This window comes from Mycobacterium sp. UNC410CL29Cvi84, from assembly GCF_000686745.1.
Lineage (GTDB): Bacteria > Actinomycetota > Actinomycetes > Mycobacteriales > Mycobacteriaceae > Mycobacterium > Mycobacterium mucogenicum_B.
The window spans coordinates 399,259-456,406 of sequence record NZ_JMLM01000002.1; the positions used below are offsets into that span (position 1 = coordinate 399,259).

At 64.9% G+C, this 57,148-nt stretch carries 56 protein-coding genes and 1 pseudogene (1 of these 57 cut by a window edge); 36 read left to right on the plus strand and 21 right to left on the minus strand.

Annotation, left to right across the window (positions count from 1 at the left end; genetic code table 11):
• Positions 1-70: the 3' portion of a prenyltransferase/squalene oxidase repeat-containing protein gene (locus BR47_RS0105585; RefSeq protein WP_029118850.1), read on the plus strand. 905 nt of this gene lie to the left of the window's left edge; 70 of the gene's 975 nt are visible here — the last part of the coding sequence; the start codon falls outside the window, past its left edge; the stop codon is at positions 68-70.
• A gap of 36 nt (positions 71-106) precedes the next feature.
• Here BR47_RS0105585 and BR47_RS0105590 read toward each other — a convergent pair whose 3' ends face one another.
• Together BR47_RS0105590 and BR47_RS0105595 are read right to left on the minus strand one after the other, a co-directional pair.
• A complete protein-coding gene (locus BR47_RS0105590; protein ID WP_029118851.1) occupies positions 107-1,117 on the minus strand; it encodes an AraC family transcriptional regulator in 1,011 nt (336 codons plus the stop codon).
• A gap of 10 nt (positions 1,118-1,127) precedes the next feature.
• A complete protein-coding gene (locus BR47_RS0105595; RefSeq protein WP_029118852.1) occupies positions 1,128-1,937 on the minus strand; it encodes a tyrosine-protein phosphatase in 810 nt (269 codons plus the stop codon).
• A gap of 128 nt (positions 1,938-2,065) precedes the next feature.
• Between BR47_RS0105595 and BR47_RS0105600 the strand changes: the two genes are divergently transcribed.
• From BR47_RS0105600 to BR47_RS0105615, 4 genes and pseudogenes are all read left to right on the plus strand, one after another.
• A complete protein-coding gene (locus BR47_RS0105600) occupies positions 2,066-2,857 on the plus strand; it encodes a protein kinase family protein (protein ID WP_029118853.1) in 792 nt (263 codons plus the stop codon).
• Between the two features lie 189 nt (positions 2,858-3,046).
• A pseudogene (locus BR47_RS0105605) lies at positions 3,047-4,366 on the plus strand (cytochrome P450); the annotation flags it as partial.
• A 40-nt stretch (positions 4,367-4,406) separates the two neighbouring features.
• Entirely contained in the window at positions 4,407-4,892 is a 486-nt protein-coding gene (locus BR47_RS0105610) for a DinB family protein (RefSeq protein ID WP_029118855.1), read from the plus strand.
• A 65-nt stretch (positions 4,893-4,957) separates the two neighbouring features.
• Positions 4,958-5,857 (plus strand): phenylalanine 4-monooxygenase, encoded by a 900-nt coding sequence (locus tag BR47_RS0105615; protein WP_036426729.1) that lies wholly within the window; start codon positions 4,958-4,960, stop codon positions 5,855-5,857.
• Here BR47_RS0105615 and fahA read toward each other — a convergent pair.
• Genes fahA through BR47_RS29790 form a run of 4 tightly spaced genes read right to left on the minus strand, consistent with a single transcriptional unit; the run spans position 5,844 to position 11,223 of the window.
• Entirely contained in the window at positions 5,844-7,157 is a 1,314-nt protein-coding gene (gene fahA, locus BR47_RS0105620; protein ID WP_029118857.1) for a fumarylacetoacetase, read from the minus strand. The genes BR47_RS0105615 and fahA overlap by 14 nt on opposite strands.
• Complete coding sequence (hmgA, locus tag BR47_RS0105625; protein WP_029118858.1) at positions 7,154-8,458, minus strand: homogentisate 1,2-dioxygenase; 1,305 nt, start codon at positions 8,456-8,458, stop codon at positions 7,154-7,156. Before hmgA ends, fahA begins: the two co-directional genes overlap by 4 nt.
• On the minus strand, positions 8,458-9,675 hold the full coding sequence (gene hppD / locus BR47_RS0105630) for a 4-hydroxyphenylpyruvate dioxygenase (protein ID WP_029118859.1): 1,218 nt from the start codon (positions 9,673-9,675) through the stop codon (positions 8,458-8,460). Before hppD ends, hmgA begins: the two co-directional genes overlap by 1 nt.
• 27 nt (positions 9,676-9,702) lie before the next feature.
• The gene (locus tag BR47_RS29790) at positions 9,703-11,223 is read right to left on the minus strand and encodes a DHA2 family efflux MFS transporter permease subunit (RefSeq protein WP_051634651.1); all 1,521 of its coding nucleotides are present in this window, start codon (positions 11,221-11,223) and stop codon (positions 9,703-9,705) included.
• A 204-nt stretch (positions 11,224-11,427) separates the two neighbouring features.
• Here BR47_RS29790 and BR47_RS0105640 point away from each other — a divergent pair, with 204 nt between their 5' ends.
• Positions 11,428-12,537, plus strand: coding sequence for a serine hydrolase domain-containing protein (locus tag BR47_RS0105640; RefSeq protein ID WP_231506661.1), 1,110 nt, complete (start codon positions 11,428-11,430; stop codon positions 12,535-12,537).
• Positions 12,538-12,545: 8 nt separating this feature from the next.
• On the opposite strand, the gene BR47_RS0105645 is transcribed toward BR47_RS0105640, so the two are convergent.
• Complete coding sequence (locus BR47_RS0105645) at positions 12,546-13,052, minus strand: MarR family winged helix-turn-helix transcriptional regulator (protein ID WP_029118861.1); 507 nt, start codon at positions 13,050-13,052, stop codon at positions 12,546-12,548.
• A gap of 81 nt (positions 13,053-13,133) precedes the next feature.
• Between BR47_RS0105645 and BR47_RS29795 the strand changes: the two genes are divergently transcribed.
• On the plus strand, positions 13,134-13,868 hold the full coding sequence (locus BR47_RS29795; protein WP_029118862.1) for a hypothetical protein: 735 nt from the start codon (positions 13,134-13,136) through the stop codon (positions 13,866-13,868).
• Positions 13,865-14,773: a TIGR03560 family F420-dependent LLM class oxidoreductase gene (locus tag BR47_RS0105655; protein ID WP_029118863.1), complete on the plus strand. Its 909-nt coding sequence runs from the start codon at positions 13,865-13,867 to the stop codon at positions 14,771-14,773. Before BR47_RS29795 ends, BR47_RS0105655 begins: the two co-directional genes overlap by 4 nt.
• 15 nt (positions 14,774-14,788) lie before the next feature.
• On the opposite strand, the gene BR47_RS0105660 is transcribed toward BR47_RS0105655, so the two are convergent.
• Positions 14,789-16,183, minus strand: a complete 1,395-nt coding sequence (locus BR47_RS0105660; RefSeq protein WP_231506662.1) for a cytochrome P450 — start codon at positions 16,181-16,183, stop codon at positions 14,789-14,791.
• Entirely contained in the window at positions 16,180-16,560 is a 381-nt protein-coding gene (locus BR47_RS0105665) for a nuclear transport factor 2 family protein (RefSeq protein ID WP_081831203.1), read from the minus strand. The genes BR47_RS0105660 and BR47_RS0105665 overlap by 4 nt, the downstream gene beginning before the upstream one ends.
• Positions 16,561-16,851: 291 nt before the next feature.
• Here BR47_RS0105665 and BR47_RS0105670 point away from each other — a divergent pair, with 291 nt between their 5' ends.
• A complete protein-coding gene (locus BR47_RS0105670; protein ID WP_029118866.1) occupies positions 16,852-17,598 on the plus strand; it encodes an alpha/beta hydrolase in 747 nt (248 codons plus the stop codon).
• A gap of 83 nt (positions 17,599-17,681) precedes the next feature.
• On the plus strand, positions 17,682-18,284 hold the full coding sequence (locus tag BR47_RS0105675) for an LGFP repeat-containing protein (protein WP_020100338.1): 603 nt from the start codon (positions 17,682-17,684) through the stop codon (positions 18,282-18,284).
• Positions 18,285-18,387: 103 nt separating this feature from the next.
• On the opposite strand, the gene BR47_RS0105680 is transcribed toward BR47_RS0105675, so the two are convergent.
• Entirely contained in the window at positions 18,388-18,786 is a 399-nt protein-coding gene (locus tag BR47_RS0105680; protein WP_020100339.1) for a type II toxin-antitoxin system VapC family toxin, read from the minus strand.
• A 105-nt stretch (positions 18,787-18,891) separates the two neighbouring features.
• Here BR47_RS0105680 and BR47_RS0105685 point away from each other — a divergent pair, with 105 nt between their 5' ends.
• Genes BR47_RS0105685 through BR47_RS29800 form a run of 3 tightly spaced genes read left to right on the plus strand, consistent with a single transcriptional unit; the run spans position 18,892 to position 21,935 of the window.
• Entirely contained in the window at positions 18,892-19,752 is an 861-nt protein-coding gene (locus tag BR47_RS0105685) for a helix-turn-helix transcriptional regulator (RefSeq protein WP_036420368.1), read from the plus strand.
• A 60-nt stretch (positions 19,753-19,812) separates the two neighbouring features.
• Complete coding sequence (locus tag BR47_RS0105690; RefSeq protein ID WP_029118867.1) at positions 19,813-21,003, plus strand: MFS transporter; 1,191 nt, start codon at positions 19,813-19,815, stop codon at positions 21,001-21,003.
• Positions 21,000-21,935, plus strand: a complete 936-nt coding sequence (locus BR47_RS29800; protein ID WP_051634623.1) for an alpha/beta hydrolase — start codon at positions 21,000-21,002, stop codon at positions 21,933-21,935. The genes BR47_RS0105690 and BR47_RS29800 overlap by 4 nt, the downstream gene beginning before the upstream one ends.
• Before the next feature lie 10 nt (positions 21,936-21,945).
• Here the strand turns inward: BR47_RS29800 and BR47_RS0105700 are convergent, their stop codons facing one another.
• Entirely contained in the window at positions 21,946-23,631 is a 1,686-nt protein-coding gene (locus tag BR47_RS0105700) for a GMC family oxidoreductase (protein WP_029118868.1), read from the minus strand.
• 308 nt (positions 23,632-23,939) lie between these two features.
• Here BR47_RS0105700 and BR47_RS0105705 point away from each other — a divergent pair, with 308 nt between their 5' ends.
• Positions 23,940-25,043 (plus strand): GGDEF domain-containing protein, encoded by a 1,104-nt coding sequence (locus tag BR47_RS0105705; protein WP_029104958.1) that lies wholly within the window; start codon positions 23,940-23,942, stop codon positions 25,041-25,043.
• Between the two features lie 12 nt (positions 25,044-25,055).
• On the opposite strand, the gene BR47_RS0105710 is transcribed toward BR47_RS0105705, so the two are convergent.
• On the minus strand, positions 25,056-26,120 hold the full coding sequence (locus tag BR47_RS0105710) for a cupin domain-containing protein (protein WP_029118869.1): 1,065 nt from the start codon (positions 26,118-26,120) through the stop codon (positions 25,056-25,058).
• Positions 26,121-26,313: 193 nt separating this feature from the next.
• On the opposite strand from BR47_RS0105710, the gene BR47_RS32440 reads away from it, so the two are divergent.
• Positions 26,314-27,792, plus strand: coding sequence for an ABC transporter permease subunit (locus BR47_RS32440; protein ID WP_081633347.1), 1,479 nt, complete (start codon positions 26,314-26,316; stop codon positions 27,790-27,792).
• Positions 27,789-28,544: an amino acid ABC transporter ATP-binding protein gene (locus tag BR47_RS0105725; protein WP_020100347.1), complete on the plus strand. Its 756-nt coding sequence runs from the start codon at positions 27,789-27,791 to the stop codon at positions 28,542-28,544. The genes BR47_RS32440 and BR47_RS0105725 overlap by 4 nt, the downstream gene beginning before the upstream one ends.
• A gap of 17 nt (positions 28,545-28,561) precedes the next feature.
• On the opposite strand, the gene BR47_RS0105730 is transcribed toward BR47_RS0105725, so the two are convergent.
• On the minus strand, positions 28,562-29,371 hold the full coding sequence (locus BR47_RS0105730) for an LLM class F420-dependent oxidoreductase (protein ID WP_029118870.1): 810 nt from the start codon (positions 29,369-29,371) through the stop codon (positions 28,562-28,564).
• A gap of 251 nt (positions 29,372-29,622) precedes the next feature.
• Between BR47_RS0105730 and BR47_RS0105735 the strand changes: the two genes are divergently transcribed.
• Entirely contained in the window at positions 29,623-30,249 is a 627-nt protein-coding gene (locus BR47_RS0105735; RefSeq protein ID WP_231506663.1) for a type 1 glutamine amidotransferase domain-containing protein, read from the plus strand.
• A gap of 3 nt (positions 30,250-30,252) precedes the next feature.
• On the opposite strand, the gene BR47_RS29810 is transcribed toward BR47_RS0105735, so the two are convergent.
• The gene (locus BR47_RS29810; RefSeq protein WP_051634624.1) at positions 30,253-31,389 is read right to left on the minus strand and encodes a beta-propeller fold lactonase family protein; all 1,137 of its coding nucleotides are present in this window, start codon (positions 31,387-31,389) and stop codon (positions 30,253-30,255) included.
• Positions 31,390-31,558: 169 nt separating this feature from the next.
• Here BR47_RS29810 and BR47_RS0105745 point away from each other — a divergent pair, with 169 nt between their 5' ends.
• The 4 genes from BR47_RS0105745 (at position 31,559) to BR47_RS29815 (ending at position 33,956) form a co-directional block, all read left to right on the plus strand.
• Positions 31,559-32,188, plus strand: coding sequence for a dihydrofolate reductase family protein (locus BR47_RS0105745; RefSeq protein WP_081831215.1), 630 nt, complete (start codon positions 31,559-31,561; stop codon positions 32,186-32,188).
• A 1-nt stretch (position 32,189) separates the two neighbouring features.
• Complete coding sequence (locus BR47_RS0105750) at positions 32,190-32,390, plus strand: DUF7489 domain-containing protein (RefSeq protein WP_029118873.1); 201 nt, start codon at positions 32,190-32,192, stop codon at positions 32,388-32,390.
• 169 nt (positions 32,391-32,559) lie between these two features.
• Complete coding sequence (locus tag BR47_RS0105755; protein WP_029104960.1) at positions 32,560-32,862, plus strand: putative quinol monooxygenase; 303 nt, start codon at positions 32,560-32,562, stop codon at positions 32,860-32,862.
• 149 nt (positions 32,863-33,011) lie between these two features.
• Positions 33,012-33,956 carry a DMT family transporter gene (locus tag BR47_RS29815; protein WP_036426830.1) on the plus strand — a complete coding sequence of 315 codons (945 nt, stop codon included), beginning with the start codon at positions 33,012-33,014 and terminating at the stop codon, positions 33,954-33,956.
• A 31-nt stretch (positions 33,957-33,987) separates the two neighbouring features.
• Here the strand turns inward: BR47_RS29815 and BR47_RS0105765 are convergent, their stop codons facing one another.
• Positions 33,988-34,539, minus strand: coding sequence for a YaeQ family protein (locus BR47_RS0105765; protein ID WP_029118874.1), 552 nt, complete (start codon positions 34,537-34,539; stop codon positions 33,988-33,990).
• A gap of 137 nt (positions 34,540-34,676) precedes the next feature.
• On the opposite strand from BR47_RS0105765, the gene BR47_RS0105770 reads away from it, so the two are divergent.
• Both BR47_RS0105770 and BR47_RS33465 read left to right on the plus strand, forming a co-directional pair.
• Positions 34,677-35,783, plus strand: coding sequence for an IMP dehydrogenase (locus BR47_RS0105770; protein ID WP_029118875.1), 1,107 nt, complete (start codon positions 34,677-34,679; stop codon positions 35,781-35,783).
• A 286-nt stretch (positions 35,784-36,069) separates the two neighbouring features.
• Complete coding sequence (locus BR47_RS33465; RefSeq protein WP_167542212.1) at positions 36,070-36,480, plus strand: hypothetical protein; 411 nt, start codon at positions 36,070-36,072, stop codon at positions 36,478-36,480.
• A gap of 587 nt (positions 36,481-37,067) precedes the next feature.
• Here BR47_RS33465 and BR47_RS0105775 read toward each other — a convergent pair.
• Together BR47_RS0105775 and BR47_RS0105780 are read right to left on the minus strand one after the other, a co-directional pair.
• Entirely contained in the window at positions 37,068-37,643 is a 576-nt protein-coding gene (locus BR47_RS0105775) for an ATPase (protein WP_029118876.1), read from the minus strand.
• Complete coding sequence (locus BR47_RS0105780; protein WP_029118877.1) at positions 37,640-38,041, minus strand: TA system antitoxin ParD family protein; 402 nt, start codon at positions 38,039-38,041, stop codon at positions 37,640-37,642. Before BR47_RS0105780 ends, BR47_RS0105775 begins: the two co-directional genes overlap by 4 nt.
• Positions 38,042-38,416: 375 nt before the next feature.
• On the opposite strand from BR47_RS0105780, the gene BR47_RS0105785 reads away from it, so the two are divergent.
• Positions 38,417-39,172, plus strand: a complete 756-nt coding sequence (locus BR47_RS0105785; RefSeq protein WP_051634652.1) for a class I SAM-dependent methyltransferase — start codon at positions 38,417-38,419, stop codon at positions 39,170-39,172.
• 125 nt (positions 39,173-39,297) lie between these two features.
• Positions 39,298-40,740, plus strand: coding sequence for a carotenoid oxygenase family protein (locus BR47_RS0105790; protein WP_029118879.1), 1,443 nt, complete (start codon positions 39,298-39,300; stop codon positions 40,738-40,740).
• Between the two features lie 91 nt (positions 40,741-40,831).
• On the opposite strand, the gene BR47_RS0105795 is transcribed toward BR47_RS0105790, so the two are convergent.
• Positions 40,832-41,404 (minus strand): TetR/AcrR family transcriptional regulator, encoded by a 573-nt coding sequence (locus BR47_RS0105795; RefSeq protein ID WP_029118880.1) that lies wholly within the window; start codon positions 41,402-41,404, stop codon positions 40,832-40,834.
• 313 nt (positions 41,405-41,717) lie between these two features.
• Here BR47_RS0105795 and BR47_RS31925 point away from each other — a divergent pair, with 313 nt between their 5' ends.
• The 4 genes from BR47_RS31925 to BR47_RS0105815 all read left to right on the plus strand — a co-directional run bounded on the left by BR47_RS31925 (position 41,718) and on the right by BR47_RS0105815 (position 46,099).
• Entirely contained in the window at positions 41,718-42,254 is a 537-nt protein-coding gene (locus BR47_RS31925) for a YceI family protein (protein WP_138158407.1), read from the plus strand.
• Positions 42,255-42,368: 114 nt separating this feature from the next.
• Positions 42,369-44,156, plus strand: a complete 1,788-nt coding sequence (locus BR47_RS29825) for an FAD-dependent monooxygenase (RefSeq protein ID WP_053856327.1) — start codon at positions 42,369-42,371, stop codon at positions 44,154-44,156.
• Positions 44,157-44,273: 117 nt separating this feature from the next.
• Positions 44,274-44,420: a hypothetical protein gene (locus tag BR47_RS32945; protein WP_090562450.1), complete on the plus strand. Its 147-nt coding sequence runs from the start codon at positions 44,274-44,276 to the stop codon at positions 44,418-44,420.
• Positions 44,421-45,265: 845 nt separating this feature from the next.
• Positions 45,266-46,099: a DUF4436 domain-containing protein gene (locus BR47_RS0105815; protein ID WP_029118881.1), complete on the plus strand. Its 834-nt coding sequence runs from the start codon at positions 45,266-45,268 to the stop codon at positions 46,097-46,099.
• Between the two features lie 21 nt (positions 46,100-46,120).
• Here the strand turns inward: BR47_RS0105815 and BR47_RS0105820 are convergent, their stop codons facing one another.
• Positions 46,121-47,167 carry an alpha/beta fold hydrolase gene (locus BR47_RS0105820; protein ID WP_029118882.1) on the minus strand — a complete coding sequence of 349 codons (1,047 nt, stop codon included), beginning with the start codon at positions 47,165-47,167 and terminating at the stop codon, positions 46,121-46,123.
• Positions 47,168-47,349: 182 nt separating this feature from the next.
• Between BR47_RS0105820 and BR47_RS0105825 the strand changes: the two genes are divergently transcribed.
• The 3 genes from BR47_RS0105825 to BR47_RS0105835 all read left to right on the plus strand — a co-directional run bounded on the left by BR47_RS0105825 (position 47,350) and on the right by BR47_RS0105835 (position 50,877).
• Complete coding sequence (locus tag BR47_RS0105825) at positions 47,350-48,024, plus strand: GNAT family N-acetyltransferase (protein ID WP_029118883.1); 675 nt, start codon at positions 47,350-47,352, stop codon at positions 48,022-48,024.
• Between the two features lie 479 nt (positions 48,025-48,503).
• The gene (locus tag BR47_RS0105830) at positions 48,504-49,946 is read left to right on the plus strand and encodes a sugar transferase (RefSeq protein WP_081831206.1); all 1,443 of its coding nucleotides are present in this window, start codon (positions 48,504-48,506) and stop codon (positions 49,944-49,946) included.
• A 754-nt stretch (positions 49,947-50,700) separates the two neighbouring features.
• Positions 50,701-50,877 carry a hypothetical protein gene (locus BR47_RS0105835; protein WP_155987058.1) on the plus strand — a complete coding sequence of 59 codons (177 nt, stop codon included), beginning with the start codon at positions 50,701-50,703 and terminating at the stop codon, positions 50,875-50,877.
• Between the two features lies 1 nt (position 50,878).
• On the opposite strand, the gene BR47_RS0105840 is transcribed toward BR47_RS0105835, so the two are convergent.
• Positions 50,879-51,817 carry an amino acid--[acyl-carrier-protein] ligase gene (locus tag BR47_RS0105840; RefSeq protein ID WP_029118886.1) on the minus strand — a complete coding sequence of 313 codons (939 nt, stop codon included), beginning with the start codon at positions 51,815-51,817 and terminating at the stop codon, positions 50,879-50,881.
• Positions 51,818-51,822: 5 nt separating this feature from the next.
• Positions 51,823-53,109 carry an acyl-CoA dehydrogenase family protein gene (locus BR47_RS0105845; RefSeq protein WP_231506664.1) on the minus strand — a complete coding sequence of 429 codons (1,287 nt, stop codon included), beginning with the start codon at positions 53,107-53,109 and terminating at the stop codon, positions 51,823-51,825.
• Between BR47_RS0105845 and BR47_RS0105850 the strand changes: the two genes are divergently transcribed.
• The 4 genes from BR47_RS0105850 to BR47_RS0105865 are packed head-to-tail and all read left to right on the plus strand — an operon-like array spanning position 53,096 to position 57,114.
• Positions 53,096-53,332, plus strand: coding sequence for an acyl carrier protein (locus BR47_RS0105850; protein WP_029104977.1), 237 nt, complete (start codon positions 53,096-53,098; stop codon positions 53,330-53,332). The two genes, BR47_RS0105845 and BR47_RS0105850, sit on opposite strands and share 14 nt — an antisense overlap.
• A gap of 17 nt (positions 53,333-53,349) precedes the next feature.
• Positions 53,350-54,318, plus strand: coding sequence for a DUF1839 family protein (locus BR47_RS0105855; RefSeq protein ID WP_036426835.1), 969 nt, complete (start codon positions 53,350-53,352; stop codon positions 54,316-54,318).
• A gap of 4 nt (positions 54,319-54,322) precedes the next feature.
• Positions 54,323-56,695 (plus strand): glycosyl hydrolase 2 galactose-binding domain-containing protein, encoded by a 2,373-nt coding sequence (locus tag BR47_RS29830; RefSeq protein ID WP_051634627.1) that lies wholly within the window; start codon positions 54,323-54,325, stop codon positions 56,693-56,695.
• Complete coding sequence (locus tag BR47_RS0105865; RefSeq protein ID WP_051634628.1) at positions 56,692-57,114, plus strand: 4'-phosphopantetheinyl transferase superfamily protein; 423 nt, start codon at positions 56,692-56,694, stop codon at positions 57,112-57,114. The genes BR47_RS29830 and BR47_RS0105865 overlap by 4 nt, the downstream gene beginning before the upstream one ends.
• Positions 57,115-57,148 lie beyond the last annotated feature (34 nt).

The window sequence follows — 57,148 nt, forward strand, 5'->3', positions numbered from 1 at the left end:
CGGGCAGCCCTCGAAGTGGCTCACCCTTTACGGCACACGGCTACTCGACTGGTGGGATGCCGCGGCATAACCGCGGGAACAGCCTGCAGGGCGGAGCCTTTGGCTCTCAGCTGCGGGACGCGCGGAAGGCCCGCGGGCTCATCCCGTGCCACCGGCGGAACGCCTGCGAAAAGCTCGACAGCTCAACATAACCCAGTCGACTGGCCGTCTCGGCAACGGTCAAGCGGCCGCCGATCAACATCTCTTCCGAAAGCCGCTGCCGGATTTCGTCGAGCAGTTCGCGGTATGACGTGCCCTCGGCGCCGAGTCGGTGGCGCAACGTCCGCGGGCTCATCAGCAGCGCATGGGCGATCTCGTGCGCATTCGGAGGCTGTGCCGGGGACGCCAGCAACAGGTCACGAACCTGGCCCGACAGCCCGGTCCGGCTACGCCGCTCCTCCAAGAGATTGCGGCACTGCTCCTGCGTTGCGGCGGAGTTGTAGGCGTTGGCCTGCGGCAGGGGGAGGTCGAGCAGACCGATGGGCAGAATCAGCAGATTCTCGGGTGCATCGAACTGCGGCTCAGAGTCGAATGCGGCGATGTACCGGTCGAGGTCGGCGGGGCGGCGGTGGGTGAACCGGACGCCCAAGGGTGGCAGGTCAGCCGACAGTTCCCGCTTGATCACCGCGATCGCCGTGGCCAGCCGGTCGATCTCGAATCGCCGGACGCGATCGGGCGTGCCCGGCGCCTCCAGGACGAAGTGGAACTCGTCGCCGACCACCCGGGTGCCGAGCGTCGACGACGCAAACGTGAGGTCGAGATAGCGCACACCGACGTCGATCGCACTGCGCAAGGTCGGGCTGCTGATCAACGCGAATCCGAATATGCCGTAGGTGGCAAGTCGATAGCGGAGTCCCACCTCGACACCGAGATCATCGGGATAGTCAAGTGCCTCAAGCAGATTCGTGACGACAGCCAGTTCCTGCCGCGCAGTGACTTCGGCGCTGGGACTCTGCAGGCCACGGACGGTCAGGCGCGAGCCGGCCAGACACATTTCCGGGCTGATGCCCCGTTCACTGGCCAGACCGAGCAGCACGCCGACGCTTGTCGGCGTGCGGGGGATGTCCCAATCAACCACATTGCCAAATCTAGTAAGTTGCGGCACCAAGATCGTTTTGCTTCGCCGAATTCATTGTGGCAGTTTCGGTTTCGTCCAGTAGGCGGGCGCGAAGGGCGGCGACCACGGGTGCGTCGACGCCGATTTCGCCCAGGTAGGCGTCAAAGCTGCCGAACTGCTCGTCGACCGTCCGCCACGATGCGGCGATGAAGTCGCCGTGGACCCCGAGGATCTTGTCCGAGAGTTGGGATACGTCACCGTTGCGGTCGATCACATGCTTGCGCAGCGGTTCCACGGCCTCGTTGCTCCGCAGGTAGTCGGCCAGGATGTCGGCCTCGCGGACTCCGGCAGCGCGCAGGAGCGCGGCGACGATCCAGCCCGCGCGATCCTTCCCGGCCGCGCAGTGAATGAGGACGCCGCCTTCTGCTTCCAACACCACGCGCACTGTGTATGCGAGTGCGCGCTGTCCTGTCGGCAGCAGCGGAAAACGACTGTAGGCGTACTCCAGGGCGGCCTCGAACAACTCTGGCGTGGCGACGCGTTCAGGCTCGTGAGGGGCCTTCTGCTGCCCGTCGTCGTGGACCGCCGCGGCGTGCAGCGTCACGCCCGGCGGTAGGACATCGCGACCGTTCCACGCGATCTCACTCTCGCTGCGGAGGTCGATGACGTCGGTGATCCCCAGTTCGCGCAGGTTCTTCTGACCGTCGGCGTCGAGCGCACACAGTTCCGATGATCGATAGAGAACGCCGGGCCGGATCGCACGTCCGTCGTCGGTTTGAAGGGCGCCGACGTCACGAAAGTTCCAGGCACCGGAGAGGTGGTACTGATCGACGACGGCCACGGCCGGTAGCTTACATCTGCCCTCAGCCTTGCCACTTCGAGTAAGTTTTCAGCCGCTTAGGGTCTCCCAGCTGCACGTTTTGGTTCGTAGCGTCATTGCCAACGAACAGTCGATGCGAGGAGGCCCCGATGGTTGCAGTCAACGACACCGCAGAACGGCTGGCCGGCGGCTGGGGCGGCACGGTGCTTCGCACCGGGGGAACGGTCCGCCGCTCGACCGGCCACTGGACCCCGGCCGTGCACGAGCTCCTCAAGCACCTCGAGTCGGTCGGCTTTCAGGGTGCGCCCCGGGTCTTCGGCGTCGACTCCCAAGGCCACGAGGTGCTGACCTTCATCGACGGGCAAACGGCCGCCAGTGCCGAGGGCTGGCCCGCCTGGTTGCGCTTCGAAGCGAACCTGGTGCGGGTTGCGCGTCTGCTGCGGCAGTTCCACGACGCCGTGGAGGGCTTCCGCCCGGGACCCGAACTGCACTGGCGGGACGGCAGCCGCGGCCTGCGGGACGGTGAGATCATCGGGCACAACGATGTCAGCCTCGCGAATCTGGTTGCGGACTCCACCGGCCGGATCCACTCGCTGATCGACTGGGATCACGCCGGACCGACCACTCGGCGCCGCGAACTAGCTTATGCCGTATGGCATGTCGTGGGTCTGCACGCGCGCGATCACGCCCGTGCCCGGGGCTGGTCCAAGGCTCCCGACGTCGCGCGACGCCTGCGTACATTCCTTGACGCCTACGGTCTCGACGACCGCGAAGGATTCGTAGACGACGTCATCGGACGCATCGGTGAGGCTGTCCGCTCATGCCGTGCCGCGGTGGACGCCGGCGACCACGGCGCGCGACCGTTCGTCGCGCTGCTGGAGAGCGACCTCGAGTTCGTCCGGCGGCACCGCAGTGCACTGGAGCAAACCGTGCCTGCATGACGTAGAAGTGGCCAATTCCTGGATTGCCGCACAGCAACGGCATGAGAATTGGTCAGATGCCGATCCACAGCCCGAAATTCCAGATCTGACAAGACGGAGAAACTCGTGAACATTCTCGATCAGGCAATCACCAAGGCGCAGGAAGCAATCCTCGATCCGGTGCGCAGCCGCGCGCAGTCGACCATCCCGATGCCTTTGCAGATCAAGGGCATGCACCTGTACCAGAAGACGAAGAAGTCGGTGGTCGGCGACAAGTCGCCGGTCTTCGTCGAGGCCCCGATTCCGCCCGTCGAGGATGTCGAGCTGGCAGACATCGACGTCAGTAACCCGTTCATGTTCCGTCAGGGCCGCTGGCAGGAGTACTTCAAGCGGCTGCGCGACGAGGCGCCGGTGCACTACCAGCCGAACAGCCCGTTCGGGCCCTTCTGGTCGATCACCCGGTACGACGACATCGTCACCGTCGACAAGGACAACGAGCGATTCTCCGCCGAGCCGCAGATCATCATCGGCGACCCGCCCGAGGGCCTCGACGTCGAGATGTTCATTGCCATGGACCCGCCGCGTCACGACGAGCAGCGCGGCGCGGTGCAGGGCGTGGTGGCGCCCCAGAACCTCCAGGAGATGGAGGCACTGATTCGGACCCGGGTGCAGGAGGTCCTCGACGGTCTGCCCCTGGACGAACCGTTCGACTGGGTCGACACCGTCTCGATCGAACTGACCTCACGCATGCTGGCGACGTTGCTCGACTTCCCCTACGACGAGCGCCGCAAGTTGGTCTATTGGACCGACACCGTGGCCGGCAGCGCCTCGGCCACCGGCGGTGAGGCCGACATGGATGAGATGTTCAGCGCCGCAGCCGATATGGCGCGCGCATTCAGCGCCCTCTGGTACGACAAGAAGGCGCGGTTGGCGGCGGGAGAGAAGCCCGGCTTCGACCTCATCACGCTCATGCAGTCGTCCGACGACACCAAGGACCTGATCGATCGGCCGATGGAGTTCCTCGGCAACCTGATCCTGCTGATCGTGGGCGGCAACGACACCACCCGCAATTCGATGACCGGTGGCGTGCTCGCCCTGAACCAGAACCCCGACGAGTTCGCCCGGCTGAAGGCCGATCCGGGCCTCATCACCAAGGCGGTCCACGAGATCATCCGGTGGCAGACCCCGCTGGCCTACATGCGCCGCGTCGCCAAGCAGGACACCATCCTGAACGGACAGTTCATCCGCAAGGGCGACAAACTCGTCATGTGGTACGCCTCGGCCAACCGCGACGAGCGCAAGTTCGAGAATCCGGACGACTTCATCATCGGCCGCCACAACGCCCGCCATCACCTGGCGTTCGGCATCGGCATCCACCGCTGCATGGGCAGCCGTCTCGCCGAGCTGCAGCTGAAAATCCTGTGGGAGGAGCTGCTGGCCCGGTTCGAGGACATCGAGGTTGTGGGGGAGCCCGAGTACACCCAATCCAACTTCGTAAAGGGCTACTCCAAGATGATGGTGAAGGTCACCAGGAAGCAGCCGGCCGCCACGGTGTGATGAGAGGACAGCGATGGGCTCGTTCGATGTACTGCTGGACGACGAACGGGCCCAGCTCGACGCCTTCGTGGAGGACTACCGCCGTGCCGTCGAACTGACCCTCGACGGCCTCACCGAGGAGGAGTCCCGCCGGCGCCTCGTCCCCTCAGCGACAACACTTCTCGGGTTGCTCAAGCACGTCACCTGGATGCAGCGCGTGTGGCTCGAGGAATGCGTCGGCGGCACATCCCGTCAGGCACTCGGCCTCGTGCAGAGCGTCGACGAGTCCTTCCAGCTGGATGACGACGACACCATCGCGTCGGTTCTTGCGGCGCACCGCGATGTCTGTGCGACAGCGCGGGCGGCGGTCGCCGATCTACCGCTTGACACCGTCGTGACGGGGCACCAGTCCGGGCCGCGAACCCTGCGTTGGGTCACGTTGCAGGTGCTGCGGGAGCTGGCGCACCACTGCGGGCACGCCGACATCCTGCGCGAACAGGTGCTTGCCAGTCGTGCGTGATCAGCGCGCATATCCTGGGTGATAGACGCCGCGCTGTGCGACGCCCGGCCCCCCGGGAGGCAGCGATGTTCGAGGAAGCGCAGTTGTATGCGCCGGTGACGCGGTCGGGAGATGACGTCACCGTCCATCTGGCTGCGGATCATCCTGGCGCCGTCGACCCGGAATACCGGGCCCGGCGCAACGCAATTGCCGCGCTCGCCATGGATTGGCAGCCCGGGACACCGCCGCCCGTCGCGACCTACACCGACGACGAGCAGGAGGTCTGGCGCATCGCGTGCGCCGAGCTGCACCGGCTGCACCAGCGCCGCGCCTGCACCGAGTATCTGCAGGGCAGGGAGCGGCTGGGGCTTCCCGAGGATCGGATCCCACAACTGGTAGAGGTCAATGAGAAGCTCGGGCCGCTGACCGGCTTTCAGTACGTGCCGGCGGCCGGTCTGGTGCCGCTGCGTGAGTTCTACGGACTGCTCGCTGACGGCATCTTCCACTCCACCCAGTACATCCGGCACCACTCCGTGCCGCTCTACACTCCCGAGCCGGACCTGATCCACGAGGTGGTCGGCCACGGCAACTGCCTGGCGCACGAGCGGTTCGCGGCGCTGTACCGGCTGGCCGGGCAGGCAGCACAGCGGGTGAAGACGACTGAGGCGCTTGAATTCATCTCGAAGGTCTTCTGGTTCTCGCTGGAGTTCGGTGTGGTGCGTCAGCATGGTGAGGTACGCACGTACGGCGCCGGCCTGCTCTCCTCGTTCGGCGAGATCCAGCAGATCGATGTCGCGGATTTGCGGCCATTGAACATCGCCCGGATGGGTGTGCAAACCTACGACATCACGCACTACCAACCGATTCTCTTCTGCGCCAGGGGATTCAGCGAGATCGAGGATGTCGTCGGCGGATTCTTCGCCGAGGTCGACGACACCATGGTGGAGCGCCTGGTGCACGACGCCTCTCAGGTCACGGGTAGGTGATGGCCGATTGGACGACGGCGACGCACTCGCCGAACCCGATGGTGGCCGCGCCGGGGCGATGAGCCCTTGCACTGAGCGTGATTTCGTCACCGTCTTCGAGGAACGTGCGCGTTTCCCCGTTGGGCAGCGTGATCGGGTCTGTGCCGCCGTGACTGAGCTCCAGCAGGCTGCCTTCGGAGCCGGTGTCGGGACCGGACAGGGTGCCGCTGCCGAGCAGGTCGCCGGGCTGCAGGTTGCATCCGTTGCTCGTGTGGTGAGTGACCATCTGCGCGAAGGTCCAGTACATGTGGCGGCTGGATGAGCGGGTGATCGGGTGCGGCGGCTCGCCGTCGTCGCGCATGCGGGCCGTGCTGATACGCACCTGCAGCTCGATATCGAGCCCACCGCTCGCACGGTGCCGCGGGCTGTCGAGGTAGGGCAGGGGAGCGGGATCACCCTCGGGACGATCGAACGGAGTCCGGAACGGCGCCAAGGCTTCTGGAGTAATCACCCAGGGAGAGACCGTGGTGCCGAAGCTCTTCGCCAGGAATGGGCCAAGAGGCTGGTATTCCCAGGCCTGCACGTCGCGGGCGGACCAGTCGTTGAGCAGGCAGAAACCGGCGATGTGGGATTCGGCGTCATCGATGCGCACCGGCGTGCCGAGGCGGTTCCCTGGGCCGATCCACGCGCCGAGCTCCAGCTCGAAATCCAGGCGCCGCGTGGGTGCCAGCACGGGCGCCGACGCATCCGCGGCCTTCAGCTGCCCATTCGGTCGGCCGATCGGGATCCCACTGACGCGCACGCTGGAGGCGCGTCCGTGATAGCCGATGGGTACCCATTTGTAGTTGGGAAGAAGGGGATTGTCGGGCCGGAACAGCGCACCGACGCTACGGGCGTGATGGATGCCGACGTAGAAATCGGTGTAGTCGCCGATGCGGGCGGGCAGTAGGACGTCGACGTCACGCAGTGGGATGAGCAGCGCCGAAACGGCATGCTGCTGCGGCGCACCCTCGGCAAGCAGTGCGTGCAGCGCCCTACGAAGGGCTACACGGGGACCAGACCCCAAGGCGAACAACGCATTCAATGCTCCGTCCGCCCCGGCTTCGGCCGCCGCCTGTGCCTCTCCGGTGAGCAGCCCGGACTCGGCGAGGCCACTCAGATGCAGAACCATGTCGCCGATCCGGACAACACCGCGCGGTTCGTCGTCGGCAGCGGCCACCACGCCGAACGGAAGGTTCTGCAGCGAAAAGTCAGTATCGGGGCCCGCGGAGGCCACCCAACTCCGTCGGCCCGGATCGTGGGTGAAGTCCAGTGCTGTCACGGCTTGTCCGGATCGAATCGTTTGACCAGCCCACTCCAGCAGTCGGCGTAATCTTGTTGCCGCTGAGGATGATTGGCGGCGTAGGAGGTCACCTGCTGCGGGAACCGGGACTCGAACATGAAGGCCAGTGTGTTCTCCTGTTTGACCGGCTTGAGTTCCTCGGTGCTGGCAGCCTGAAATGCGTTGGCGTCCGGACCATGTGGCGTCATGCTGTTGTGCAGACTGACGCCGCCGGGTACGAAGCCGTTCGGCTTGGCGTCGTACACGCCGCGCACGAGTCCCATGAACTCGCTCATGACGTTCACGTGGTACCACGGCGGCCGGAAGGTGTCTTCGGCGACCATCCACCGCTCGGGGAAGCAGACGAAATCGACGTTGGCCGTTCCCGGCGTCTCGCTCGGCGAGCTGAGCACCGTGAAGATCGATGGGTCGGCATGGTCGAACAGCACCGGGCCGACGGGGGAGAATCGCCGCATGTCGTACTTGTACGGTGCGTAATTGCCATGCCAGGCAACGACATCCAGCGGTGACTGGGCGATGTCCGCCCGCCACAGCGTGCCGCCCCATTTCACATACATCGTGGACGGGACGTCCCGATCCTCATAGGCCGCGACCGGTGTCAGGAAGTCGCGCGAATTGGCCAGGCAGTTGGCGCCGATCGGGCCGCGCTCGGGAAGAGTGAATGGGACGCCGTAGTTTTCACACAGATAGCCGCGGGCCGGACCGTCGGGCACCTCGATGCGCATCTTCACACCGCGGGGGATGACGACGATCTCGCAGGGCTCGGCGTCGATGATCCCGAACTCGGTACAGAATCGAACATTGCCGTGCTCGAGGACGAACAGCATTTCGGCGTCGCCGTTGTAGAAGTAGGCGTCCACCATCGATGACGTGATGGTGTAGATGCTGTTGGCGAATCCGCTGCGGGTGTTGACGTCCCCGCCGGTGGTGACGGTACGGACGCCGGTGACGAACGTCGTGTCCTCGACCGCGGGATCCGGCAGCGGAAAGGGGTTCCAGCGCATTTGGGCAATGGGAACGGCAGGAGCGTGGTCGGGTGCGGAGCGCCAGTGCTCGACGGGGACGGCGGTGAAATCGCCCCAGTGGGCCACGCTCGGCCGAATCCGGTACAGCCACGATCGTTTGTTGGCGGCGCGGGGTGCGGTGAACGGCGACCCGCTGAGCTGCTCGGCATAGAGGCCGTAGGCGCACCGCTGCGGAGAGTTGCGGCCGATGGGCAATGCGCCGGGCAGCGCTTCGCTCTCGAAGCTGTTGCCGAAACCGCTTTGGTACCCGGACATCACAGGTTCCCGCGCTTTTCCTGCTCACGCTCGATGGATTCGAAGAGCGCCTTGAAGTTTCCCTTGCCGAAACCCAGTGAACCGTGGCGTTCGATGAGTTCGAAGAACACGGTGGGCCGGTCTCCCAACGGCTTGGTGAAGATCTGCAGCAGATAGCCGTCCTCGTCACGGTCGACCAGGATGCCGCGCTGTTGCAGTTCCTCGACCGGTACGCGCACCTCGCCGATGCGGGCACGCAGTTCCGGGTCCTCGTAGTACGTGTCCGGGGTGTCGAGGAACTGCACGCCCTGCCGGCGGAGCTCGTCGACGCTGGCCAAGATGTCGTTGGTGGCCAGCGCCAGGTGCTGCACTCCCGGTCCGCGATAGAACTCGAGATACTCGTCGATCTGCGACTTGCGCTTCGCCACGGCCGGTTCGTTGAGCGGGAACTTCACCCGATGGTTGCCGTTGGCGACCACCTTCGACATCAGCGCCGAGTAGTCGGTGGCGATGTCGTCGCCGATGAACTCGGCCAGGTTCACAAATCCCATGACTCGGTTGTAGAAACCGACCCACTCGTCCATCTTGCCGAGTTCGACGTTGCCGACGACGTGGTCGAGGGCCTGGAACAGGCGTGGGGGCGCACCGTCGCGTCTGACCTGGCCACTGGTCGCCGGCTGGTAGCCCGGCAGGTAGGGGCCGTTGTAGCGGACGCCGGCGACTTCGCGTTGCACCAGAGTGTGCCGGGTCTGCCCGTAGGTCGCGATGGCGGCCACGCGCACGGTGCCGTGGTCATCAGAGACGTTGTGCGGTTCGTCGAGGACCGTCGCGCCGGCGGCCTTGGCCTGGGCAATGCACTTGTCGACGTCGGGCACCTCCAACGAGATGTCGATGACGCCGTCGCCGTGGGTGGCGTGGTGCGTGATCAGGGGGCTGTCGGGACTCACTGCGCCCTTGAGCACGAACCGCACCGATCCCGACCGCAAGACGAACGCCTTGTGGTCGCGATTGCCGTGTTCGGGCCCCGAGTAGGCGACCAGTTCCATGCCCCATGTCGATTGGAAGTAGCTCGCTGCCTCGGTGGCATTGCCGACGACGAAAACGATGGCATCCCAACCGGTTACGGGGAACGGGTCATTACTGGGGTCGTACTCCACCAGGCCCACCAGCTGCTTGAGCTGGTTGACGTCGAGCCGGGCCTGCTTCTCCTGGTCGGTCAGGGCGCTCTGGTTCGCCATGTAGACATTCTTCTCCCAAAGGCGGGATTACTCGATGAATTCGCCGCCGTGTTCCGTACGGCCGCGTTCACCGGCGGGAACCTCGGCGAGCGCACAGTGATAGTGGTGACTCGGGGGTTCCTCGTCCGGTTCGTCGGCGAGCAGGTCGTTGGAGATCGTCGCGAACGCGAGCGCTCCGCCGAGGGCCGCAAGGCCGGCCGAGATCAGCATCGCCGTGTGGAAGCCGGCGGTGATCGCGGCGGGTGATCGGAAGGCGTCACCCGTCAGCCCGGACAGCGGGGGCAGCAAGGCGACGGCCAGCAGCCCCGCGGTGCGTGCCACCGCGTTGTTGACTCCAGAGGCGACACCGGCGTGGCGCTCATCAGCGGCTGCGAGGGCGGCGGCCGTGACGGGTGCGACCGTCGCCGCGAGCCCCAACCCGAAGACGACCACGGCGGGGAGCACGACGGTGCTGTACGAGGCGCCCGGGCCGATCCGCGTCATCAGCACCATGCCGGCCGCGATCACGAGCGGACCGATGGTCAGCGGCAGTCGTGGACCGATGCGCTGAGCGAGAGCACCGGACGCCGACGACAGGGCCAGCATGATCGCCGTGACCGGCAGCGTGGCGGCGCCGGCGGCGACGGGGGAGTATCCGAGCCCGGTTTGGAGAACGACCACAAGCAGGAAGAAGACGCCACCGAGTGCGGTGTACACGACGAAGGTCACCGCGTTGGCGCTCGTGAACTGCCGTGAGGAGAAAATGCCCAGCGGCAGCATGGGATTCGCGGTGCGCCGTTCGATCACGACAAATGCGACCAGGGCAATGACACCGAGCACCCCGGCTGCGAGAACGACCGGAGAATCCCAGCCGCGGTTGGGTCCTTCCACGACCGCGTAGGTCGTACCAGCGAGCCCTGCCGTCGCCGCGGTCGCTCCCGCATAGTCGAGACGGCCGGCGGTCGACGGGTCGCGACTCTCGGGCACGTGGCGTACTGCGAGCCACGCGACCAGGCAGCCCAACGGCACATTGATCAGAAAGATGGCACGCCAATTGATCGCCTGCACCAGATAGCCGCCGAGTAGCGGACCGATTGCCGCGGCGACGCCGCCCAGGGCCGACCACGCGCCGATCGCCTTCGCACGGTCGGTCGGCATGAATACCGATTGGATGATGGCGAGGCTGCCCGGTGTCAGTAGCGCGCCGCCGATGCCCTGCAAAGCGCGTGCCGCGATGAGCATTTCGGCGTTGGGTGCCACCGCACAGATCGCTGAGGCCACCGTGAACCACGCCACGCCGACTACGAACACCCGCTTGCGGCCCAATCTGTCGCCAAGGCTGCCCGACAGCAGGATCAACGCGGCGAGTGTCACCGAATAGGCGCTGACCACCAGTTGCAGGCCGCCGACCTCGGCGTTGAGATCCTGCCCGATTGCCGGTAGCGCGACGTTGACGACTGTCGCGTCGAGCTGCGCCATGCCCGACCCCAGAACGGTGGCGGCGAGAACCCAGCGTCCTGCCGCGCTGCCGAAACGTACGCCGAAAGGTCGGCTGCCAGCACCGCTCATGCTCGAAGCGATGATCTGTTCGCGAACATTTGTGATCCCCACTGAATCGCTGTCCTGCCGTCAGTGACCGCGCTGATGCGCTGTAAACCTTCGCACAGCATGACCGCTGAGCGGACCGATCGAAGCGATTCGGTGTCGCCCCAGCGGTAACGTGCCGATATGGCAGGACTGACGGAGGGGAGCGTCGATCCCGCGTTCACCGCTGTGCGCGACATCTTCGAGGCAAGCTTCGCCGACGGACAGAACTGGGGCGCTGCCGTCTCGGTCGTGATCGATGGCAGACCCGTGGTCGATCTGTGGGGCGGGGTCGCTGACACGCGCTCTGGCCGACGCTGGGAGCGCGACACGGCGTGCGTCACCTTCTCGTGTACCAAGGCGGTAACCGCGACGGCCGCGCTGATGGTGGCGGAGCGCCACGGTATCGACTTGGAAGCGCCAGTGGTGAGTTGGTGGCCCGAGTACGGCGCGGCGGACAAAGGCGAAACCACGAGTGCGCATCTGCTGTCGCATGCGGCCGGCCTACCCGCTGTGGAGCGTCCCGTTTCGATCGAGCAGGCCGCCGATCCGGAACTGATGGCGGGTCTGCTCGCCGCTCAGCGTCCGTTGTGGGAGCCGGGATCGAGGCACGGCTATCACGCATTCACGTTCGGCTGGCTGGCCGGCGAGATCGTTCGCCGGCACGCGAAAACCACTGTGGGCGAATATGTTCGATCGACCGTCAGCGCGGACCTCATGATCGGCGCCAGCGCAGCCGCACTCGACGGTATCGCCCGTACCGGTTTCCCCGACGCGAGCGAACAGCAATGGGCAACGGACACAACCACAATCCCCGCCACGACGGTCGCACGGCTCGTCGAGGCTTATCGCGATCCACAATCCTTGTTCACCCATGCCACCGCCAATCCGCCCGCGCGCTACAACCATCCCGACGTTCTGGCAGCCGGCTGGCCGGCGAGCGGATTGATAACCACCGCGCGCGCACTGGCCGAGTTCTACGCACGGCTGAGTGCCGGCGAGCTGTTGCGTCCGGAGACTCTGGACGACGCAATCCGTCCGCGGCACAGCGGGTCTGATGCTGTCATGGTCCTCGACTCCAGCTACGGACTGGGGTACATGCGACCGTCTCAGCTGTTCTCGTTTCCGCAGAATGCCGGACCTGGGGCATTCGGGCATCCCGGTGCGGGTGGCGCGTTCGCGTTCGGCGACGCCGGTAATCAACTGGCGTTCGCGTTCGTGCCCAACCTACGTCGCGACGCGCTGGCCGGGGATCGCCGTGCAAGCGATCTCATCGAAGCCACCTACGCCGCGTTGTGAGCGAATGATCAGCGGTTGGTTGACTTTTCGTCACGCCGCCGGCCGAGTTGACGGAAGCCCGGGTGTACCGCCGGTGTCAGGCCCTGCTCGTCGGCGAGGGTCGCGAGCAGTTCGTTGAGCGTCTTGCGTTGTTGGCTGGTCAAGCCGGACGTCAGCTCTTGTTCGTGCTCGCGAGCGATCTCCGAAAGCGTCTGCATCAACTTTTCGCCCGATTTGGTCAGGTACAACGCGTACAGACGCCGGTCGGTCGGGTTTCGCCGGCGCTCGACCTCACCTCGTGACTCGAGTTCGTCGAGGTATGCGACCACCCGGCTGGGCAGCAGACCCAGCAGCCCGCTCAGTTCCTGCTGACTGAGGCCCGGCCGGGTGGCGATCATCCGCAAGATGCCGGCGTGTGGCGGCGTCAGCTTCACGGCCACAAGGCGTTCGGCGAACAACTGAGCGGCGTGGTGGCCGAGCTGGGCGAGCAGGAACGCAACACCGCCCCGCTGCTGGGCGCTGGAAGCTGATGACATGGACGAACAATACACGGACGAAACCGTTCACTTTGTGAATGAGGTTGACGTGTCCAGTTCACCGAGAATATCGTTCATTGTATGAACGATTACACCCGCGATCGACCGACCGCTACCAGCCGGGCGCCGCAGCAGGCCGGGCCGCCGCTGTGGCTTCTGGGCACGATTTCGCTCGGCCTGCTGCTCTGTGGCGTCATCTTGGGTGTCGTGCTGGGCGGCATGCCGCCGCTGCCGTACGGGAATTCAGCGGCAGTGCTCGACTACTTCCGCGCGCATTCATCGTCGGCGCAGGTGTGCGCGGTCTTCGTCTTCGGGTCGTCTGTGCCGCTCCTGATCTACGCGGCCACGGCCAGTGCGCGACTACGGCAGCTCGGCGTCACCGCACCGGGCGCCACCATCGCCCTGGCCGGCGGCGTACTGGCTGCTGGGGGACTGGGATTGTCGAGCTTGCTGCTGTGGACACTGTCGCGGCCGGAGATCCTCTCCGACGGCCCACTGATCAACGCGCTCTACTACCTGGTGTTCCTCTCCGGCGGCGTAGCGCATGTCGTGATGCTCGGACTGCTGACGGCCGGCCTCGCGGTACCGGCGCTGATCCTGCGTCTGGTGCCGCGGACCCTGGCGTGGATCGGCCTCGGGATCGCCGTGGCCGCCGAGCTGACGACGCTGGTTCTCATCTGGCCGCCTGTCGCGCCGCTCCTTCCGGTCGCCAGGTTCTCGGCTCTGATCTGGCTTGTCGCCGTTGGCTTCCTGCTGCCGAAGCGCCGCGCCGCCAGCAACCGGCCAGAGCATGCCGTCCCCGGAGGGCCGGCATGAGACTCAGCGTCAGCGTCACCAACTTCTCGTGGCCGGAGGGACCAACCGCCATTCGCGCAAATCTCGCCGCCGTGGCTGAATTCCTCGACGACACAGCCGTTGACACGCTCTGGGTGGCGGACCATCTGCTGCAGGCCGACCCCGCCAGCCGGCTGGATGAGCCGATGCTGGAGGCGTACACCACGCTCGGGTTCCTGGCCGCCAAAACCTCGGATTTGCGGCTCGGCACCTTGGTCACCGCAACGACGTTCCGCGACCCGGCGCTGTTGATCAAAGCCGTCACCACTTTGGACGTATTGTCCGGCGGACGAGCATGGTTGGGGCTGGGTGCCGGCTACAACACCGACGAAGCGCGAGCGCTCGGGCTGTTCCTGCCGCCGACTGGCGAACGATTCGACCGCATGGGCGAGTTGCTCCAGCTGGCCCGCCGAATGTGGGACGGCGACGAATCTCCTTACGAGGGTCGCTATTACCGCGCTGAACACCCCATCGGCAGGCCACGGCCGACCACGCAGCCACCCGTTCTGATCGGCGGCACCGGTGAACGCCGTACCTTGCGCATGGTTGCCGAATACGCAGATGCCTGCAACCTGTTCGATATCCCGAACGGGGACAGCGTGATTCGTCGTCAGCTCGACGCGCTCGGGCGGCATTGTGACGAGATCGGGCGGCCGCGTCAGGAGATCGAACACACTCTCACTACCGCATTGACTCCCGGTGAGTCCGCCGACCAGCTGGTCGAACGTTGCCGGAAACTGGCGGGTCTCGGCATCCAGCACGTCGTCGTGATCGCTCGCGGCCGGCCGTGGACGCTCTCCGAGCTCGGCGTCGTGGTCAGTGCCGCAAGCCAACTGGCGACAGTAGAGCCCAGCGCTGTCTGCGGGTCTTCACGGACCGGCCTATAAAGCGTCAGCACGTTGTCACACGGAGCTGACCGGTGCGGGCGCGAGCGAGACGGGGAGATAGCTGATTCCGCGCAGCAGCGTGCTGTCGTTCGTGGCCGGCGTACCCGAGAGAGCGAGATTGGGGAACCGCGCGAACAGTGCCTCCAGGCCGATCTGCAGTTCCATGCGCGCCAAGGGAGCACCCAGGCAGACGTGGCTGCCGGTGCCGAAGCTGACGTGATCGCGGGCGTTGGCGCGTGCCGTGTCGAATTGGTCGGGGCGCTCGAACACCGCTGGGTCGCGGTTGGCGCCGGCAAGGAGCTGGAAGACGGCGGTCCCCTTTTGCACCGGGTATCCGCCGACCTCAACGTCCTCAGTCGCCACTCTGACTCCGATCTGGGAGACCGAGTCGTAGCGCAGGATCTCCTCGACGGCGTTGGGCCAGCCCTCCGGATGGGCCTGGAGGCGTGCCAGCTGGTCGGGATGATTGAGCAGTGCTACGACGGCGTTGCCGAATTGATGTGCGGTAGTGAGGAATCCGGCACCGAGGAGTAGGCCCGCAAACGTCCTGACCTCGAAGTCGGAGAGTTCGGTGTCCTGGACAACGGCGGCCAGGATGCTGTCATCGGCGCTTGCGCCGCGCAATCGCTCGATGTGGGCGGCAAGGTAGCCCTCAAGCTCGCGCAGCGCCGCGACGGCGGTCTGGAAGTTCCGCCACGACGGTGCGGTGGTGGTGATCAACTTGGAGGTGGATTCGCCCATTTCGTAGAGGTAGGGCGCCTCCGCGCGGGGAATTCCCAGCATGTCCGCAATGATCTCGATGGGGATTCGGGACGCGTAGGCGACCGCCAAGTCGCATTCGCCGCTGCCGTCGCCGAGTTCGTTCAGCAAGCGGTCGGCGACGTCGTGGATGCGATGCCGAAGCCCGTCGGTGGCTTTCGGCGTGAAGGCCCGCGACACCAGGCGACGCAGGCGCGCATGGTCGGGTTCGTCGACCATCAGGAGTGACGGCGGTTCGACGGGATTGATGACGCGGGGATTGGTCTTCTCGAACAGACGCTGGATGGTGCGGAACGGCGACCGATCGTACGGTTTTGCGGTGCGGAAACGATTGTCGCGCAAAGTTTCTCGAGTGATTTGCAGATCGGCGGTCACCAGCGCGTTGCCGCCGAATGCCGGCGCCATGCGTCCTTGCCGGCGAATCTGCTCGATCAGGTCGTACGCGCGATCATGTTGACCGTCATCAAGGAGGAGTTGCGCGAACGGGTCGCCCCGACGCGCGAGCAGTTTCAGTGTCGCGCGGGGGAGCCCATACCCCATCAGCCAGTGCGCCCGGTTCTTCAGATCGATATTCACGTTGTTCGCCCCCCGCGGATCGACTACCGCCAGGCTAGACGGAATGCCGCGCGCATCTCCCAGGATCGAAATCATCGGTAGTAGCCATCGCTGGCCAGGATCTCGACTCCGCGCCAACCCCAGTAGACGCGATGAGCCTGGATCAATCCGTGCTCGATCTCCATTACCTCGACAAAATCCATCTGCTGGCCGTCCGGTGTCTCGCGGGGATACTCCCAGGTGGCGCGGTGGCCGTCGGTGAAGAATCCGGCGCGGTAGTAGTGCCGCTCGTCCGGGGTACGTGCCACCACCTCGGTCAGGAAAGGTCTGAGCTCCTCATGGCCCCGACACACCCCAGGCCCGCCCAAGATGTGCGCTGCCACCGGGCTTTCCAGGGTGGGGTCCGGTGCGTAGCAAGCCAACAGGGCCTCGACATCGTGGTTCGCCAGCGCTTCTTCCCACGCATGCGTCACTGCTTCGGTTCCTCGGTTATCGACTTCGTCAGAGTTTGCAGAGGTCATGGCTCCAGAATGCGCCGCCGATGCTTCGGCGCCGGTCGAAGTGTGGCGGCACAGCCGCATCCCGTGACGAAAATGGTTGGCCGCAAAAAGAAGCCGCTGCTAGTTTCGTTGGCGGGCCATGCGAGAGGACGAGGAGGTGGTACCCGTGAACGAATCGACGTGGGTGCTCCTCACCAGGGCCACGGTTGGGCGATAGGTCGTCCCGGGAGCGCCGTCTCACGAGCACTCCCGAAAGGCACGACCATGCATTTCATTTCCGAACAGCGTCTCGACGACGGCAGCGTCGAGCGGTCATTCACTCTTGACAACATCCCGGGCATCCTCTGGACGCCCGGCTCTTCACCCGCACCGCTGATCCTGTTGGGGCATCCCGGCGGCCTGCGTCAGATGTATCCGCGACTCGCGAACCGTGCCCGCGGCGCCTTGGCGAACGGGTTCGCCGCGGCGACCATCGAGCTACCCGGCAGTGGTGATCGCCCCCGCTTGGCTGATCTTGAGCGGGCCCGCGCCGATCTGCACCGGGCGCTGGCCGCGGGCCAGCCTGTCAGCGACATCGTCCACCGCCTCGTCATGCCCTTGGTCGACGCCGCGGTCCCGGAATGGCAGGCGACCCTTGACGTACTCCTCTCGTTGCCGGAGGTCGGCGGTCCGGTCGGCTTCTCCGGCGGGGTGATGGCCATCGGTATCCGGTTGGCGGTGGTCGAACCACGCATCGTGGCCGCTGGACTATTCGCCGGTAGTTTCGTCCCTCGCTCCATGTTCGACGAGGCCCGTCAGGTCACGATTCCCGTGCACGTCCTGCTGCAGTGGGACGACGAATCGAACGACCGCCAGATGGCGCTCGAGGTATTCGATGCCTTTGGCTCCCGAGAAAAGACGTTGCACGCCAACATGGGTGGCCACACCGGCGTCCCGAAATTCGCGGGGGAGGACGCGGCCCGCTTCTTCACCCGGCACCTCGCCCCAGGCGCTGAGTGTGCGCGCAGCTGAAGTGGCTCCGTTATGGTCGTGACCGGGCCGGGGCATCAGCTGCAATATGACGCGCACCACAGGAAAGACGTGAGGGGAAACCTATGAACACGAGCACGTACCGCCGCACAACAATCGCCGGCCTGGCCGCCGTCGCACTGACCGTTGCCGGCTGCAGCACTGACACGAGCAGCGATGTCGCGGCGCAGCCGCAGGTCGCGTTGGTTGTGACGTCCGAAGTTCCGGCGCCGCCCACCCAGGTGAAGCTCACAGGGGAGAGGGACGTCGAGGTCACGCTGACCGGCCCGATCGCCGCCAAATACGCGTCGGCCACGGACAAGCAGAAGGCGGCCCTCGGCAAGCCACTGACAGGCGATCACAACGCCGGAACTCGCGACAGCGGCGTCGTCTTCCAGCAGTTCCAGGGCGGCGCGATCGTGGCCAAGAACAGCCAGCCGGGCACGCCCGCCTACATCATCTGGGGCAAAATCCGCGAGGCCTGGAATGTGCAACGCGACGCGGACGGCGTGCCGTCGGTCACCGGCACGAACGGCTCGGCAGGCCCGCTGGGCGTCCTCACAAGCGACGAGAATCCCGTCGGCGATCAGCTCGTCACCACATTCGAGCACGGCAAGATCGCGTACAACACGACGACCGGCCAGGTCGAGGTAACGGTCAACGGCAAGGTCGTGCCGTCCGGGCTTTAGCTTCAGATACACCGCGCTGCGCGCGGGATGATCAAAAGGCCTCCGATGAACGCAACCGACCGCTGATGCGGCGCCTGAACGGCGACCCGGCTGCGCACCTAGCTCAGCACAGAATGTCAGCTGGTGACACGGTTTGCACGAAAGCGCTTGCGGCTGAAGCAAGGTCCTGGTCCGAAGTGGCCAGTGCGTCGGCCTGCAACCGAGTGAGTGCGATGTACTCGGCTCGGTAGGTATCCGGCCAATTCAACTCGGCCGCTATTCGCCATGCGGTGTCCTGCAGGGATCGATCGCCGAGAAGCCGGATTCGTAGCCCGCGGACGCCGTCGAGCACTTTCCGGCCTGCCCGTTCATCGATGTCGCCGCGGCGCACCGACTCGTACACAAGGGCAAGGACCTGCGAGCGCAAGAGTGTTGGAGCCGCCAGACTGTGCTGCGGCGGAATGGCAGCTTCGGACGTGGCGAGCAAGATGGCCACCGGCGCGTCGATGACGAACGTTGTCATCTCAGCACCATCGCACGCCCGAGTTCGCGACGCACCCAGCATCGATAGCTGCCTGTCACTGCCAGGGACAGGCGCGCCGCGGATCCGTCACGCACGATGGAAAACATGACGGACGCACGCGGATCGGGCGGGCAGCAGCTCGCGGACTTTCTTCGTAGTCGGCGGGCAGCCGCCGACACGGCGCTACTGCCGGGGCTGGTCGGTCTGGGGCCGCGCCGGGTGCCCGGGTTGCGCCGCGAAGAACTGGCCGAAGCGGCTGGGGTGTCGTTGACGTACTACACGCGCTTGGAGCAGGGGCTGGCCACCAATCCCTCGACCCAGGTGCTGGACGCGCTGGCAAGGGCCCTCGGGCTCGACGAGGCCGAACGGGCGCACTTACAGCGGCTGGCCGCGGTCGGCGACACCAAGGTGCGAGCGGGGCGAACCCAGCTGCGTCCCGATTGCGTCACCCTGCTGGACGCGATGCCCGACATCGCCGCCGTCGCACTGTCGCCGTTGCAAGACATCATCGCCTGGAATCGACTGGGCCATGCGCTGCTTGCACCGCACCTGTCACCGGCTGCGCCATACAGTGCCGAACCGCCCAACAAAGTGGCGATGATGTTCATCGACGCACACGCGCGCAGCCTCCATCGCGAGTGGGAAGCCGAGGCCACCTTGGCAGTGGCCTCGCTGCGCTATGTCAGCGCCGGCCATGTTGCCGAGGCCGACCTCGCCCGTCTGGTCGGCAACCTGAGTGTGGCCAGTGAGGACTTCGCGCAATTGTGGGCGGCGCAACCCGTGGCGTTGTGTACGCACGGCATCAAGCGCTACCACCACCCGGTGGTGGGGCGGCTGGACCTGCATTTCCAGATCCTGCATCTGCCCGAAGACAACGGTCACCGGCTGCTGTTGCAACACGCCGAACCCGGGTCCAGCGATGAGGCTGCGCTGCGCCTGCTGGCCAGCACCACCATCACCGAGTAGCGCTGCGTAGCGAATATCGCTGCGCGGCAACAGGAAATTCTCAATCCAAGGAGCTCGCCCATGGATAGTTCCACCCTGCCCAAAAACAGTCTCGCCGCGCCGACGCGGCGACTTCATCCCGGCCTGCCTGCGCTGGCGCTCGGCGGGTTCGGCATCGGCCTGACCGAGTTCGTCATCGCCGGACTGCTCACCGACGTGGCCGACGCACTGCACGTCAGTGTGCCCACTGCCGGCGCCCTGATCTGGGGGTATGCCCTGGCGGTCGTGGTCGGCGCGTTCACCGTCACTGCCGCGTTGTCGCGCCGCCCGCCGAAAGCCGCGCTGCTGGTGCTACTGACCCTGTTCGTCATCGGCAACGGATTGACCGCGCTGGCAACGGGTTTCGGCGTCGCAATGCTGGGCCGGATCATCACCGCGCTATGCCACGGCGGATTCTTCGGCATCGGCGCCGTGGTCGCCGGCGATCTGGTGGCGCCCGAACGCAAAGCGTCTGCCATCGCCTTCATGTTCGGCGGGCTCACCCTGTCGAACGTGCTCGGCGTACCGTTCGGCACGTTCGTCGGCCAGCATCTCGGTTGGCGCAGTGCGTTCTGGATCATCAGCGCACTCGGGGTGCTGGCAATCGCCGGCGTCGCCGCGCTGGTACCCCGGTTACCGACGCCAATACCGGCCGGCGGCAGCCACTTCGCCGTCCTGTACCGCCGTCAGGTCATCGTGTCGGTCGTGCTGACCATGATGATGTTCGGCGGCGTGTTCGGGGCGTTCATCTATGTGGAACCGCTGGTGACCCGACTGACCGGCTACAGCGACGGCGCCGTGCCATGGCTGCTGGTCCTCTTCGGAATCGGTTTGTTCATAGGCAATTTCGTCGGTGGCTGGGCCGCCGATCGTGATCTCACCTGGGCCCTGCGCATCTTGTCGCTGCTGCTGCCCGTCGTGCTCATCGCGTACGGGATGCTCGCGTCCTATCGGATACCAGTGGCAGTCCTGCTGGTCGTCATGGGCCTCGTCGGATTCGCTGCGACGCCCGCTCTGCAACTGCGCGTCATGCGTTTCGCCGATGACGCACCGACCATGGCCTCGGCGGCCAACATCGCGGCCTTCAACCTCGGCAACGCCATCGCATCGGCGATCGGCGCCGCGACCATCGCCCTGGGCCTCGGCTGGCGTTCCCCGGTGTGGGTGGGCGCGGCGATGGCGCTTGTCGGCACGTTGCTGGTGTTCACCAACAGCCACGAGGAGGCACAGTGACCGAGTCACCCGCTCTGCATCCTCAGGCGCGGGCCCACCTCGCCGCGGCGGCGACCGCGCCCGGTATCGCCACGCTGTCGGTGCCCGACGCGCGCCTGGCGGCACTGGGCTACCTGGACCTGCAACGGCCGGCACCGGCAATGGCGCAGGTGCAGCACCGTTTCATCCCCGGCCCGACCGCCGACCTTCCCGTTCGGATCTACCGGCCGACGCAGGATCGCGGGCCGCATCCGGTGATCGTCGTGCTGCACGGCAGTGGCTGGGTGATCGGGAACCTCGACCTCGTGGACGAACCAGCCCGGGTCCTGGCCCGCGACACCGGATACGTCGTGCTCGCCGTCAACTATCAGAAGGCACCCGAACGTCGCTTTCCGGTTCCGCTGCAGGACTGCGTGGCCACCGTGCGCTGGGTGCATACCCACGCCAGTGAGCTGGGTGTCGATCCGAGCCGGCTGGCCGTGGTCGGTGACAGCGCCGGGGGCAATCTAGCCGCCGCGACCACCGCCGAGTTGGCCGGCACCGACGTCATGGTTGCAGCCCAGGCTCTGCTCTATCCGGCGCTGGATCGGCGCATGGCCACACCGTCGTATGCCGCGTTCGCCCGTGGTTTCGGTCTCGACGCCGCCGACATGGCCTGGTTCTGGAACCACTATGTCGACGTGGACGCAAGCGAGGACCCGCGGGTTTCACCGTTACGCGCCAACAGCTTCGCTCATCTACCGTCCACGTTCGTGGCGACCGCCGGCCATGATGTGCTGCGCGACGAGGCAGAGACGTATGCCGGGTTACTCAGCGACGCCGGCGTGGACGTCGTCGTCCGGCGCTACCCTGGGATGATTCACGGCTTTTGGTGGATGGACGGTGTTCTCGACGATTCACGCACACTGCAAAGAGATCTCGCCGAATTCTTGGTCGACCGCCTGAGCCGCTGACCACGCCGGCTTACGTCAGGATCGCCCGCGCCGCACGCTCGGCGATCAGCATGACCGGCGCGTTGGTGTTCCCGGACGTGATGTTGGGCATCGCCGAGGCATCGACGACGCGAAGGCCGGCGACGCGGTACACGCGACAGTCGGTGTCGAGCACGGTGCCGGCCGCCCGCGGAACTCCTTGCGCGTCAAAGGCTCCCATCGCGCAGGTGCCCACCGGGTGGAAGATGGTCGTGCCCAGTTCCCGGGCTGCCTGCTGGAGATCGTCATCACTGACCACCTGTGGGCCGGGAAGGAGCTCCTCAGGCCGGTAGCGCGACAGGGCCGGAGCGGCCATGATCTCCCGCGTCATCCGGAGACCTTTGACCGCGGCGTCATGATCGGCCTCTGTCGACAGGTAGTTGCAGGAGATCTTGGGGTAGGTCAGCGGGTCCGCACTGGCAATGCGCACATGCCCCCGCGAGCTCGGCCGCAGATTGCAGACCGAGGGGGTGATCGCACCGAACGAGTGCAGCGGGTCGCCGAACTTGGGCAGCGACAACGGCTGCACATGCCACTCCAGATCGGGACTGGCCAGTGCGGGATCACTTTTCGCGAAAGCCCCCAACGTCGAAGGCGGCATGGTCATCGGCCCGGAGCGCAGCATCGCGTACTGAACTCCCATGCCACCGCGGGTGATCCAATTGCGGTACAGCGTGTTGACCGTGCGGGCGCCTTGAACGCGGTACACCGTTCGCAGCTGTAGGTGGTCCTGCAGGTTCTCACCGACGCCCGGCAGGTCGACGGCCACCGGCACGTCATGCTCGGCGAGCAATCCTGCAGGACCCAGACCCGAGGCCTGCATGAGATGCGGTGACCCGATCGCGCCGGCACTCAGGATCACCTCACGGCGGGCGTGGACGTCAACGATTCGGCCGTCTTTGCGCAGCCGCACACCGGTGGCACGGTGTCGAGCGGTGGTCCAAGCTCCGGACCGCTGGTCCGCCCGGACCTCGTCGTCCATCAGCAGCCGCAGCGCTTGGGCGTTGGTGTAGACGGTGAGGTTGGGCCGGTGGGCTATGGGATGCAGGAAAGCGTCAGCCATCGACCAGCGACGGCCGCGCCGTTGGTTGACATGGAAGTACGCGCTGCCGGCGTTGTCGCCACGGTTGAACTCGTCGATCGGGGCGATGCCCACCTGAGCAGCCGCGGCCTGCCAGGCGTCGAGGATCTTCCAGCGCACACGTGGTGGCTCGACGCGGATCTCGCCACCGACGCCGTGCCAGTCGTCGGCTCCGCCGAAGTAGTCCTCCAGCTGCTTGTAGATCGCGAGCGTCTCGCCGGTGCTGTCCGGGCCACCCCATCGCCATCGCTCGTCGCCGGTCGCTTGCGCCCAGAGGTCGTAATCGCTTGCCTGCCCGCGCATGTGGATCATGGCGTTGATCGACGAGCATCCGCCGATGACACGGCCGCGCGCGTAGTGGATGCTCCGGCCGGCCAGACCCGGGTCGGCCTCGGTGGTGAAGCACCAGTCGGTGCGAGGGTTGGCAATGGTGTACAGGTAGCCCACCGGCACCTTGATCCAGAACCAGTTGTCCTTGCCGCCGGCCTCGATCAGCAGCACGCGGTGATCGGGGTTGGCGCTCAGCCGATTGGCGAGCAGACAGCCGGCACTGCCTGCTCCCACGATGACGAAGTCGAATTCGGCAACGGGGCTCATTCCGGGTTCGGTCCTCCAGGGCGTCGGATTGGTGTCCCAGTGTGCGTGATCACGGGCCGGTCCGTACACATCCCCGCAGCTGAACGCACGGTGGTGTCGCGGCGGTCGTCCACCATCACGGCCGCATGTACCGGTTTATCGAATTTTGGCTACCTCGACTAGCGGAGAATTCCCAGTTTGCACCCCTGGCAACCTGGCCTAACATGTGATGCAATCAGTCTTCAGCAAATTTGTCTCACGGCAGCGAGCAACGGCTGCGACGGGTTTGACTGCGGACACCCAGGTAACCCGTTGGGGGGAGATGCACCGTGCGTTGGCTCCAACAGTGGTGGCGTCAGTCCGATCACTACGACTGGCTCATGGGGTACGTCAAGTTCCGCGGACTGTCGGGCCTGGTCCGCACGATGATCGCCGGCGTCGCCATCATGACCAGCCTGGTCCCGATGGCACTGATGACGGTTCCCGAGGGCCCGGTCGGCGTCGTCCCGCGGTTGGTCACCCGCGCGGCCGTCATCGGGTTGCTGCTCGCCGGCCTCATCTGGGTGGTCGGACTGCCCAGCCGCCGACGGTCCACGGTCTTCGCCACCATGGTCACGATGTGTATCGCCGCCGTTGCGCTGTCGTGTAGCGACCCGGCAGTCGGCGTCCTGGTCTGCACGACGTTCGGCGTACCCGCGGCGTATGTCGCGTTCACCCACCGGGCGATTCAGGCGGCCTACAACTTCCAGGTGGCGATGATCGTGGCGACGGTGATCGCCCTACGACTGACCGCGTCAGGGCACCCTGTGCTTGCCGGGTGCGCGATGTGGTTGGTTTTCATCCTCACCGTCACGGTGCCGGCCAGCATTCAGATCGTCGTCCACGCGCTGGGCACCGATCTCATCCGAGCGGACTGCGACCCGCTGACGTTCCTGCTGAATCGGCGCGGGTTCGGGATCAAAGCCCAGGAACTGATCCACCGGGACCGGGGTACGGCCGCGCATCTCATCGTGACGGTGATCGATCTCGACGGCTTCAAACTCCTCAACGACAGCCGGGGCCACCTGTTCGGTGACCGTGCGCTGATCGCCGTGGCCGACATACTGCGGAAGCAGGCCTCGCACGATGCCGTGATCGGGCGCAGCGGCGGCGACGAATTCCTGATCGCCGACACCACGCACCGACCCCAACAGTCGTCGGCCGCCGAGCGCCTGCGTACGGCCATTGCCGCGACGCCGTACGCCATCACCGCCAGCGTCGGTGTGGCGACGGTTGCACTGGCCGATGTCGATGACGCCGCCGCCCCCACGATCATCGATGACCTGGTGATGGCGGCAGACCTGGAGATGTACGCGGCGAAACGCTTGGGCGGCAATGCTTCCAGACACGCGGGCGGAGCACATGGGCAATCGGCTGTAACGCTCGCGGAGTAGCGCGACGGGGCGTCAACGTTGGGCGACTCCGTGGGTGTCGACGGGGTTCACTCGCGAAACCACCAGTGGGTCTGCGGGAGTGAAGGGGAACGTCGGCAGATCCTCGATGTGCGTGTTGAACGCGGCGGCCAGGACTTCCCGTGAATAGGCGGTGGCAGAGGCTTTGAAACCGATGTCGGCCGGGAACGGCTGGTCGAAGAAGATCAGGAAATGCCAGTCGTCGGCGCCGATGTTCTCGATGTGATGCGGGTAGGCGCGGGGGATGAAGTACATATCTCCGGTGGTCATGTTCCACGTGTCGAGGGTGCCGTCCGGATTCATGATGGTCATGCGCGCGTCGCCGTGATGCACGTAGCCCATCTCAGCGGTGACGGGATGCCAATGTGGTTCGCGCATACCGCTTTCGGTGACGCGCAGCGAGTACATCGAGATGTCTTTCAATGCGGGCCAGAACTGGTCGCGAGCGAACCGTGCGTTGCCGCTGGCGTAGTTGAGGCCCGGCGCTTGGGCTTCGATGTCGAACTTGTGCGGATCGTTGAAGTGGGCTGCGGCGGGGATGCTCGGGTCGCCGGTGCGGGCTGCCAGTTTATGGTCGACGGTGCTACGACGGATCTTGCTGATGTCGGACGACGGTAGGTCATAGGTGTTGCCCAACACGGCGTCGGTGAACGCGCCGAAGGTGGCGCCCAGGCCGAAGTCCTCAGGACGTTCGCTGCGGAAGGCGATGATGAACTCGGCGACGTCGGTACCGATGTTCTCGATGTGGTGCAGCGCACCGGAATCGATGTGGAACATCTGCCCTGCGGTGACGATGAAGTTCGAGAACACGCTGTGGTTGTCCAAGACGGACACCAGCGCGGTTCCCGAGACACAGTAGGTGAGTTCGTTGGCGTTAGCGTGCCAGTGGGGCGTACGCATGGCACCCGGGTTGAGCAGCAGCCGCTTGATCGACAGATTCTTCAGAATCGGCATGGCATCAGCGGTGACCCGACGCATCGAGCCGTATTCGGATTCCTCGACGATCTCGCCGCCCAGGAGCGAGACGGTGTGGCTGCTGCGGGCGATGGACGTTGTCATACGGAGCCTCCTCGTTGATCAAAGCCGACACAGGTCAGTGTTGTCGGACGGGACGGTGCCGTCATGGACGACGGCGGTAATCCGAGGTGGCGGCGAGCGCTACTCCGTCCATTCCTGCTGGCGGTAATCGCCCATATCAGCCGGATTGAGCAGAACCCTTGGTGACCGCCCACCGACTTGCTAACTTCCGGCGGTGCGCTACATACGAGGAGCCCTCCTGCCGGTGTTGCTGCTCGTCGCCCTGGCACTGGCGGCGTGCGGGTCGCCGGCGGGCAAGAACGGCGAGAATCCGGTCAAGGCGGCGGGCGTGCTGCGCGTCGGTACCGAAGGTGTCTATTCACCGTTCAGCTATCACGACCCCGCCACGAACGAACTGGTCGGATATGACGTCGATGTCGCCAAGGCGGTCGCCGGCAAGCTCGGTGTGCGTGTCGAGTTCGTCGAGACGCCATGGGACTCGATCTTCGCCGCGCTGGAGGCCAACCGATTCGACGTCGTCGCCAACGAGGTGACGATCAACGCCGAGCGCAAGGCCAAATACGATCTCTCCGAGCCGTATTCCGTGGGGGAAGGCGTCATCGTGACGCGGGCGGACGACAAGTCCGTCAAGTCGCTCGACGACATCAGGGGCAAAGTCGCGGGTGAAACGGCGACCAGCAACTGGGCACAGGTCGCACGAGACCACGGCGCCAAGGTGGAGGTCGTCGAAGGCTTCACGCAAGCCATCAAGCTGCTCAACCAGGGCCGCATCGATGTCGTGGTCAACGACAGCATTGCGGTGTACGCCTACCTCGCCGAGACGGGGGACAAGTCGGTCAAGATCGCCGCCAACACGGGGGAGAAGAGCGAGCAGGGCTTCGCAGCCCGGAAGAACAGTGGGCTGTTACCCGATCTGAACAAAGCCCTCGACGAACTTCGGGCCGACGGGACCCTCGCTGCCATCTCGCAGAAGTACCTCAAGGCCAACGCATCTGGTGGACCCGACACCGACCGCGCACAGCACGCACCGCGGTCGACATGGGCGCTGATCGGCGACAGCCTTGCGCCGTTGGCGAAGGCCGCGATCACGAAGACCATCCCGCTGACCGTGATCAGCTTCGTGGTCGGTCTGGTACTCGCGCTGGCCGTAGCGCTGGCTCGGCTGTCGTCGAACGTCGTTCTCGCCAACGTGGCGCGGTTCTACATCTCGATCATCCGCGGCACTCCACTGCTGGTGCAGCTGTTCATCGTGTTCTACGCGCTGCCCGAACTGGGAGTGAAGATCGATCCGTTCCCCGCGGCCGTCATCGCGTTCTCGCTCAACGTGGGCGGTTATGCGGCGGAGATCATCCGCTCGGCCATCCAGAGCATTCCCAAAGGTCAGTGGGAGGCGGCCGAGACCATCGGCTTCAATTATGTTGGTGCACTTCGGCGCATCATCCTGCCGCAGGCGGCCCGGGTGGCGGTGCCGCCGCTGTCGAACACGTTGATCTCGTTGGTGAAAGACACGTCGCTCGCCTCGACGATTCTCGTGACGGAACTGCTCAGGCAAGCACAGATCATCGCGGCACCGACGTTCGAGTTCTTCGCGTTGTACGGCACCGCCGCGGTGTACTACTGGGTTATCTGCCTGGCGCTCTCGTTCGGCCAGGGCCGAATTGAACGCCGGCTGGAAAGGTATGTGGCGCGATGACAGAGAACCGCGTGGTGGCCGAGGGTGTTCACAAAGCCTTCGGCGACAACAAAGTGCTCAAGGGTGTTTCGTTCACCGTCGAGCAGGGCACGGCGACGGCCATCATCGGGCCGTCCGGGTCCGGCAAGACGACGCTGCTGCGCACCCTCAACGCCCTCGACCGGGCCGACGCGGGTGTTATCCGGGTGGATGATATCGAAATCGATTTCTCCACGCCCACACCGAAACCCGAGGTGCGCCGGTTCCAGTCGCGCAGCGGGTTCGTGTTCCAGGGCCACAATCTGTTCCCGCACAAGACGGTCCTGCAGAACGTGACCGAGGGGCCGGTCATCGTGCAGAAGCGTCCGAAGGACGAGGCCGAGGCCGAAGCCCTTGCGCTGCTGGACCAGGTGGGGCTCGCCGCCAAGAAGGACCAGTACCCGTATCAACTGTCCGGTGGGCAACAGCAGCGCGTCGGCATCGCCCGCGCGCTGGCATTGAAGCCGAAACTGGTGCTGTTCGACGAGCCGACGTCGGCGCTCGATCCCGAACTCGTCGGCGAGGTGCTGTCTGTCATCAAGGATCTCGCGGTCGAGGGATGGACCATGGTGATCGTCACCCACGAAATCCAGTTCGCCAGGCAGGTTTCCAATCAGGTGCTGTTCACCGACCAGGGCATCATCCTGGAGCGGGGGACACCCGACGAGGTGATCGGCAACCCGAAGGAAGAGCGCACACGACAGTTCCTGGACCGCATCCTCAATCCGCTCTAGCGCGGCTCAGCTCGCGATCACGCGCCGTCCCGCCAGGCGACGACCTCTTTGAGAGAGGTGAGGTCGTAGCCGTTGTCGGATGTGAGCTCGGTCTGGAAGAGCGTGACGCCGGCCTCTCGGAAACCGTCTGCGGCTTCGGCATTGGTCCAGAGCGTGGAGCGTTCGATGTCAGCACCGTTGCGGCCGTACGTCGCTGCCAGTTCGTCCACGCGTTCGCTGGACCTGCGGAACGCCTCGAGATCCTGGAACGCGTGCCAGATGTCGGCGTGCCTGGCGACGGCGGGCAACGAGCGCTTGGGCCCGGTGCCGCCAATGAGGATCGGAATCTTGCGGACCGGCGGCGGGATCAGGGCGGCCAGCCGGTTCTCGATGCGGATGAGGCTCTCGTCGAACAGGTCGAAACGCGAGCCGAAGGTGCCGAAGTCGTAACCGTAAGTGGTGTAGTCCTTTTCGTACCACCCGGCGCCCAGGCCGAGGATGAGCCGGCCACCGCTGATGTGGTCGACGGTACGCGCCATGTCGGCCAGCAGATCCGCGTTGCGGTAGCCGACGCCGGTGACGAGGAGCCCGATCTCGGCATGTGAGGTGATCTCGCCCCACGATGCGAGCGCGGTCCAGCCCTCGAAGTTGGCGACGTCGGGCTGCTCGTCGAACAGGACGGGCTTGCCGTCGACGATGGCCTTCATCGCCGGGCGGTGGAAGTGGTCGTAGCCGAAGATCACGTCGACACCGAGGTCGTCGGCTGCCACGACGGCATCGCGCCACGTGGCGTAGTCAGGCGCTCCACCGGGCTGGATTTGTACGGCGACGCGGACGGGACGAGTCATTGATGCTCCATGGGTCGGGAAAAGTGCGACTCTTGAGAGCAAGGTCATCGATTACCGGTTTATTCCGGATCGGGTGGGTCACTTGATCTCGTCGCCTGTGAAGATGCCCTGAAGTGCTTGAGAGACCGCGTGTTTCAGGACAACTCGGCAGGTCGAGACGACGAGTACGGCAGGCGGTTTCGGCCCGGCCGCACCCGGGTACCCAGCCGAGCGGCGCCGTCAGACGCGGCGGCGCAGGCAAGGAGTTCACGATGCGTGCTGAGGAAGGCGACGAATCGATCGCCGAACTGGCCGACTACGCCGGGCAAGCCGAACAGAATCTGGACGAGAGCATTGCCCCGCTCGAGGGCAAGAAGGTGGCGATTCTCGCCACCGACGGCGTCGAACGCCGGGAACTGCAGGAGCCCCGAGACGCCGTACAGGCAGCGGGTGCCAGCACCGAAGTGGTATCGCTGCAAGAAGGCTCCATCGACATGCGCGACAACGACCTGAGCCCTGGCGGCACGGAGCCTGTGGAACGTCTGGTCGCTGACATAACACCTGCCGACTTTGACGCACTGCTGATTCCTGGCGGCACAGTCAATGCCGACAAGCTGCGCACCGACGACAGGGCCGTGAAGTTCGTCCGCGACTTCGTCGAATCCGGCAAGCCCGTCGGCGTCATCTGTCACGGCCCGTGGACGCTGATCGACGCCGGCGTCGCCAAAGGCCGAACGCTCACGTCGTATCCGAGCCTTCGAATCGATTTGCAGAACGCGGGAGCGACCGTGGTCGATCGCGAGGTCGTCATCGATGGGAACCTGATCACCAGTCGCGGCCCGGACGACCTGCCGGCGTTCTCGTCGGCTGTTGTGGAGGCCCTCGCCGGCGGCGCTTAGCCGCTATTTGCGCCGATTCAGGGTGTTGCGCAGTTGTTTGGCCAAATCCCGGTTCTCGATCGGCTTGCCGAGGTAGGGCGCGATAGCTCGCGCGATCCGCACCACCGCCAGGGGACGTGGCGGGATCTTGTAGAAGTGGTTGCCGATGATCAGCCACCCGCCACCGTCGCCGGCGACGCCGCCGAGAAGATCGCCGACAAGGTCGGGCACGTCGGGGAAGTGCCGAACGTGGTCGCTGATCACCGAGACCGAGTCATCGCCGAGATTCACGACATAGATGCGCTTTTCGTCGGAACTGACCGCCAGAGCCCACGCGTCTTCGCCGACGTCGAGAGTTTCGGTGACATCGTTGGTGGCGGCGTTGATCACCTGCAATGAGCCTGGTCCGGGATAACCACGGTTGGTGATGTAGACGCGCGCACCGTTGGAGCTGACCGCCACGCCGATCGGTGAGTTGCCGACAGGGATCGTCTCGGTGACGGTGTTGGTCGCAGCGTTGATCACCGAGACCGTTCCGATGGGCGCCGCGTTCGTGACGTAGACGCGGGAACTGTTGGGGCTCACCGTAACTCCGCTGGGCAAGTCACCGACTTCAACGGTCTTGATCACGGTATTCGTCGCGGTGTTGATCACCCACACCGAACCGTCCAGGTCCCAGTTCGTGACGTAGGCGCGTGTGCCGTTCGGGCTGACCGCGACGCTGTGGGGATGCCCGTCGACGGGGATGGTCGCGGTGACTGTGTTGGTGGTCGTGTCGATCACCACGACGTCTCCGGACGTGGCCGGACTATGGGCCGCAGCGACATACGCCCGCGTGCCGTTGGGGGTGAGCGCGATTCCGCCCGCGAAGTCGCCGACCGGAATATCCGCTGTGACGGTGTTGGTGGCAGTGCTGATCACCGTGACCGTGCCGGCGTTTTCGATCGTGACGTAGGCACGCGTGCCGTCGGGAGAGATCGCCACCGAGTCCGGGAAGTCGCCGACGGGGATGGTGGTGGTGACCGTATTGGTCCAGGTGCTGATGACCGAGACGGAGTGACCGCCGCCGTTGAGCACGTAAGCGCGGCCACCATCGGGAGTGAGTGCCACCCGGCTCGGGGTCTCGCCGACAGGGATGGTCTTGATGACTTCGAGCGCCATGGTTTGCCTTCCGGTCGCATCAAATTGACCTGACCCAGCGCCAGCCAAGCTACAACACGCAGATGCGCCCGACACCCGAATCGCAATACTGCCGCCGCCGATGAGTTTTCGGCGGCGCCGCAGTCTTATTGGGCAGAGGCACCTCAAAACCGACGGAATGGAACTTGACGTGGCGCGGACCAACCTATCGATGTCCATCTCAGCCGACGGCTACATCGCCGGGCCAGATCAGTCCGAAGAGAATCCGCTAGGAGTGGGTGGGCTCGCCCTCCACGAGTGGCATATCGGGCCCAGCCGAGATCACCCAGTCAACCGACGGGTGATGTCCGAGATGCTGGACGGAATGGGGGCAACCATCATGGGGCGCAACATGTTCGGACCGGTTCGCGGCGAATGGGACGGCTCGGACTGGCGAGGGTGGTGGGGCGACACCCCGCCGTATCACTGCCCGGTCTTCGTCCTCACCCACTACGCCCACGAACCAATCGAGATGCAGGGCGGTACGACATTCCATTTCGTCACCGACGGCATCGAATCCGCATACGCCCAGGCAGAAGCGGTCGCGGGCGGGAAGGACATCTCGATTGCCGGTGGCGCATCGTGCGCACGTCAGGCGGTCAAGGCCGGCGTGGTCGACGAGATCGACCTGCAAGTGTCGCCCGTGATCCTGGGTTCGGGCGAGCGACTGTTCGACGGATTCCAGCCCGGACTACCGAATTTGGAACTCGTGCGCGTGTTGCACGCTCCCGGCGTCGCACACCTCCGCTATCGCGTCACGCGGGAAGTCGGGGGTAACTGAGATGTCGACATCAGCGTGGAACGGCACCGTCGTCGAGAAACGTCGGGCGCTTCTCGACGGGGCAAATCTCTACCGGCGCATGCGCATTCGTCTCGACGACGGGCGAGTGATCACGGTACGCGTCGACCGCACGACGTGGAAAGCGCTGGAAGTCGGGGAGGCGGTGAGCAACACCGCAGAGGGCGGACTGCAAAAGGCTTAGGTTCCAAAGAGTGCTGCCATCGCTCGCCTCCACGCGCAGGTCGGTGTTTAGGCCGGCCAGACACGGGTAGCCGGTCGGTGTCGACTCGGGTCCTACGAGTTGCCACGCGCGCACGCGTGAAACCCGCCATGGCCGGTTGTCCGCGCCGGACGCAACCGAAGGAGGAGCAGTGATACGAGTTGGTCTGTTGGTTCGGGTACACGCAAAACCCGGCAAAGAGGCAGAGGTTGCACAATTCCTGGCAGACGCCCAGGCCATCGTGGAGCAGGAGCCCGATACCCGGGCCTGGTTCGCCGTCCAATTCGACGCCTCGACGTTCGGCATCTTCGACGTCTTTGACGACGACGCCGGCCGACAGACACACCTGGCAGGCGGCGTGGGCACCGAACTCGCGCAGCGCGCTGACGAACTGTTCACTGCGTCACCGGCAATCGAGAACGTCGACGTGCTGGCATCCAAAATTCCGTCATAGCGCCCGGACGCGCAGTCCCGACCCGAGAAGCTTTGCAACGCAGCACCTATGAGGCCTCCGCGCTTGGCCGGGTTGCGAAAGCCGCTGCGTCACTGTGATGTCGGATACCCGCCAGACATCGGCCGCCTGTCATCGAGACGATGGTCGTCATGGGCTCACGGAGGTCACTGGCAGTGGGTGCCCAATTCGCCGCTTTGGCTGCGGCATGGGGATCGAGCTTCCTGTTCATCAAAGTGGGCTTGCAGGGCTTGTCACCGGCACAGGTTGTTGTGGGGCGCCTGGGCGTTGGTGCGTTGACGCTGGCGTGCGTCCTCGTGTTCGGCGGTCGTCGGACGGTGCCGCCCATGCGCGTGTGGGGACACATGACGGTGGTTGCCCTGATGTTGTGTGTGGCGCCGTTCCTGTTGTTCGGGTACGCCGAACAGCACGTGTCCTCGGGGTTGGCGAGCATCTACAACGCCACGACCCCGTTGATGACGATGGCCGTCGCGATGCTGGCGCTGACCGATGAGCGCCCCAACGCGCGCCGCCTCGCCGGTATGGCGATCGGGCTTTTGGGGGTTCTTGTGGTGCTCGGGCCGTGGCGCGGCCTCGGCGGGGGCAATGCGCTGGCGCAGCTGGCGTGTCTAGCCGCGACGGCTTGCTATGGCGTCGGTTTCGTATGGCTGCGGCGGTTCATCAGCCCGTACGGCCTCCCGGCGCTCACCATCGCCGCGATGCAAGTCGGCATCGGCGCGGTGATGGCGCTGATACTCACTGCGCTATTGCCGGCCCACCCGATCGAAGCGACCCCGTCAGTGGTGGGCAGCATTGCAGCCCTGGGTGCGCTGGGGACGGGATTGGCTTACGTGTGGAACACCAACGTCATCAATGCCTGGGGGGCCACCACCGCGTCTACCGTCACGTATCTCACGCCGGTCGTCGGCGTGACGCTGGGCGTGGTCATCCTCTCGGAGCGATTGACGTGGAACCAGCCGATCGGCGCGATCCTGGTGGTCGTCGGAATCATCGCCACCCGCACGGCCGCCGCTGCCAAGGCGTCTGACAGACCCAGCGCGATGTCGGCCGCGCATTCATCGCGCGCGCCGAAATGATCAGCGACGTCGGGACGAACCTGGCGCTTGTTCACTGCAATTGCTCGGGCGTGAAGGTGACGTCGACTCCGCCTACGGTCATCGTCACCTGACCTTCGATCACCATCACCTGCGCCGAGACCCGTCGATCAACCGTCTGGGCCAATTGCTGCACCGGTGCGTGCGGTATCTGCACCACCGACAGGTTCGCCAGCCCCGCCACTTTGGGGCCGACGGTGCGCCACCAGGTGGCCACGCCGGCGGCGAAGGGGAAGAGCAGCACCTGATCGGCCTGGCTGGCCGCCTTGCCCAAGACGCGTTCGTCAGGCTGGCCGACATTGATCCACTCCAGCGTCCGGCCGGTGTAGTCGGCGAGCCGCAAGTCCGGTACGCCAGGCGTGGACAGGCCCGGCCCGAACGCCAACTCGCCGTCGATGTCGCTGAGTCGGTGTGCGCGAAGCCCAAAAGCCAACAACCGCACCACCATCCGCTCATCGGTCTCACTGGGGTGACGGGCCACGGTCAGCGCGTGATCGGCGTAGTAACCGTGATCGACATCGGAGACGCCGAGTTCGACTTTGAATACCGTTGCAGAAAGGGCCACGTCATAGTGTCCACCCAGATGGTATCCGCCGAGCAGTCGGGCCGCGCTTTAGTGGTCACCGCCGAGTCGTCAGCAGGAAGTGGGCAACTGGGGCGTGGCTGATTTGATCTCCCACCCGCCATCGGTCAAGCTGTTCTATGGCACACATCGTCGAGGGCGTCTCCCGCACATTCAATGAGTTCTTGCTCCTGCCCAACAAAACATCGGCCGAATGCCGTGCCGATGGTGTGCAACTCGCGGCACCGCTCGCACGTCACCTGGTCGGGGAGCAGTCACGACTTCAGCTACAGGTGCCGTTCACCTCGGCCATCATGCAGGCCGTCAGTTCACCGGAGTTGGCAATCGCACTGGCCCGTCACGGTGGGTTGAGTTTTCTGCATCACAATCGTCCAATTACCGAGCAGGTCAAAGACATTCAGGCAGTAATGGCGTACAACGCCGAGATGCGATTGCGGGTCGGTGCCGGGGTCAACACCCACGACTATCGCGAGCGGATTCCTGCGCTACTGGACGCCGGCGCCGATGCATTGTGCCTCGACTCTTCGGACGGCTATAGCGAGTGGCAGGCCCGCGCGCTGGACTGGACGAAGAGCCGCCATCCCGATGTGGTGATCGGAGCGGGCAATGTTGTTGACGGGCAGGCATTTGACTATCTCGCCGATGCCGGGGCCGACTTCGTCAAGATCGGTGTCGGGGGTGGGTCGATCTGCATCACGCGTGACCAGAAAGGTATCGGCCGCGGACAGGCCAGCGCGGTACTCGACGTCACGGCTGCCCGTGATGCCTACGCTCGGCGCACCGGCCAGTACGTGCCGGTGTGCTCCGACGGCGGACTGCAGCGGGACTATCACGTGGCACTCGCCTTGGCCATGGGCGCGGACTTCGTCATGATGGGTCGTTACTTCGCCCGGTTCGATCAGGCGCCCGGGGCGAAAGTGCCCACTGCCGACGGCTACGTCAAAGAATATTGGGGGGAAGGGTCCTACCGCGCCCGCAACTGGCAGCGCTACGAACAGCCCGGCGGCGGCCTCGCTTTCGAGGAAGGCGTCGACGGCTACGTACCCTACGCAGGCGACCTCAACGAGGGACTCGCAGTGACCATCGCCAAGATCACGGCCACCATGACGTCCTGTGGCGCAGTCACGCTCCGACAATTCCACGACAACGCACGTCTGACCCTGGTCTCGGATCAGAGCTTCCACGAGGCGCACGCCAGCGTCGACGTCCGACCCTCGCTCAACTGACGACGGCATTGGCCCAGTTGTGCATCCAGTAGCCCACTGACTGATGTACACGGAACCCGCTGGGGCGCAACGTAACACCAGCGTGGCGTCGATGAGCGCTCGTCGGTCGGGTACGAGAGTTGTCCGTAGAGGATTGGAATTCTCGATCTTGGGGAACAGACATACGACAGGTCGACAGGGAGGCGAACTACTCATGACATTGACAGCTGACAAGACCATTCGCTCGAGATCACGAGCACCTAGGCGCAGGACTTCGGCGTGGATCGGCCTGGTCGCAGGCATCGTCATGCTTCCTGTCGCCACTGCATGTGGCTCCGACGACGGCGGAAACCCGACAAAGACGGATATGTCGACTACCACGACGACGCCCACGACGAGCTTGACAACTGTCACGACGTCCTCGAGCCCAGTTCCGGGCGGGGCTAACGGCGGTGGTGGTCCAGCCGGAGGCGGTGGCTCTGTTCCTGGTGGACCGACCGGCAGCGGAGGTCCCGGTGGCGGCGGGGGGAGTATCCCTGGTGGACCCACTGGCAGCGGCGGCCCCGGAGGCGGCGGGGGTTCGATCCCGGGTGGACCGACCGGCGGCGGTGGGCCCGGAGGCGGCGGGGGCAGCATTCCCGGAGGCCCGTCCGGTGGCGGAGGTCCCGGTGGTGGCGGAGGTTGCGTGCCGGGCGTGGGCTGCGTGTCGGTTCCCTGACCCGAGCGCAGCCAGAGACGCCATCAGGTCGCAGTCACGGTATTCGGGCAACGCTCACGGGCGCTCGAATACCGTGACTGTTTACTGAAAGCTGCTGGCGTCAGGTCCTTTTCGCGCGCCCGTGTCCAGCCAGGCCCCAGCCGCCGAACAGTCGGGCGGCAGGGCTCTAGCCGACTGGTGGTTGTGAGCCGGACGGCCCGTAAGGTCCGTTCTGACTGTTTCCGCCGCCGCCGGAGGCGCCGCTACCGCCTTGATCGGGTGGCGTGGCAATGACGTTGGCGTTTCCTGGTGCCTGACAAACGGTGGCACTGCCTTCATCGGCACACGGAGCGGACCCGCCATCTGCGTAAGCGGCCGGCGCAAGTACTACCGCGGCGGACGCACCAGCGGCGACAAGCGTCGACGTGACCGAGATGTTCGACAACATGAGTTCTCCTGTGGTGGCTGCGCATACGTTGCCGCTAAGAGCCGATCCAAAATATTCATGCCGCTTCGGGAGCGGTCAGGGCTCTGCGGCGTTCTCCTGTAGTGGCTACCCGTGCCCGACCGACGACAAACGTTGGGTCGACGGTGCGAGCTGCGCCGACCTACGGCCAGCGACTACGCAGCTGCTCCGGAGTCCACGACGGCCATCGGGGCGTGTCGACACTCAGTCCGCCACTCATCTGCGCCACGATCTGCGGTCCGCTGGCCGCGGAATTGTCGTAAATCGTTGCGCTGTCGACGCGAACGATCGCTGCAGCCACCAGGGCCCACAGCCGGCGATACCGTTCCCGGATCTTCTCCTCGGGCACATCGTGGCCACCGGCGGCAACCCGGTAGCGGACACGGTGAACGGCCAAGTCTTCGGGAACAAGCACAATGTGCAACACCACGACGTACCCCGCATGACGGGCCGCATCGATCAGCTCCAGCTTGGAGGGGTGCGAGAACACTGTCTCGGCGATGAATGAACGCCCCTGCTCGATCAGCGCTTCCCGCGTCGCCGCAGCGATCCGCGCGGCCTCGTACGCGTGGCCCAATGCGTCGGCAGGCCAACGCTGTTTGGCGATCTCATCGGCGTTGACGAACACGCTGCGGGGGAGCAGCGGAGCCAGCGTGAGTTCGACGAACGTCGATTTTCCGGCACCGTTCGAGCCGACGACGAGGTCCAGGCGTTTCACCGACGCAGCGACTGCACCGCGCCAACCACGGACTCGGTGCCGTCAGGGCGATGCTCGACGATCTGGCCGTCCTCATCCAGTGCCACCGTGGTGATCCCACGAGAGGCGAGCACGGCACCGTAATCGGTGCGGGCCAGGCTCTCCTCGATAGACGCGGAAACCTCGGCGTTGAACACCACGCCTTCTTCGGTGTTGAGGACGGCGACGTCGATCTGGCCGGCGAGGGCAGCCTCGACCCGGCGCCGTGAGGCGGTGTGCTGAGTCGATACAGCGCGGCCCACCCGGGCCCAATGGTCGAGTTGCTGCTTGGCAGAGCGACTCTGCCGGGCGCCCTCAGCGGCCGCGGCCTCGAAAAGGTCAGCGGCGACCCGGGTGACCCGATCGGCGACGTCGGACATGAGACACCTCCCGTGTAGCACGTTGCTACCAATGTAGCAGATTGCTACCAGCGCGGCATTTTCCAGCTTACGGCTCGATATCCTCGAAGTTCCCTGTCTGCCAGCGCAATCTGCAGCGTTTACCGGCAACCCGCCGTATTCGGACGCTCGCAGCCCGCCAGATCGCCGAACACAAGGTTCCCCGTAACCTTTCGCTGCCCGGCCCCGGACCGGCTAGGACTCGTCTAGCACAGACGAGGTCAAACAAGATCGCGGCGCACGGTTGCCCAAACGAACTAGTTCGTCTGTTAATGTGGCGTCAGGTCAACGAGGCCAGTTATCTGCTTGGAGGCACTGGTGAGTGAAGCAACAACGGTTCCATTGTCGATCGCCACGATGCCGCGGGGTGGACCTATTGCGTCCTGGCTCGACCGGCGACTGCAAACGAACGCCTTGGAGTTCCTGGACCGCGATGACGTCTCCGACGAATTGAAGCAGCGGGTCATCACCGGATTGGATGTCATTGGAACGCGGCTGAAACAGCATGAGAAGAATGCCCGCACCGCGTTGGGCGTCGTCGCTGACGTGCCTGAGCCACGCATCCTCGAATTGGGTGCCGGACACGGGAAGTTGTCGGCCAAGATTGTCGAGTACCACCGCACGGCAACAGTCACGGTCAGTGACGTCGACCCTACGTCGGTCGCCAACATTGCCGCTGGCGAGCTCGGCAACCACCCGCGGGTGACTACGCAGGTGGTGGATGCGTCGGCCATCGACGCTCCCGATAACAGCTACGACCTCGTGGTCTTCGCCATGTCCTTTCATCATCTTCCGCCGGCCGCCGCATTCAAGGCGATCGCTGAAGCGACACGGGTGGGGAAGCGGTTCTTGGTCATCGACCTCAAACGCCAATCGGCGTGGGCACAGCTGCTGCCCCCGGTCTACGCGGGCCCGATGATCGCGATGATGCCGCTTCGGACCGTGTGGCCAGTCATGCACGACGGGTTCATCAGCGGGTTGCGCGCATACAGCCCTGCGGCATTCAAGGCGCTCGGTCGCGCTGTCGACCCACAGATGCGCATCGAATTCTTGCCGTCGCCAGGGCTTTTCGGATCGATATCTGCGACGGTCGTCTACTCACGGCCGGCGTAGACGTCGAGTGTCGCGACCACGCGTAGAGCGCCACTCGTCAGCGACACCCAGGACGCTACGCCTGCAAATCCGACCAGATCCATCGAGCCAGAGCCAGTTCCATTGAGCAAGAGAAGGAGAACCATATGTGGGACATGGACAACATGTTCTTGAACGGCCCGTATGAGCCCTGGCGCGAAGAGGGAGTCGCTTATGACCTGGAGATCGACGGCGAGTTGCCCGCCGGGTTGAACGGTGCACTGTTCCGAACGAGCACCAGTCAGCTGTTCCGGCCGCCCGACACTGCTCGACATCATTGGTTCGACGGCGACGGAATGATCCACGCCATCTATCTTCGCGAGGGCCGCGCCGCAGCCCGAAACCGATACGTGATGACTGCCGGCCTGAAGCTCGAAATACAAGAAGGCCGAGCGCTATTCGGCAGCTTCATGAACGGCGGCGCCGCCCGAACGGGCGAGTCGGGACCTCCTCTGAAGAACCCCGCCAACACCAACGTGACGCTGTTCGACGATCGAGTGCTGGTCTTCTGCGAAGGGGACGTTCCGCACGAACTCCGACCGGACACCCTGGAGACCGTCAACGAGCGGTACGACTTTCACGGTGCGGTGAGCGGGCCGACGACGGCACACTTCAAAGTGGATCCCGACAATGGCGATCTACTCTTCTTCACCAACCTCGGCGGAACGATCCGGTGGTATCGCGCCGACCGCCACGGCGTCGTCTTGGACGTCCACACCCTCGAGCTGGGAGTGCCTGCGTTCACTCATGATTACGTGGTGACCGCTGACTATGCGGTGTTCCTGGTCAGCCCGTCCATGGTTCGTCTGGAGAATGTCATGAGCGGGTTGCCATCGACGGTCTGGGAGCCGGAGACGCTCGCGGCCAGCCGATGGGCGGTGCTGCATCGTCGAACGGGCCAGGTCCGCTGGATCGAGACCGACGAGCCCTTCGCACAGACCCATTTCCTCAACGCCTACCAGGACCGATCGAAGATCATCGTTGACGGCCACCGCACCGACAGGTTCGGAGCAACCAGAGCGGAGGTCGAGCAGTCCTCCCGCACGGGCGAGTGGAACAAATGGTTCACCGAGCTGGTCGCTACGCCGTGGCGATGGGAGCTGGATCTGGCGAGCCGGACCGTGTCCGAGCGCCAAATCACCGACATCCTTGGCGAATTCCCGCGGATCAACGACGCCTACACCGGCCGCGCGCACCGGTTCGGCTACTACGCCACGACGCGGGGCGGGGGCCGCTGCTTCACGGACGGCCTGGCCAAACACGACTACTTGACCGACCGCACAGAACTACAGACGCTCAACGGCACGCTGACCTCGCCCAGCGAGCCGACCTTTGTGCCGCGGGATGGGTCCACCACGGAGGACGATGGCTGGGTTCTGTCCACGTGGTACGACCCTGCACGGGACCGGTGCGAGGTGATCGTCCAAGAGGCACAGCGCTTCACCGCGCCACCCATCGCCCGCATCAAGCTCAATCACCGCATACCGATGGGCTTTCACGGTAATTGGGCATCAGCCGCAGAACTGGACGCCGCCCTCGCCTCCTCGTGAAAGGCCTTGAGGCAGAGACTTACTCAGGTGGAAGCGCAGACGGCGAGCGTCGGTGTGCTGCGCCACCTACTCGGGTGCTTGATGAAGGGCTTCAGGCTCGGGCGGTGATGATCCGGGTGGCCGCTTCGACGGCGGCGGCACGGCGGCTTGCGATGACGGCGGCGTCGTCGGTCACCGCGTCGGGGTGCGGCATTTGCGCCCACGCCAAGGCGACGCCGAACAACAGGACCAGCAGATCGATCGGTAGCCAAGTGCGATCGACGTAACCGTCGGCTTGAGCAGCCTCGATCGCGGCGATGGCGTGAGCAAAAATCGGTCCGTCGTCATCGGCGCGTGGTTCGTCGAGTGTGAAACCTTCCAGCTTCGCCCAGGTGATCATGCGATGGTGCTCGGGCTGCGCGAGGACCAGATCGTAAATGTCGCCGACGAATCCGGGCACGTTGTCGGGGCTCAGGGTGACCGCATCGAAGAACCCCGCGAAGTCCGCGGTAACCACCTCACGAAAGAGCGTCTCTTTGTCACCGAAGTGCGCGTAAAGACGCTCCTTGCTCGCATGGGCCGACCGCGCGATGCGGTCGATCCGAGCGCCGGCCAACCCGTATTGGGCGAACTCGGCCCGGGCGGCAGCCAGGATTTCGCCGCGAAGCTCGGCGGTATCTCTCACCGGCAAATCATAACCAGACGGAACTGTTCGTTCGATTAGCGCACGCGCCTGGGACGTCGGGCTACGGCCGGAGCTGCGGCCAAACCGGCGATCAGCATTGCTGGGTCCGCAATTCACACCCAATATCGCCAACGCTGCAGCTAATACCTTGACACGGGTCTAGATAACGGCAACACTGTTTCCATAACAGTGGGCTCGCTTCGAGCCCAGATGTGAATCTGGGCGGCCCAAGGCGGATTGATGTGCTGAAACATCCTGCTGCCGTGCGCTATTGGGATCGATAGCGGCAAACGTTGGAAATCGAGAGGTGTTCATGAATACCAGCGATCGATCGCACACCGAGGCAGTGGAGCGCACCGGCGTTTGGAAACTCGATCCGGCAACTGCGGACATCCGGTTCAGCGCACGCGGGCTGTGGGGGCTGCTTTCGGTCTCTGGCCGCTTTCGACACGCCTCCGGCTCGATGACCTGGAACCAGGACGGCACCGCCTCGGTGTTGCTGGAAGTGCAAGCCGCCAGTATCACGACCGGTATGGCGATGCGCGATCGGCATTTGCGTGGGGCCGAATTCCTTGACGTGCAAGCACATCCGGTGATCATCTTCAGCGGTCACGCGATCGGTCACGGCGAGACGCGTCTCGTTGTGACCGGAAAGCTCGTTGTTCGCGACGCCGCGATGGAAGTACAACTCGACGTCGAGTTCGAACCGGACGCATCCGGACTCGTCGCCGCCACGACCGCGCGGATAGACGTGTCCGCCTTCGGTGTCGTACCGCGATCCGGCATCGCCCGCCCCAACGTCGACCTCGAACTACGAGGCCGCGCCCACCAAACCTCTTCGATGCCTTAGCCGCAGTCTGCATCGCGCAAAGCCCGTCACGTCGCACCACCAACCGGAGAACAAATGCCAAAGACCCAACGCAGCCCAGAGGATTACACTCCAGACCTTCGCCGACGGAGTGCTGTGCCATCCGAAGTCACAATCGTCGGCGGGGGATCGACCGGATGCACGCTGGCATTGCTGTTGTCCCGCTACGGCATTGCCACCACCGTTCTCGAACGTCGGACCGAGGTGTTGAACCATCCGGCCGCGACCATCTTGAATGCCCGCTCGCAAGAAATCTGGCACCACGCCAACCCGAACCTGGCCGAGCAGATCGCCGCGCTGGCCCCGCCGGCGGAACAAATCGCCATGGCCCGGTGGTACACCGACTTGAGCAGTCCGCCGCTCGGTGAGATCGACTTACTGGCCGATCACGAGCGGGTGGAATCCGTCAAGAGCCACAGCCGCTATCTCATTACGCACGTCGGCCAACAACGGCTCAACGCCGTGCTTTGGGAAAGCGTTGATGCCGACCCGCTCGTGACGGTGCGGCGCGGTGTGCAGGTGAAACACGTTAGTACAACGCCATCGGGCGCGACGGTGCGCGCGGTAGCCGCGAACGGCGCCGAAGAGGACATCTCGTCGCGATTCGTGATTGCTGCAGACGGCTCCAACAGTGTTGTGCGCGAAGCGATGAACATCGCGATGCGCGGGCCGGTGCTGGCCAACATGGCCAGCGTCTACTTCAGCGCGAGACTGTTCTCCGATGGCATCCACCCAGTGCTCAGCTTCATCTACACCCCGACGTTCTGCGGCATTCTGGTAGCGCACACCGACGACAACTACGTCTTGATGACCCCATACCTGAGCGACAAGCAGGAGATCGCACGTGACGCGCGCGCGTACTGGACGCGAATTCTGCCACGGGTAATCGGGCGCGAGGAATCCTTCCGGATACATTCCACAGGTACCTGGACGATGACCAGCCAAATGGCAGAGACCTTCGCCAAAGGCAACGTGATCCTAGTCGGCGACGCAGCCCACCGGTTCCCGCATACCGGCGGGTTCGGCCTCAACAGCGGCGTGCAGGACGCACACAACCTCGCATGGAAACTCGCAGCTGTCCTGGAGGGGCGCGCACCGGCCGGTCTGCTCGACAGCTACGAGCCGGAACGGCGGCCCACTGTGGAATGTTTTGCCGCACAAAGCGTTGCGAATCATTTTCGGATGGACGCCATCCTCGAAGGACTGACCTCGGGGAACCGGGCTCTTGCCCGGGTCACCCGCGCCTTCGCCCACCCTGCGGTCGATCGCCTGCCCGCCGCCGTGACGCGACGCGTCGCCGACGCAATGATGAATCGCGCGATGCGTCCGATCGCGAAACTGTCAGGAGACAGCGCATCTGCGCGCAACTGGCGCGAAACAATCAGACAACGGATACCCGGCCAGATCGAGGAGGTCGCTTCTACCGGCCTCGAATTCGGGTATGCCTACTCCGGCGATCTCATCCGGACGGAGTCGACGCCGCAACCGAAACTGGGCGAAGGCGTGATCGACTACCGGCCGACGACGTGGCCCGGCGCGCGCCTCCCACACATGTGGCTCGCGGGCGAGGGCGACCCAGAGGCTACTCACGACCTGCTCGACTTGCGCGACTACACGCTGTTCACACCCGACCCGCTGTCTTGGCATGCGGCGGTCCCGAGCACGCTCCCGGTCGTCATCGTGGCTCTGGATCCCGCGCCCGGCATAGACCGCAGGCAGGTGCTCGATCTGTTCGAGGTTGGCGAGCACGGCGCAGTGCTGGTCCGGCCGGACGGACACGTCGTCTGGCGCACCACGTCCGCTGCCCTGTCAGCGGCTACGGAACTGGAGCGGACAGTCAGCAGGATCGTCATCACCACCGAACGGGCAAGCGCGGCGACCTGATCGGCAGTCAAGGTAGATGGGGGAGCGGCCTGGGAGCAACCGGTGGCTGCCGGCGAGCGATCAGGCCCCGCGCACCACAGACTGACAAACAGCTGGCGATAGGCGGACAATTGCTCCATGTCCACTGCGTTCTGGATCGTAGTTGCGGTGCTCGCCGTCGGGACTATCGCCGGCGGCCTGTTGCGGATTCGGGCCTGGTTGCAGAAGCCGGCCCCGCCAGAGGTGATAGAGGCCGCGCACCGTCACGACGACGAAGACGGCTGACAGTCGGGACCAATCGTGTACACCGAGAGTGTTACCGCGGCGTAGAAGTAACCCGTCGTACGGCCCACGCAGAGGCCGTAGCAGTGCTATGCGGGAACGCCTGAGCCAGCCTGGAGGCACTTCGCCCCGGGACGGGGTTTCGATGCAAAGTAGTGAAAGACGGCGCTGGGCGATGGCAGTGATGATTCATCGGCGGTCAACCAATGAATTAGTTGACATAATGTCGATTATCGGCGTTTTGCTTTCGACTGGTGGGCAGCGCCGGCCCAGACGTCGGCCGCGTCACCCCGTCGTGCGCCATTGCATTGGAACGTTTTCGGGCGTCCCGCCGTCCGGCGCGCACACTTCGCGGGAGCACGCTTGAGCACGGTTGGCGGGACACCGCTCCGCGCCTTGCCGCAATTCGATGCGCTGCGCATCAATGCCTCGATTACACGCCCAGGCGCCGCCGTGCCGCCAACTCGGCAGCCCCAGCGGCGCTTGAGCGCGCGGGCGGACTGAACCAATTTGTCACTGTGACGTTTTAGCCACGGCTAACCGGGTGCGCGAATATCACTGCAGCGTCCAGCTTTTCGATCCGAATTGGCGGTCTGCCGTTCAACGCCGCGGTGTGCGCATGAGTGGCTCAAGCGCTGACTGGCGATCGATGTGGCGACAGGCGAAAGTCGACCGCCATTCACCCCCTGCCATCTCGAGAAACCTGCCGCAACGCTATTCGTCACTGTGACGAATGGCGTTGGGCCGCAACCTGGTTCAACCTTTCGCCGACGATGCCATCGGGGTTTCGGCACATCCGTGCAGAAACCTGACTTACACTGCTGTCAATTATGCGGGAGGGGTCGCCGATGAAAGTCCGGGTAGTCGCAAGTGTGGCGGTTGTCGTCGCCCTGTACCTCACGACAATCGCACTGTACGCGAGGACAGGCCTCGGACACCCAAGCCAAATCAGCGAGCCGATACCGACAGCCGATGGCACCACCGTCACCATCGACCTGAACGAGGTCCATTCGGTCAAAGGCGACATGGTGGCCAACGTGACCGTCGATCCCGGTCCGGCGCTGCTGGACCCGCAAACGCACAGCCTTACCGAAGACCTCAGTGTCGCAGTGCAATCCGCAGTGACACCGACCCGCCGCACATGGACGAAAGGCATGGTGCCCGACGTCTTTCCCGTCGCGCTGATCCTGTCCGGCGACCCGGGCAGCTATCCATTCGACCATTACCGCTCGGGCCCGATCACCGTCGAACTGTTCCGCGGTGCGTCGCACGTACCGATACGAGTGACGCCCGCGTTCTTCGATCGGGTGCCCGGATGGATGTTCCACATTCCGGCGGACAGCAACGACGCCGCACCGGGTGTCTACCGTGTCAAGGCGCAGCGCTCCCCCAGCACAGCCGCATTCGCCGCAGCCCTCGTCGGCGCACTCGTCACGATTGCGGTACTGGGAGCGGTGGTCGCCGTACAGACCGCGCGTAACCGCCGCAAGTTTCAGCCGCCCATGACGACATGGTTTGCCGCAATGCTTTTCGCAGTGGTGCCGCTGCGCAACGCGCTGCCCGATGCTCCGCCCATCGGAACGTGGATCGACGTGTCCGTAGTGCTCTGGGTGATCGTGACACTGGTGGCCTCGATGAGCTTGTACATCACCTGCTGGTGGCGCCACCTCAAGCCCGAATAGAACGTCCGCCGGCAGACACTCCTAACGGCTGTCCAGTTCCTTCAGGAATTCGTCGATCGCCGGCCACGTCTCGGTGACACCGGCCGACAATGCGACCAAGCCGAGATGGCTGGCTTCCACGGTGGCGAACCGAACATCGGCCGACTTCAGCATGGTCACACCGTTGTGCACGCATTCCCACGGCGCGATGGCGTCCCGGTGGCTGCCGAACAGTTGGATCGGCAGTGTCAATGACGTCAGGTCAAGGGTCCGGCCCGCAACATTGACTACGCCGGTGGCGATCTCGTCGTGGTAGATCAGCCGGCCCCACATCTGAGATACGGCGCGCCCCGGATATCCCGGAAACGCGTCCTGGAAGCGGTCGATCACTTCGGCCCTGGCCAAGGCTTCGGTGTTGCCCAGGTTGTTGAGGACGAACCACGGTCGTTTGAGTTCACGATCCCAGGACGTCGCTCGGTACGCGGCCTGGACCACCGGGGCGGGCACCCCGCCCATGGCGCGCAGGACGGTGGTGACCGCATAGCCGTTGGTGGGCTTGGTGATTCGCCGGACTTCCGGATAGCCGGGGATCCGGCCGTAATCCAGCGGCGTGCCGATGCCGGTGATCGAACGGATGGGCAGGTCCCTGTTGGCAGCCGCGGTGAACAGGCTGAGCGTGCCGCCGAGGCTCCAACCGATCAGGTCGAGTTCCTCGGCCCCGGAATCGATGAGCACCCGCTCGATGGCTTCCGGCAGGATGTCTGCGAAGAAGGCCTCCAAGCCGAGATGCCGGTCAGCCCAGCCGATTTCGCCGTAGTCGACCACATACGGGGTACGGCCCTGTTCCAGCAGGTGTGCCACCAGTGATTGACCCGGCGACAAGTCGTAGCAGGTCGCCGAAGCGGCCAGTGGTGGTACCAGCAGAACCGGCACCAGTGCGGACTCGCGCCCGTCCGAATGGCCGTAGCGCCGCAGTTGGCGGTGCGGTTCATCGAACAGCACCGCGTGCTCGGTCGGTTCCGGCGGGCACACGCCATCGCCGAGGGTGATGGCGAACAGGTTGCGTGCCGAGGTCGCAAGCGAGGGCATGGTCGGGCAGTCTATCTTCTTCTACCCCGCACAGAATGGTTGGGGAATAGGCACGCATTCGTCACAGTGACGAATAATGCAGGGGTGCAGCGCGTTCGAATCTTCGTGATTCCAAAGCGTTCTCGGCGAGGCCGCCGCCAGCGGCGTCCTGATGCCATCTCGTCGTCTGGGATGATCGAGGCGTGACCGATGTGCTCGCCGACCCCGTCAACGCCGCGCTCGACGGCCCACACAGCCGGTTCCGTGAAGTCAGCGGACGGATCCAGCGATACCGCGCGGACGTTTCGGTGTTCTATGGTCACCCACGCGAACTGACCGCCGAGGACTACATCCACGTCGCCCGCCTGGCCGGCGACACCGGGATCGCGGTGCTTCGCGACCGTGCCACCGCGCTGCCCGCGGGCTGGTCCGTCGTCGAGACGTTCGGTTTGGTCCAATACGAGGGCAGCGAAATCGAAGCTGCGCCGGATCCGGCGGCGATACCACTGACGCCGGCCGACGTGCCCGAGATGACCGCCCTGGTCGAGCGGACCAAACCGGGACCGTTCCTCCCCCGGACCATCGAACTCGGAACCTATCTGGGTATCCGCGCCGCCGATGGTTCGCTCGTCGCGATGGCCGGCGAGCGGATGCGACCGACCGGATTCACGGAAATCAGCGCAGTGTGCACCGCCCCCGAAGCCCGCGGACAGGGACTGGCGTCCCGCCTGATCCGCGCAATCGCCCACGGTATCCGCGAGCGCGACGAAACTCCGTTCCTCCATACATCGAGCGACAACCCGGCTCAGAGGCTCTACAAGGCGATGGGTTTCACTCTGACGCGCACGGTCCCCCTCGAGATCGTCCGTATTTCCTGACTCGGGTCGCTTCACCGACACTCCACGTCCTGGGCCGTCTGCGATGGTCTCGGAATCCGTGTCGGCTTCGCCCGTTCCATGAACTCCTGACCAGTCAGAACCGCCGACCTCACAGGAGTCGGGCTTCAAGTGTGATGGCCGTAACACGCGTTCGTTAGGTGTCCTACTTGCCGGTTCCAAGCCTTCGGTATAAATTTGCTAAAAATCGCGTTCGTTAACAAGTAGCCCCTCGCGCGAGACCACCGCCGGTCACCGCGCTGATCCCAAATCGGCAGGTGAACCCTGCAAGCAGCCTGGGGTCGAACCAACCGAGTGAGTCCCGCCCAGCAGAGAGCGCCCCGGTAGCCATGTCGACACCTACAGTTGAAAACCCGCAGGTAAACAGTTCAAACGAGTCCACCACCGGCCAATTCTCCGCTGCAAACGAGCTTGCGCTGCAGCTACCAGCTGCTACCACAATCAGCAACCGGGGCAGGTCAATGCGTGAGCAGCGTCACGCAAATTATGCACGCAAGCTCATTTTCAGCGATGCTCTAGTTATTTGCTCTTCCGTCATCCTTGGGCAAATTTTCCGGTTCGCCACCACCAGCGGCCACCCCGTCTACGTATCCCTCGACAACGGTCCGCACGTCCGGTATCTGGCGGTGTCGGCCGTCATCGCGCTGGCGTGGATGGGCTTCCTATCACTGGGCAGCCGGTCGGCCAAGGTCGTCGGCCGGGGTTTCGATGAATACGTCACCCTCGCCGCGGCCACGTTGCAGCTGTTCGGCCTCATCGCCATCGCCTCGACGCTGTTCCACCTGAACATCTCGCGCGGCTACCTCGCGATCGCTCTGCCCACAGGCCTGGTCGGTCTGATCACCACCCGCTGGATCTGGCGCAAATTCCACGCGAACAAGCGCCGCCTGGGCTACAACCAAAGCCGCCTCCTGGTCGTCGGTGCCACCAGTGCTGCCGCAGACATCGCCACCGAGTTCGCCAAAGACCCCTGGGCCGGGTACCACGTCGCCGGATTCTGCACCCCCATGGGACCGACGCACGCCAAAGAAGTCATCACCATCGCCGGCCGCGACATCCCGATCGTCGGCACCGACGAAGCCATCCTCGCCGCCGTTCAGCGCACCAGCGCCGACACTGTCGCCCTGGCTGCCACCCACCATCTCAGCCCCACCGAGATCCGCCGACTCATGTGGGAACTGGAGACCCACGGTATCGACCTCATGGTTGCCCCCGGCCTCATCGACATCGCCGACCAACGCCTCACCAGCCGCCCCGTCGCCGGCATGGCAGTCTTCGAGATCACCAAACCCCAATACAGCCGCGCAAATTCACTCATCAAGCGCACCTTCGACATCGCCTTCGCCGGTGCGGCGCTACTGGCGGTTGCCCCGCTCATGCTCGTCACCGCCCTGGCCGTCAAGCTCACCAGCGCCGGCTCGATCTTCTACAAGGCGGAGCGCATCGGCCTCGACGGTATCCCGTTCAAGATGACCAAGTTTCGCAGCATGTACCAAGACGCTGATGCCCGCCAGGCCGACATGATCGCCGCCAGCGGAGGTGGCGCGATGTTCTTCAAGATGAAGGACGACCCACGCGTCACCCCCATCGGCAAGATCATCCGCAAGTACTCCATCGACGAACTCCCCCAGTTCTTCAACGTCCTCACCGGACACATGAGCGTCGTCGGACCCCGCCCACAAGTCCGCCGCGAAGTCGACACCTACGACGACCTCGTCAGCCGCCGCCTGGCCGTCAAACCCGGCCTCACCGGCCTCTGGCAAATCAGCGGACGCTCCGACCTCGCGGTGGAAGACGCTGTGCGCCTAGACCTTTCGTACGTCGAAAACTGGTCCCTGCTCCAGGACCTCCTCATCATCACCAAAACCGTCCGTACCGTTCTCACCGGCAGCGGCGCCTACTGACAACCGTGGCGACCTGCCCACGAAACTCCTGGACCTCGAGCGAGACCGCCCCCGATCAACGTCGCTCGGGGTTCAGGCATGCCAGGGGATGCGCAGCAGAATGACGGGATCGAGTCGGCACGACGCAGCGCTGTGGCTGGCGATAATGACCATGGCTGGTGCGGTGGCCTGCTGCCCACCAGCCATGGCGGACCCGTCACCGACGTCGCCGGTTGACTCGCGGCCGGGGGCATCCGCAGAAGCAGACGGCCGTGTAGCGCGTTTCGGGCACACATCGGCCAAGTCCCCCAAGGGCTTACCTTCATCACCGAGTGTCGGTGACGTGCCCGCTGCGCCGACTCAGGCCCCTGGGAAGACGGTCCGGCGCACACCCGGCGGCGCGGACATCGAGGCCGAGCGGCCGGCGGCGAAAGCGGCCGAGCCGAGTCAGGCGGAAGCGCTGGCCCGCCCGGGCTCCGCGCCGACGAAGACCAAATCCTCGACCTCGCGCCGACGGAGTGCCTCCGGTCGTCGACCGCGTACGAGGTCGGAAGCTACCAAGCCAACGTTGCCGCCTGCGCTCCATTCGCCCGACAAATCGCACCGGGTGCCGGTGAGTGGCCATGCCGCCACGACTCTATCGCCGACCGTAGCGCACGAATTGCGCTGGGATGCAACACCGTCTGACGAACGACCGGATGCGCCACAACTTTCGGCACCGACGAACAGGGTCAGCATCAGAAGTTCAATCGCTGACCTTGCCCGGTTGCCGCTGGTGATAGGGCCGGATTCAGACAGTCCGGTCGCACTGCGCGGCGACTTGGTCAATGCGGCCGCGGTCCCCGGGTCCGTGGCGATGCTGATAGTCGTCGCAATCGGCGTCGCGCTGGGTTACCGCCAGGCGAAGCGGCATGACGTCGCCGGGTCGGACGTCATGCGCTTCATCTCCTGAACTACCACCCGAGCACTTCGCGTACGGCGATCGGCCACGAATCGGGCCGTAGGCCATGGGTTTTGAGCAGGGCAAGGGCGATTCGTTCCATGCCGAATCCGACGCAGGCGCTGTGTGCGACGGCCCCGTCGGCGGTCGACAGCCCAAACGTCTCACCGAAATGATCCCGATGGCAGTTGGCCGACACCACGGCAGTACCGTCATCGAGATCGCCATAGAGCCGCACCAACAGCTCTGTCTTGAGGTTTTCGTCCCGCTGGTTTGCCGCGAGCATCCGGCCTGCCCTTCCGAAGAACGGATCATTGGCGGGTGCGGGCCGGGCGTCCAGGCCGAGGGCGGTGAGTACCTCCATGCCGTCTTCCACCCACGAGTCACGATGTCTCTCAGCTTGTTCGGGTGAGCCGACACGCACATATTCGTGCATCCGGAAGGCTTGCATGCGCGCTGGATCGATCGCGGGCTCATGCCGGAAGCAGTAGCCGTAGATGTCCATCAGCGCGCCGTCTTCGGGAAGGACCTTCGGAAGCGTGCCGTAGCTGGGATGGCACGCGGCCGAAACCAGCATGGTCCCAGCAGGGTTCAGGTGGCCATCCCACGACAGTCCGGCGTCACGATCCGCCAGCAGCGCGCGATGCTCGGGGTTGCCTCCGGTGAATGTCGAGATGGCGCCTGTCAGATTCGGGAAAGACGCGATGTAGTCGGTCTTCTCGAACGCTTCGCGCGGGTACAACGGAGGAAAACGCAAGACCGCGGCCGCGTCGCCGTGCACCTCGGCGCCCTTCCGTCGCACCGCGACATCGATGCCGTCGATGATCTTCTCGAAATCACCGCCGCGGCCGTAGAGTCCGTCGATGCCCAACGGCACCAAGTGGCCGACATCGACCAGCTCGTCGCGAAATTCTTTGCGCGCCAATTCGAGCGGCTCGCCAGCTGTCGTCAATGCTCTCACCCCCGGTAGGCCAACACGAGATTGGCGTTGTTTACTCGAATACGTTCGTTCGAGACCATCAGCTGTGGACCGAATGCGTCCCGTAGGAGACGTCCCATGGTCAGCGCGTGGTCCTCGCGGTAACCATTGAGGCCGACGATCTTCAACGCCTCGGTCACCACATCGATAACCGCCGTCGATGCGGCGATCTTGAGATTGTTCATGGCGACGGTGAAGCTGATGGTCGCTTCATCGGCACCGGACTCGACCAAGGACTGATAGCGCAGAACCTCGTGTAGCACCATCGATTCGAAGCGCTGGTGCGTCACGGTCAGATCAGCCAGCACCGACGCTTGCGGGACGGTCTTGTCCGGCGCCTTGCGCGCGGCTTGTCGAACGACCGTGCGGGCTTTGGCGTATGCCGCGTCGGCGATTCCCAACCACACCGACGCCCACAGGGTGTGTGACGCGGGCAGCATCGTGGTCGCCAGGATGCTCGCGTAGTCGGCCGGAATCAGATTGGCGGCCGAAGTCCGCGTCGACAACAGATAGCCGGGACTGCACGTGCCACGAAAGCCCATGGTGTCCCAGGTGCTGGTGCGCTTGAGATCGGTGTCGCCCGCCGGACACAACAGCAGGACTTGATCGTTCTTGGCTGCATCCGGGTGACGCCTGGCGGTGGCGCCGATGTAGTCGGCCTGCTCGGCGTACGAGATCACCGGCGCGTTCTTTTCCAGGACAACTTCGTCGCCTTCGCTGACGATCGCACACGTCGACGAGCCGAGATCACCACCAGTTGTGCTCTCAGTTGTTGCTGACGCAATGAGCGACTGATTTGCTGAGATGCTTCTTGCCACTTCCGCGGCGGGGCCGCTGCGCGCGTACTTCGCAAGGACCAGGGCCTGTGTCTGGTGCATGGCGAAGACCATGCCCGCGGCGCTGCATGCGGTACCCAGCGCCCGGGCGATCACCGACAGTTCGGCGATGCGGAACCCCTGACCACCAAGTTCGGCTGGAAGACCGCACGAAAGTAATTGTGCCTGTTTGAGTGCATCGACGGCTTCGTGCGGGAACCGCGCCTGCTGGTCGACCTCATCTGCGGCGCCAGCGGCGACGCGCACGGCGTCGACGAGCCCGGGAATGGTCGACGCGGTGCGCGTGACTGCACCGTCAAGATCGGGCATGAGACCCCCTCGGGCGATGAACCGACCTTCGGTTCCTCGCAGAATTGTAGTTAGCTGTGATGAATACAGCGAACTATCAGCGGCGAATACTCTGTATGATACGGGTATGCGGGAAACCATCGAACGCGTTTTGGCTGCGCACGGCCGGATGGCCGTCGACCCGATCGGGGTGGCCGACGACGCCGACCTCTATGAATTGGGCCTGACCTCCCACGCTTCGGTGAATGTGATGCTGGCGCTCGAAGACGAGTTCGACATCGAATTTCCCGATGAAGCCCTCAAGAAGTCCACCTTTGCCTCGATACGGAACATCCAGGCGGTCGTCTCGAATCTCGCCAAGTAGGGCTCATGAGTCGCGCCATGGTGCCGCAAGCTGCCGCTGCCCTGCAGATCGACGCCAGGCCCGACGGTTACGAACCGCATTTCACGCACCACGCCGACCGGCTCTGGGTCGAGACGAACTGCTATCTCGACCTGTGGATCGAGATTCTGAATTGTCTTGGGCTGGACCCTGTTCCGAGCTTCGCGTCGCTGCTTTCGGTTGACCATGACGGGCTCAGCTGGACCTTCGGCAAGCAGCAACCGGAAGACCTGCGTCGGCTGTACGGCATCGAGGTAACCGAAGAGAATTCGTGGCTTCCGGTGCTCGAATTGGTGGAGACGGGGCCGCGGCGCGGCGTGCTGCACACCGTGGAAGTAGACAGCTGGTGGCTGCCCGACACCGCGGGAACCGCCTATCGCAATGAGCACGTCAAGACCACGATCACGCCCCTGAACGTCGACCGGAACGCAAGGCAGATGCGCTACCTGCACAACGCGGGGTTGTTCGCGCTCGACGGCGAAGACTTCGACGGCGTGTTCGGGCTGACTGCCGCGTCGGCACCGCTGCTCCCGCCGTACATCGAAGTCGTCCGTCTCTTTCCGGCCCGTGCACAGCCTGGTGCCCTAGCAATCATTGTGCGCGAGCATCTTTCACGTCGCCCGAGCGGAAATCCGATCGATCGTCTGGCAACCTGCGTCGAGGAGGCCGGGACCTGGCTGCCTGAGGCGGGGATGGCCCGCTTCCACTTGTGGGCCTTCGGTTCGCTGCGTCAGTGCGGGGCGTCGGCTGAACTGCTGGCCGATCTGGCCGAACACCTCGATGCCGAGTTCTCGGGTGCGGCCGCCGCAGCAGTGTTACTGCGTAACGTCGCGGCGGCGGCGAAGGCAGTGCAGTTCAAGATGGCGCGCGCGGTGAGCGGGCGGAAAGTCGATGTGTCCGCCGCGCTTTCCGCCATGGCCACCGACTGGCAGGACGCGCTCGACGTCATCGCCGACGCGGTGGGCTGAGGCGATGCCGGCACGTTGGCAGGTGTTGCGCCGGGACCCCGGCTCCGTTGCAGGACCCGGGGAGCTGACTGACGATTGGGCTGCCGCAACGACCCTGGACATCCCGGCGACGGTGGCGTCCGCGTTCGTCGGCAACCCCGACGACCACGACTGGTGGTACCGGACCACGTTGACCACGGAACACGCGACCAGTATCGAATTCGAAGGACTGACCTTCCCCGCCACGGTCTTTCTCGATGGGTCGCCGGTGGCCGACTGTGAATCGATGTTTCTACCGTTGCGCATCGAATGCGATGCCGGTGATCACGAGCTGGTGATTCGCTTCGCGTCGCTGAATCATTGGCTCAGGACGCGAAGGCCAAGAGGACGTTGGCGCTCCACGCTGGTCGGTGCGCCGGGCCTGCGGTGGGCTCGAACGACGCTCATCGGCCGCGCCCCCGTGTACGGGAATCTTCCGGCACCCGTTGGCATCTGGCGTCCGGTGACTGCTGTCACCGCGCAGACCCGGACCGATGTCGTCACCAAGGTCGACGGAAACGTCATCACAGTTGCGGGAACCAGCGGTGCGCGCACGATCCGGCTCACCGTGGTGGATCCGGCCGGCCGACAGATAGCCGACGACACCACCGCACCGAACCGAGGTGGCTTCCGGTTCGACGTCGCCGTTCCGTCTCCGCTGCTCTGGTGGCCCAACGGCTATGGCCCGCAACACGTGTACCGGGTACGCCTTGAGGCCGATGGCGTGGAAGTCGCCGACCGGCCCGTCGGATTTCGGACACTGTCGGTCGCAGCGGACGGATTTCGGATCAGCGTGAACGGCACTGCGATCTTCTGCCGGGGCGTGACGTGGTCTCCCCCGGACCCCATCCGGGCATTCGCCGATCCCGATCAGATTCGCGATCAGGTAAGGACTTTCGCGGCCGCCGGTGCCACGATGGTGCGAGTGGTGGGTGGCTTGCTCTTCGAGCAGGCCGAGTTCTGGGAGGCCTGCGCCGAGGCGGGCCTGCTGGTGTGGCAAGACGCCATGCTGGCGACGTTCGACCCCCCGGTCGAGCAGAGCGAGTTGATCGCAAGAGAACTCATCTCGGTCCTGCAAGGAGTGTCGGGAAACCCAGTGCTGGCGGTGGTCAGCGGTGGCAGCGAGACGCTGCAACAGCCCGAGATGCTGGGACTCAGCCAAGACGAGTCGGTGATTGAGGTCCTGGAATCAGTACTTGGTGCCGCTGTCGCGGAACACTCTGATGCCCACTACGTCCGGGCCTCACCGTCGGCCCCACCCGGTACCGCCGATCTCGCGATCCGCCCGGACACCGGCATAGCGCACTGGTTCGGGGTCGGTGGCTACCTACGACCGATCGCCGACGTGCGGAGCGCCGGAATCCGGTTCGCTGCCGAGAGCCTGGCGTTCTCCAATCCCCCGGTGTCCAACTACGTCGAACGTCATTTCGGCTCCGCCGCGGTGGCCGGGCATCATCCCGATTGGAAGGCCGGCGTGCCGCGGGACCGCGGCTCCTCCTGGGACTTCGAAGACGTCCGCGACTTCTACGCGCACGAGGTGTTCGGTGAAGGACTGCTCGCCGTCCGGCGCACGGATCCCGGGCGGTATCTGCAGCTCGGTCGCCTTGCCGTGGCCACCGCGATGCGCGAATGCTTCACCTACTGGCGGCGAGCCGACTCAGGCTGTGGCGGGGCCCTTGTGCTGTCCGGCCGGGACACAGTGCCCGGCGCCGGGTGGGGACTTCTGGACTCCGACGGCGGGGCGAAACCGGCACTGGCTGTGCTGGCCAGGACCTGGGCTCCGGTAGCGGTGTTGCTCTCGGATGAGGGCCTCGCCGGCGTCAGAATCGACGTGTACAACGACACCGACGCGGAGCTGCGTGGTGAATTGACCTTGACGGCAACGAATTCCGTGGGCGTTGCGGTGGACGTCACTCGACCGATCACGGTGCCCCCGGCCTCGTCGACCGCATTCGTCGATACCGAGCTGTCAGGACAATTCCGAGATCTGTCACAGGCCTATCAATTCGGCCCGCCGACAGCGGATGCGGTCCAGGCCCGGGTCACCTTCGACGGCAGACCGACCGTGTACGACGTGCTGGTCGTGAATCCTGCAGGCAGGCAAGCCGCTTCACTGCTGACCGCGACGGCATCCCCGGTGTCGGAAGGCATATGGGTGCTCGAGTTGGTGTCCGAGGTTGCGTTGCGCTACATCGAAATCGAGATTTCTGGTTGGCGGGTCAGCGACAACTATTTGCACGTGGCGGCACGACTACCGCGTCAGATCACGTTGACCCGGCAGAGCGGCGGTGAGTCGCCGACCGGAACAGTCGGGTCGATCGATCTGCGCGCGCCGATTCCGATACGGAGATCGGCGTGATCGTTCCTGAGGTGCAGGTTCCGGGTCACCACGTCCGGGTCGGTTGCGATGTGGTGAGTCTCGACGAGATCGAACACTCCGTGTCGACGTTCGGGGCGCGGTTCCTCGCCAAGATCTATACCGACGACGAGCTGGCCGCATGTGCCGGACCGAGCCGGCTTTCTCGACTCGCGGCCCGATTCGCCGCTAAAGAGGCCGCTATCAAGGCATTTTCACGCCCAGATGCCGCGTTCGTGCCCCGCGAGATCGAGGTGGTGACGGCGAAACCGCTCGTCACCCTCCGGCTGAGTGGCTCAGCCGCAGAGCTGGCGGACGAGCAGCAATGGCGGCAGATCTCGCTGTCGCTGACCCACGCCGAATGCCACGCTGCCGCCGTGGTGGTGGCGGTCTGCGCGACCACATCACTTGACCTGGCTTGATTCAGAGGTGTTGCTGTAGTCGCAATATGATGCT

Coding starts and splice junctions, on each gene's coding strand:
- BR47_RS29810 (WP_051634624.1), bottom strand. CDS start 31,389: ATGGCGCTCGAAGTCATCAAGACCATCCCTGTCGGCGAGACCCCGAGC.
- BR47_RS0105700 (WP_029118868.1), bottom strand. CDS start 23,631: ATGAGCCCCGTTGCCGAATTCGACTTCGTCATCGTGGGAGCAGGCAGT.
- BR47_RS31925 (WP_138158407.1), top strand. CDS start 41,718: ATGAATACCAGCGATCGATCGCACACCGAGGCAGTGGAGCGCACCGGC.
- BR47_RS0105680 (WP_020100339.1), bottom strand. CDS start 18,786: ATGACAACGTTCGTCATCGACGCGCCGGTGGCCATCTTGCTCGCCACG.
- BR47_RS0105670 (WP_029118866.1), top strand. CDS start 16,852: ATGCATTTCATTTCCGAACAGCGTCTCGACGACGGCAGCGTCGAGCGG.
- BR47_RS0105725 (WP_020100347.1), top strand. CDS start 27,789: ATGACAGAGAACCGCGTGGTGGCCGAGGGTGTTCACAAAGCCTTCGGC.
- BR47_RS29790 (WP_051634651.1), bottom strand. CDS start 11,223: ATGAGCGGTGCTGGCAGCCGACCTTTCGGCGTACGTTTCGGCAGCGCG.
- BR47_RS0105675 (WP_020100338.1), top strand. CDS start 17,682: ATGAACACGAGCACGTACCGCCGCACAACAATCGCCGGCCTGGCCGCC.
- BR47_RS0105830 (WP_081831206.1), top strand. CDS start 48,504: ATGCGTGAGCAGCGTCACGCAAATTATGCACGCAAGCTCATTTTCAGC.
- BR47_RS0105790 (WP_029118879.1), top strand. CDS start 39,298: ATGTGGGACATGGACAACATGTTCTTGAACGGCCCGTATGAGCCCTGG.
- BR47_RS0105685 (WP_036420368.1), top strand. CDS start 18,892: ATGACGGACGCACGCGGATCGGGCGGGCAGCAGCTCGCGGACTTTCTT.
- BR47_RS0105780 (WP_029118877.1), bottom strand. CDS start 38,041: ATGTCCGACGTCGCCGATCGGGTCACCCGGGTCGCCGCTGACCTTTTC.
- BR47_RS0105690 (WP_029118867.1), top strand. CDS start 19,813: ATGGATAGTTCCACCCTGCCCAAAAACAGTCTCGCCGCGCCGACGCGG.
- BR47_RS0105645 (WP_029118861.1), bottom strand. CDS start 13,052: ATGTCATCAGCTTCCAGCGCCCAGCAGCGGGGCGGTGTTGCGTTCCTG.
- BR47_RS29795 (WP_029118862.1), top strand. CDS start 13,134: ATGAACGATTACACCCGCGATCGACCGACCGCTACCAGCCGGGCGCCG.
- BR47_RS0105850 (WP_029104977.1), top strand. CDS start 53,096: ATGCGGGAAACCATCGAACGCGTTTTGGCTGCGCACGGCCGGATGGCC.
- BR47_RS0105655 (WP_029118863.1), top strand. CDS start 13,865: ATGAGACTCAGCGTCAGCGTCACCAACTTCTCGTGGCCGGAGGGACCA.
- BR47_RS29830 (WP_051634627.1), top strand. CDS start 54,323: ATGCCGGCACGTTGGCAGGTGTTGCGCCGGGACCCCGGCTCCGTTGCA.
- BR47_RS0105615 (WP_036426729.1), top strand. CDS start 4,958: ATGTTCGAGGAAGCGCAGTTGTATGCGCCGGTGACGCGGTCGGGAGAT.
- BR47_RS0105750 (WP_029118873.1), top strand. CDS start 32,190: ATGTCGACATCAGCGTGGAACGGCACCGTCGTCGAGAAACGTCGGGCG.
- BR47_RS0105785 (WP_051634652.1), top strand. CDS start 38,417: ATGCCGCGGGGTGGACCTATTGCGTCCTGGCTCGACCGGCGACTGCAA.
- BR47_RS0105600 (WP_029118853.1), top strand. CDS start 2,066: ATGGTTGCAGTCAACGACACCGCAGAACGGCTGGCCGGCGGCTGGGGC.
- hppD (WP_029118859.1), bottom strand. CDS start 9,675: ATGGCGAACCAGAGCGCCCTGACCGACCAGGAGAAGCAGGCCCGGCTC.
- BR47_RS32945 (WP_090562450.1), top strand. CDS start 44,274: ATGTCCACTGCGTTCTGGATCGTAGTTGCGGTGCTCGCCGTCGGGACT.
- BR47_RS0105735 (WP_231506663.1), top strand. CDS start 29,623: ATGCGTGCTGAGGAAGGCGACGAATCGATCGCCGAACTGGCCGACTAC.
- hmgA (WP_029118858.1), bottom strand. CDS start 8,458: ATGTCCGGGTACCAAAGCGGTTTCGGCAACAGCTTCGAGAGCGAAGCG.
- BR47_RS29815 (WP_036426830.1), top strand. CDS start 33,012: ATGGGCTCACGGAGGTCACTGGCAGTGGGTGCCCAATTCGCCGCTTTG.
- BR47_RS0105820 (WP_029118882.1), bottom strand. CDS start 47,167: ATGCCCTCGCTTGCGACCTCGGCACGCAACCTGTTCGCCATCACCCTC.
- BR47_RS0105815 (WP_029118881.1), top strand. CDS start 45,266: ATGAAAGTCCGGGTAGTCGCAAGTGTGGCGGTTGTCGTCGCCCTGTAC.
- BR47_RS33465 (WP_167542212.1), top strand. CDS start 36,070: ATGCTTCCTGTCGCCACTGCATGTGGCTCCGACGACGGCGGAAACCCG.
- BR47_RS0105845 (WP_231506664.1), bottom strand. CDS start 53,109: ATGGTTTCCCGCATACCCGTATCATACAGAGTATTCGCCGCTGATAGT.
- BR47_RS0105660 (WP_231506662.1), bottom strand. CDS start 16,183: ATGATTTCGATCCTGGGAGATGCGCGCGGCATTCCGTCTAGCCTGGCG.
- BR47_RS0105610 (WP_029118855.1), top strand. CDS start 4,407: ATGGGCTCGTTCGATGTACTGCTGGACGACGAACGGGCCCAGCTCGAC.
- BR47_RS0105730 (WP_029118870.1), bottom strand. CDS start 29,371: ATGACTCGTCCCGTCCGCGTCGCCGTACAAATCCAGCCCGGTGGAGCG.
- BR47_RS0105710 (WP_029118869.1), bottom strand. CDS start 26,120: ATGACAACGTCCATCGCCCGCAGCAGCCACACCGTCTCGCTCCTGGGC.
- BR47_RS0105855 (WP_036426835.1), top strand. CDS start 53,350: ATGGTGCCGCAAGCTGCCGCTGCCCTGCAGATCGACGCCAGGCCCGAC.
- BR47_RS0105770 (WP_029118875.1), top strand. CDS start 34,677: ATGGCACACATCGTCGAGGGCGTCTCCCGCACATTCAATGAGTTCTTG.